The organism is Phenylobacterium kunshanense (assembly GCF_003254525.1).
GTDB lineage: Bacteria > Pseudomonadota > Alphaproteobacteria > Caulobacterales > Caulobacteraceae > Phenylobacterium > Phenylobacterium kunshanense.
The window spans coordinates 336955-394625 of the sequence record NZ_QFYS01000003.1 but is presented as its reverse complement, the minus strand read 5'-3'; the positions used below and the strand labels follow the sequence as shown (position 1 = coordinate 394625).

The following is a 57671-nucleotide window of genomic DNA, read 5'->3' as shown; positions in this document are numbered from 1 at the left end:
GACAAGATCAAAAATCTCAGTGAAGTAGCCGATGACACCGGCTAGCAGGACGGCCGCAAGACCGACCCAGACCCCGACCAGGATCTTCTCCGCATAGAGCGCCAGGCTGGCGCCGAAGAAGAACAGGCTGCACAGCTTCAGGCGGCCCGCCAGCAGGTCGTTTGCCGGATCGTAGCCGATGAAGAAGAAGGCGACGATCAGGACGGCCGTCAGCGCCGCGACGATCGAGGGTTTCCGCGTGAGCCCGACGTATCCGACCGCGCCTAGCAGGGCGTAGCAGAACACCTCCCATCGCAAGCTCCAGATCGAGCCATTGATGGCCGTGTTGACCATCCCGGGAAAGACGCCGTCGATCGTGTAGCTGACGAAAATAATGCTCAGGTTCTCGGCGAGGTACCTGCCGGCGGACGCCAGGGTGGCCGCTGACCGGTCGGATGCGAACAGCACCACGGCAGCGACGGTCACGAACAGCATCACCCAGAGCGCCGGCACGATGCGCAGCACCCGGGCCACGACATAGTCGGTCATGGTCTTGCTTGAGAGCAGGCTTCGCGTCACGAGGAAGCCACTGATCACGAAAAAGCCATTGACGCCCAAGGAGTTGTAGAGGCGTCCGAAATTGGCGTTGCCCGCGTCGAGGGCGATGCCGCCGAGCACGAAGGCGTGGCCGAAGATCACCCGCGCCGCGAGGAACAGGCGCACCGCGTAGAAATTGTTGTCCCGGTCGTTGACGTCGATGCGCTGAAGGCCGAGCCATTTGCTCCATCGGGACGCCGACCGACGATCCGCCGCTGCTGTCGGGCTTGGCACGGTCACTCAGTTCCTCCAGCGGGCGGGCGCATTCGCGCCTCTGCCGATTGGCCGCCATACTCCAACGGCCTCATCGCCGGAATAGGCCCGCCAACAGATGAAAGTCACGTTATCGGCGCACGCCTGCCGCGCACGCCGCGCATCTCCTCAGGCCAGCAGCCCCCACCCCTGACCAAGCGAAAGGCCGCCGTAGACGAGTTCCAGATCGAGCGGCGGCGTCTCCGTGCCTTGCTGCGGATCCGCCGTGCCCCCCTGTCCGCCGGCGCCCGGGTTGGGAGCGACTCCTCCAGAAGCTGGCGGCGTCTGGATCGTCCCCGATCCGGCTCCCTGGACCACCCCCCTGAAGTCGCTGGCTGTAAGGTCTGTGACGCCCATGACCTTGATGCTGAAGTCTGCGACGCCGTCGCCGTCGACATCGCCCTCGATGATCGAGCTGCCGTCGCTGACCTTGACGCGCAGTTCTCCGGCGACCTTGTGGAAGGCGTCCTGGCCGATGAACGCGAAGGCGTCATCCCCCGTGGTGGCGGTGTTGGCGTCGATCGAGTGCAGGTTGATGATGTCGCCTTCGGTCCGGTCGAAGTCGACGATGATGTCGAAGCTGCCGTTGGTCGGGTAGTCCTTCGCGAAGTTGAAGGTGTCCGCGCCCGCATCGCCCTGCAGGACGTCGTGCCCGCGGCTGCCGCTCAGCAGGTCGGCGCCCGCGCCGCCCACCAGGGTGTCGTGGCCATAGCCGCCGATCAGCGAGTCGTCGCCGCGGCCGCCCACCACCAGGTCGCCGATGGAATTCGAGGTCGAGAACTTGCCGGCCACATCGGTGTCCCGCGTCTCGTACGCCTGCGCCGTCACCGACTTGGTGGCGATGTCCACCGGCTTCCACGCCGACACGAGGGTCTCGATGAAGTCGTGGGCCGCGCCCACCGACAGGTCGGCCACGGAGTCCACGTCGTCGAGCGAATAGTAGCCCGGCTCGTAGATGCTGTCGGCCTGGACGAGGATGTTGTCGCGGATGTCGAGGTTGTAGTTGTCCTCGCGGGTGCCGATGAACTTGGTGATGTTCCCGCTGATCAGGACGTCGTGCGAGCCCTTGGTCAGCAGGATGCCCGGCGCGTCCTTGCTGGTTCCCGACGAGCGCAGCAGCGTGTTGTCCACCACCCGCCCGTTGGCGACGTTCTCCAGCCCGATGCCCTGGTGGTCACCGTTCATGATCAGGTTGTTGGAGATGTCGACGTTGGTGAAGCCCAGCTTGTTGGCGTTGTCGTCGAGATAGATCCCGAGGATCGCCTCGCCGTCGCCCTGCTCCAGCACGTTGTTGGTGATGGTGATATTCTTGCTCTGGCCGACGGTCTCGCTCGTCCAGAGGTGGATGAAGTCGGCGTGGTCCACCTCGCCCCAGCGCCAGGGGTTGGAATCGTGCAGGTGGTTGCCGTCGATCACCACGTCGTTCACGCCGCCGCCGGTGATCGGGCTGGTGCGCAGGTCGTAGATCTCGTTGTCCTTGATCACCAGGCCGCTGGACTTGGCCAGCACCAGGCCCTTGTGGAACTCGTGGATCTCCACGCCCTGGATCGTCACGCCCTGGGAGCTCTCGATCGTCACCGCCCGGCCCGCCGGCATGCCGAGCACATTGCCCGTGCTGTCGCCGGTCTCGGCGTCCTGCGGCACACCGTTCACCGCCGGCCCGCCCTTGAACTCGCCGCCGACGAAGCTGATGTCCTTGCTCAGGTTGATCTTCACCGCCGAGCTGGAGGACAGCGTGTCCTGGTCCGGCTTGAACTCCACGCTGACATTCGTGAACGTCAGGCCTTCGGACTTGTAGATGTAGATGCTGTCGAACACCGGCGGGTTGGCCGCATCGGCCGCCACGATCTTCACGGGGGTGTCGAACACCATCCCGCGAACCGTCAGCTCGCCATAGTTCCCGCCCGAAAGAGAAATCGTGTCACCGGCGGCCGCATACTGGAGCGCGACCGAGAGTTCCGCCGCGTTCGCTGCGTAGATCGTGGCCATCGGCCCTCCACCGGAAAGTTGAGCAGCCGCCCACCGGCATCCTAGCCGTCCATGGCGTTCGACGAAAGGTGCGGCCCCACGCTCAGGAGCCGCGGCGGCGGCAGACGGCCACCCCGGGCCTGGCACACAGAAGCCGGTGGCGACGAACGACCGAAAGTGCAATTCCTGCGCTGTCGGTCGTGGATTGCGGGGGGCGTCCCGAAATGGGTGAGGCGCGCGGCGTCATGCAGCTATCGCTGCCTAAACTTGGGCTCGTGGCACCGCCCGGAGCCTTTCGCCTGATGCTCGCTTTCGCCGTGGTTCTGTCCCACATGAGCGGGTTCGACGTAGGGCGGCTCGCGGTGCTGCTGTTCTTCTTCCTATCGGGCTATTGGACCGCGCGGATCTACCAGGAGAAATTCGGCGGCAACCGCGTCGGGCTCTACTACCTGAGCCGCTATTGGCGTATCGCTCCGCTCTTCTTCATCATTACGGTCGCCGCCGCGCTCGCCCGCAATCAGTGGGACGACATGGGGTGGACGAACCTGACGCTGTTGGGCATCGCGTCCTGGGGATACGATCCGACCGGCGTCTCATGGTCATTGGACGTAGAGCTTCAGTTCTACCTCCTGCTACCGCTTGCACTTGCCTTCCTTGTGCGCGCGCCAAAGGTCACGCTGCTCGCAAGCGTGGTGATTGGCGCGTTCGGCTGGTGGCTGCATGAGCGACACGACATCGTCACCGTCGCGAAGTTTCTCCCGGTCTTCATGCTCGGCGCCTTAACGCACGTCGCGGCGTGGAAACCCGGAAATCGGTCAGCCATGCTGTCGCTGGGGGCCTTCATCGCGATGACCGCCGTCACCGCCGCGACGCCGTTCTTTAGGAAGTCGACTCCGGACCCCTTTGATCACGACATCTGGGGAATGATCTGGCTGCTACCTCTGCTGCCCTACGTCGCCCATTCTCTGACGATCCGCTCGACGTCGTTCGACAGGCACTTGGGCAACCTGAGCTATCCCCTTTACCTCGTTCACTATCCGGTCATCGCCTTGATGGCTTCAGCCTACGGGCACGGGTTGCCGTCGAAGCTAGCCACGCTGGTCATCTCGGTGATCTTGGCGGTGCTCACCTACTTCCTGCTCGACCGTCCCCTTGATCGAATCCGGGTCCGAGTAACGGAGCGCAACAGCGTTTGACCGCCTGTTGCGCTCCGAGGGCCGTTTCATTCAGAGTGCGAAGTCGCCGGCAACCAGCGTACCCACGCCGATCAGCTTGATGCTGAAGTCCGCGACGCCATCGCCGTTGACGTCCCCTTGTACGATCGCGTTTCCATCCACGACGGCGTAACGCACTTCCCCGGCCGCGCCCCGGAACGAAGAGGTTCCGATGAAGGTGAAGGCCTCGTTCGCGGTGGTGGTCGTGTTGGCGTCCATCGACGAGAGGCGAAGGATGTCGCCGTCCGCGTGCGAGAAGTCCTGGACCACGTCCGTCCCGCCGACGCTCGCGTAGTCGGCGGCGAAGTTGAACGTGTCCGCGCCGGCCCCGCCCACGAGCAGGTCGTCGCCGCGGCTGCCGCTCAGATAGTCCTTGCCGTCGCCGCCGATGAGCGTGTCGTTGGCGTGCAGGCCCGTCAGGGTGTCGCCGCCGCGCCCGCCGACCAGGACCGAACCCTTGCTCCCGCTCGCGGACAGTTTCATGCCGGCGGTCGTGTCGAGCTGCTGCGGCAGAGCGGTGGCCGTCTCGGTGGTGACCGAGGAGGTGGTCCCGCTCTTCGCAGCCGTGGTCGCCGTTGAACCAGTCGCCACCCCCTTGAAATCGTTTGAGGAGAGGTCTGTGACGCCCATGACCTTGATGCTGAAGTCTGCGACGCCGTCGCCGTCGACATCGCCCTCGATGATCGAGTTGCCGTCGCTGACCTTGACGCGCAGTTCTCCGGCGACCTTGTGGAAGGCGTCCTGGCCGATGAACGCGAAGGCGTCATCCCCCGTGGTGGCGGTGTTGGCGTCGATCGAGTGCAGGTTGATGATGTCGCCTTCGGTCCGGTCGAAGTCGACGATGATGTCGAAGCCGCCGTTGGTCGGGTAGTCCTTCGCGAAGTTGAAGGTGTCCGCGCCCGCATCGCCCTGCAGGACGTCGTGCCCGCGGCTGCCGCTCAGCAGATCGGCGCCCGCGCCGCCCACCAGGGTGTCGTGGCCATAGCCGCCGATCAGCGAGTCGTCGCCGCGGCCGCCCACCACCAGGTCGCCGATGGAATTCGAGGTCGAGAACTTGCCGGCCACATCGGTGTCGCGCGTCTCGTACGCCTGCGCCGTCACCGACTTGGTGGCGATGTCCACCGGCTTCCACGCCGACACGAGGGTCTCGATGAAGTCATGGGCCGCGCCCACCGACAGGTCGGCCACGGATTCCACGTCGTCGAGCGAATAGTAGCCCGGCTCGTAGATGCTGTCGGCCTGGACGAGGATGTTGTCGCGGATGTCGAGGTTGTAGTTGTCCTCGCGGGTGCCGATGAACTTGGTGATGTTCCCGCTGATCAGGACGTCGTGCGAGCCCTTGGTCAGCAGGATGCCCGGCGCGTCCTTGCTGGTTCCTGACGAGCGCAGCAGCGTGTTGTCCACCACCCGCCCGTTGGCGACGTTCTCCAGCCCGATGCCCTGGTGGTCACCGTTCATGATCAGGTTGTTGGAGATGTCGACGTTGGTGAAGCCCAGCTTGTTGGCGTTGTCGTCGAGATAGATCCCGAGGATCGCCTCGCCGTCACCCTGCTCCAGCACGTTGTTGGTGATGGTGATGTTCTTGCTCTGGCCGACGGTCTCGCTCGTCCAGAGGTGGATGAAGTCGGCGTGGTCCACCTCGCCCCAGCGCCAGGGGTTGGAATCGTGCAGGTGGTTGCCGTCGATCACCACGTCGTTCACGCCGCCGCCGGTGATCGGGCTGGTGCGCAGGTCGTAGATCTCGTTGTCCTTGATGACCAGGCCGCTGGACTTGGCCAGCACCAGGCCCTTGTGGAACTCGTGGATCTCCACGCCCTGGATCGTCACGCCCTGGGAGCTCTCGATCGTCACCGCCCGGCCCGCCGGCATGCCGAGCACATTGCCCGTGCTGTCGCCGGTCTCGGCGTCCTGCGGCACACCGTTCACCGCCGGCCCGCCCTTGAACTCGCCGCCGACGAAGCTGATGTCCTTGCTCAGGTTGATCTTCACCGCCGAGCTGAAGGACAGCGTGTCCTGGTCCGGCTTGAACTCCACGCTGACGTTCGTGAACGTCAGGCCTTCGGACTTGTAGATGTAGATGCTGTCGAACACCGGCGGGTTGGCCGCATCGGCCGCCACGATCTTCACGGGGGTGTCGAACACCTTCCCGCGAACCGTCAGCTCGCCATAGTTACCGCCCGAAAGAGAAATCGTGTCACCGGCCTTGGCCGCTGCGAGCGCAGCTTCAAGGCCCTGCACGCTGGATACAGCGATCGTCGCCATCTTAAGCACCACCATCGACTATTTATTCGGGTTATCCCGTTGCTTCCCAAATTAGCGACGACGGCATTCCAAATGATTAAAGCTTGGCAGTTAATACGCATTAACTCGACTCATTTACTCAAAATTCAGCCTTAACAATCGAGGTTGCTTGGGCGCCAGCGACGTGGGAAATGCGCTGCCGTCGCGGCATGGCATCCGCCCCGCAGCAACTTCGACGAGGGGCAGGCGTTGACCGAAACTACTGCCGGCCGAGGCCGTCGCGGCGCGAAGCTGTTCCTGGTCGGCTCCTTGACGGCGCAAGCCTGCGCCCTTCTTCGGTACACCATACTCGCGCGGCTTCTTGGCCCGGAACAGCTCGGGCTTGTGGCGGTGCTGACCCTCGCCACCAACTTCTTCGAAATGATCAGCGACACGGGGGCGGACCGCTTCCTGGTGCAGGATCGCGATGGCGACAAACCCGAGGTTCAGAGCCTCGTCCAACTGGTGTTCGCCCTGCGGGGCCTGTTCATGGCGATCGGCCTGGCCCTGGCCGCATGGCCGATCGCCGCGTGGTTCGGTGAGCCGGCGCTGATCGTCGGGTTGGCGGTCCTGGGCTTCGCCCCCTTGATTGGCGGCCTGCTGCATTTGGATCTGCGCCGCCTGCAGCGCACCAACGACTTCAGGATCGAGGGACGGGGCATGGTCGCCTCCGAGCTCCTGGGCCTGGCGGCGACACTGGTCGCAGCGTTCGCGACACGGGACTACACGGCCGTGCTCTACGGCCTGATCACACGATCCCTCGTTCTGGTCGTGGTCTCGCACATCTATGCGGAGCGGGCTTACCGGTGGGCCTGGCCCGCCGAGCACGTCCGTCGGCTGCGCACTTTCGCGATCCCCTTGATCATCAACGGAGTCCTGCTGTTCGCGGCGAGCCAGAGCGATCGCATGATGATCTCGGGCCTCCTGGGCCTGGAGGCGCTTGGCCGGTATACGGCGATCCTGTTGCTGGTGCTCTACCCCAGCATGGCCATCTCGCGCTTCGTGCAGGGGATCCACCTGCCCCTGGTGGCCAAGGACCCGCTCAATGCGTCGAGAGCCGGGCCGGCCGACTTGCTCGGGGGACAATCACTACTGCTCGCGCTGGGCATGATCATCGGCTTCGCCGTCGTCGCGCCGCCTGTCGTTCCGCTGCTCTTCGGCCATGAGTTCCAGCAGGCCGCCTGGCTGATCGCTTTGATCGGCGTCCTGCAAGGCGGGCGCTTCCTGCGCGTCTGGACCGTGACCCTGGCGCTCGGGATCGGACAAAGCCGCATCGTGACCGCAAACACTCTCGCCCGCGCGCTGGGCATTCCCGCCGCGGCCTTGGGCTACGCGCTCATCGGTGGCGTGGCGGGCGTGGTGTCAGGCTTCATCTTCGGCGAACTGGCGGCTCTGGTGACGGGCGTTCTCCTGTTGAACCGCGCACGCAACAAACCCGCCGCTTACGATTTCGACCGCATTGTCATGTTCGCGTCTGGATCCGTGATCGTCCTGGCGCTGACCAACACGCTGGAACGCCAGTGGACATGGGGACTTGCTGTATTGATTCCCGCCGCCATCGCCTTCACAGCCTGGACCTTCAACCGGGAGCGGGAGACAGTCCGGAGTGGACTGGAGCTGGCGGCGCGGATGCTTAAGAGAGCGAAATGAAGACGCCTTTCGCACGCATCGCGAAGACCGATGGGGGCGCCCGCCCCGCAGGCCTCTTGTCGCGCATTGCCGACGGATGGCGCCAGCAGCTCGACCAGCGCACGAGCGTCATCCTGCCTCAGTACACGCGCCCCGGCCGCCCCGGATTCGTGGTCGGCTTTGCCGTCATCCTGGCCGTAGCCTGCTATCTCTACGGCTTCGGCTTCAGCCTTACCGCCCCGATCCGCGCAACGCACTTCATCGCGCCGCTCGGGGTTCTCCTGATGCTCATGGTCTGGGCCCTGCCCGAGCTCGGCGCAGCGCCGACGCGGCTGCTCGAGCGACTTTTCTTCGCGTTTCTGATCTCGACAGCCCTTTGGCCGAGCTACTTGGCCATCACGCTTCCCGGCTTGCCCTGGATCAATATGGCGCGGCTCATCGGATTCCCCCTGGTCCTTGTTCTGGCGATATCCATATCAATATCCAGGCAATTTCGAGATGACACGATGCAGTCTCTCGAAACAATTCCTTCGCTTTGGAAGATGGTCGCCGCCTTCGGTGCCATCCAAATCATAACCATTCCGCTGTCGGGAACACCTCAATTCTCGATACAAAAGGTTATAATATACTCCATCAGCTGGATCGCGATGTTCTTTGTCGCCGCCTACGCTTTTAGAAAGCCAAAAAGCGGATGGTTCTTTATTGCGATCATCGTTACCTGCGGCGTCATATTGACAGGCATCGCCATTCGCGAACGACAAGTTGGGCAGATTCTATGGGCCAACAGCATTCCAAGCTGGCTGTCGGTTGACGACCCGTCCGTTCAAAGAATGTTTGGAACAACAGGTCGCGCCGGCACCAATATCTATCGGAGTCAGGCGATCTTCGCGACGCCGCTAGCCCTCGGCGAATACCTCGCTCTCTGCACGCCCTTCATCCTGCACATGGTCGCTGGCCCAGGATTCAGGTTGTGGATCCGCGCGCTCGGGCTGGTTCTGCTCCCCGTAATATTCTTCGGCATTCTCACAACCGACACTCGCCTCGGCGTCGTCGGCTACATCATGTCGATCGGCATCTACATCTTCCTGTGGGGACTGCTGCGGTGGCGCGAGAACCCGCGCGGCCTGATCGGGCCCGCGGTGGTTCTCTCCTATCCCGCGACAGCCATGGCCTTCATCGTGGCCGTGCTCTCGTTCAACCGCCTCCGCGTGATGACCATCGGCGGCGGCAAACACCAGGCAAGCACCGAAGCCCGCTACGACCAATGGGCCGAGGGCATTCCCCTCGTCTTCCAACATCCCTGGGGCCACGGCGCCGCCAGAGGCGCCGGCGCACTCGGCTTCCGCAATCCGGCCGGCACCCTCACGATCGACAGCTACTGGCTGGCGATCGGGCTGGACTATGGCGTGCTAGGCTTCGTCACCTTCTACGGCGCGTTCCTGGTCGCGGTCGCGGCGGGCCTGCGGACGGTGGCGCGCGGCGTGAAGAGCCGAGAGCTGGCGCTCATTGTTCCGCTGACCATCGCGCTCTTCGTCTATTTCGTCATCAAGTCGATCTACGCCGGCACTGAGAACCAGCCGATCGCGTTCATGATGCTGGGCGCCATGTCGGCTCTGGTCTATCGGGCCCGGCTCGAGCAGGGGCCGGAGGTTCCAAAGGAAAAGAAGACGAAGCGGAAGAAGGGTGTGATCCTCGCATAGTCGACCGGCGCGAACCTTGCAGCGCCTCTGGCGTAACGAACGCCGCGTACACAGATTGGGGCAGGTCGCAGGCCGGACGTCGCCTGGCCGCCGCCCGGGCAAAGCAGAGACACCATGTTCCAGTTCGAAGACGCCAAACCCAAGCGCCCGCCGACGAAGGTCGAGGCGCCCCAGGCGGCCGGGTCGGACGCACCGGCGATCACCCATCGCGCCCTGCTGGCCTGGGCCGAGCACTGCGTCGAATGCGCTGCGCCGGCCTGCTATTCGAGCTGCGATCTCTTTGACCCGACGCCGGCCGGCAAGTGCCGCCGCTTCGAGGATGGCATCGTCCGCAATCCCGGCGCGAGCGCCCCGGACGCGCCGGCCGCCGAGGTCCGCTTCCGTCGCTGGGGCAAGCTGGAGGCCCAGGGGAACGCGGCGCTGATGCCCGCCGACAAGGTGGCCCGCGACGAACGCCTGCTCACCCTCGCCACCCCCCTCGTCGCGCCGATCGGCCGGGCCATCGCGAAGGTCACGGGGCAGAGCCGCTGGGCGACCGCCATGGAAGCGCTCCACAAGCGGATCAACAACCGGCTGCAGGCCAAGGCCCTCGCGCCCGCCGCCGACGCGTTCCTGGCCGAGATCATCAATCCCGGCGCCCAGCCGGTGCGGCTTCTCCTGACGGCCATGATCGACAAGGCGCGCCTTCCCCGCGCCGTACGCTCGGATCAACTCCCCCGCACCATGACCGTAGCCATCGAAGCCACGCCCGGCTTCTCGCGGCACGAGATTCCGCTCGACGACATGCGGGAGATCCTGCTCTCGGGGCTGCCCTTCAATCTCGCCCTCACCCCAGCGGACGGCGACGACGCACATCTGATCTTCCGGCGGCTGGACCTTGTCGCGTTCGAGAAGACGTCAGGCGCCGAGACCGGCCGCGCGGACAAGGTCGCGCCGGCCAAGGCCGCCAAGCTGGTGGTCTTCGACCTCGACAACACGCTCTGGGAAGGTGTTCTGCTCGAAGGCGAGGTGAAGCTGCGCGACGGTGTCCACGACCTGTTCAGGACGCTGGATGAGCGTGGAATCCTCATCTCCGTCGCCAGCAAGAACGCCCATGACGACGCCATGTCCAAGCTCGAAGCTTTGGGCCTGGCTGAGTATGTCCTGCACCCGCGCATCGGCTGGGGCCCGAAATCCGAAGGGCTGAAGAAGATCGTCAAGGCGATCGATATCGGCTCGGACACAGTGCTGTTCATCGACGACAATCCGTTCGAGCGCGAGGAGGTGGCCGGCGCGGCGCCCGAGGTGGAGGTTCTGCCGGAGACGGCGATCTCCACGCTGGCCGATCATCCGCGCCTGCAGGGCGCCGTCACCCCGGAGTCGCGGACCCGCCGTCAGATGTATCGGGAGGCCATTGTCCGCGAGCAGGCGGCCGAGAGCTTCGGCGACGACTACCTGTCGTTCCTGCGCGAATGCGGCATCCACACCGAAATCCGCCCGGACACCCCCGACGACTTCGAGCGCGTCGTGGAGCTCGTCCAGCGGACCAATCAGCTGAACTTCTCAGGCCGCAAATACAGCCGCGACGAAATCGCCGAGATCCTCGCCGACCCGAACCGCGAACGCCATGTGGTCATCTGCCGTGACAAGTTCGGCAGCTACGGAACGGTCGGCTTCTGCCTGTCCCGCCGAGAGACCGCGCCCGACGGCGGCGAGGTCGTCATGATCGAGGACTTCATGCTGTCCTGCCGGGTGCAGGGGAAGTTCATCGAACAGGCGTTGTTCTGGCGCCTGGCCGAGGATGGCGTCCGGCCGCCCGCGCAGTCGGTGATCGTCAACTTCAAGCGGACGGACCGCAATCGCGCAGCCGAGATGGTGCTGGAGAAGCTGGGCTTCGCCACCGATGTCGAGGGCCCGCTGCGGCTGGATATCAAGCCGGGCGACCTCGCCGTCGATTTCCTGACCGTGGAAGGCGCCTCAGCGCCCGCGAAGCCAGCGCTTGAGACGGTAGAATAGCGGCATGATGGCGTAGGCGCCGCGGCTCTTCAGGGCGAAGACGGGGAGCGGATCCGACGGGTCGGCCGAAGTCCTGCCGCGGACGAGCGCCACCGATCCGGCGGCGATCGCCTCAGGCGACACCGTGAACACATGCCGATAGCCTGCCACCTTCGCGCGCTCGACGACCGCCGCATTGTGATCGCCGTAAGGGAACGCCAGCGTGTCGACCGGCCGGCCCAGAAGGCTCTCCAGGGCCCGGCGCGACCCGACAAGCTGATTGTCGACCTCATCCACGGGAAGGGTCGAAAGGCGCGGGTGATCGGCGGTGTGCGACCCGATGGCGATCAGGTCTGTCGGCAGACGCGCGATCTCCTCGGCGCTCATCACCACTTCCTCGCGGTCCGCGCTGGTCTCCATGGCCCAGCCCGGCGTTCGCCCCAGCCAGCCGCTCGGAACATAGATGGTCGCCGGAACGCGGTGCCGGATCAGGGCCGGCAGGGCGTGCTCGCGCACGGACCGGAACGCATCGTCAAAGGTCACGGCCACATTGGGACGATCGCGGTCGAGCGGCCCCGTGTGGTCAGCCGGCACGATGTTCGCCGTCCGGCGCAGTAGCGCCATCTGGGCCTCGAAAGCGGCGGCCTGGTCGGCTCTCACCGCGTGGTAGTAGAGCACCGTCAGCGCCGGTCGCTTCGGGACCAGGTCCCAGACCGTGGCGATGGCGCGCTTGGTCGCGTCCGTGAAGCTCATTGCGCCGGCCGCGCATCATAGCCGGCGAGCCATTCCCGCCGACGGCTCCAGACCAGCCTCCACTTCTCTTGCGCCGTACCCGGCGCGTCCCGACGTCCACTGACGAAGCGCGAGCCCACCAGCCGCAACCCCGACCACATCAGGAGCAGCCCGCGGCCGAGCGCGACGGCCAGCGGATTCCAGTGCTTCTTCATCAGTGTGACGCGCCCGCGGACCGTCTTGACGATCTTGTCCACGCCCGTCGCTTCCGAAACCCCGCCCATGTGCACAATCTCGGCAGCGGGTGAGATGCCGGGATTGGCGCCGATCTCCGCCGCGCGGAGGCACAGGTCCGCTTCCTCCGCATACATGAAGAACGCCGGATCGAAGCCCCCCAGGCGACGCCACAGCGCGGTATCGATCAACAGGAAGCAGCCGGTGACGATATCGACGTCGCGGATGGAGTCACGCTTCCACTCGGGCATGGCCTCCGGGTTGAACAGCGAGCTGCGGTGTCCCCAGTGCGTCAATCCGAACGCCGAACAGGTCAGGCTCCAGAGCGTCATCCGCCGCCAGCAGCTGGTCGGGTTGAGCGTCATGTCCGGGAACAACGTCCGCCCGCCCCAGATGCCGCGCCCTGGCTCTGCCTCGGCAAAGGCCCAGAGGCCCGCGTGGCTGTTCTCGAGCGTGATCGTGTCGGGATTGAGCAGCAGAATCCGTCGTCCGCGCGCCCGTTCCGCGGCAATGTTGTTCCCCGCGGCGAAGCCCACGTTCGTTGGATGGGCGATGGCCTGGATCTGCGGGAACCTGGCGTCAATCGCGGCGAAGCTGCCGTCCAGCGACGCGTTGTCGAGCAGGAGAACCTCGAAGTTCACAGGCGGGGGATGCCGGAACAGGCTCTCCAGAGCCTGCAGCGTGAGGTCCTTCGTATTGTAGCTGATGATGACGATCGACAGCTCTACCGGCGCATCTTCATTCGGTGCGACAAACGCCATTCAACAGTCCCGACTGCATATCCCCGTGCCGGCGCACGGGTCTGTGGATCGTAAGGGTCCGCCGGCAATTCTCAAACCTGGTCGGATCCCCGGTGGTGGCGATGGCCTTCGCACATCGCATGCCATTTTCATCTTGTTGATGTGTGCTGGGTGAAGGAATGACCTCCGGCGAACGATTCGCGTACAGGCACATCGACCATGACGGCGTCTAGATCAGTCCAGCAGTCCGGAGAAGTCGTCGTTGGCCTGCTCTGGCATTCGGTGAATTCGGGCAATCTGGGCGTCGGCGCGCTGACCGTTGGCAACATCGCCCTTGCCCGACAGGCCGCGGCGACGGTCGGATTGAAGCCTCGCTTTCGCGTCCTGGGGTTTCTCGATCCGGGTGTCGAACCGTACGTCAGGGACGCCGACGTCGAGATCGTTCCCCTCAGCGCCAGGGCGATGCTTCCCGGCGGCGCCTTCTGGCAAAGTCTCGCGGACCTGGACTGCGTGCTCGACATCGGCGGCGGTGACAGCTTCACCGACATCTACGGCCCGAAGCGATTTGGCTTCCTGTGGCTAAGCAAGATGATGGCGACGGCGCGCGGAAAGCCGCTGATCCTCAGTCCGCAGACGATCGGCCCCTTCACGCGCCAGCCGCAGACGTTCCTGGCGTCCATCGCCATGACCCATGCCCGCACGGTGGTTGCTCGCGATCCCATCTCGTTCGATGTCGCCCGCAAGATGGCCCCCCGGGCGAACGTCCTGCAGGCTGTGGATGTGGCCTTCGCGCTGCCTTTCGAACGACGATCGCACAACGACGGCGGAAAGACAGAAGTCGGCGTGAACGTCTCGGGCCTCCTCTTCAACGGCGGCTACAGCGGCGCGAACGAGTTCGGCATGCAGATCGACTACGCGGACTATACCCGCAAGCTGCTTGCTGCGCTGTCCGCTCGATCCGATGTCGCGGTCCGGCTGCTCTGCCACGTGAACAGCGATGCGCTGCCCCAGGATGACGATGGCCGCGTGGCGGCGAAGCTCGCCGAGGCGTTTCCGAGCGTCATACTGGTCCCCAAGTTCGCCTCCCCTTCCGAAGCGAAGTCGTACATCTCGGGCCTCGACTTCCTCGTCTCGGGTCGCATGCATGCTTGCATCGCCGCCTTCTCCAGCGGCGTTCCGGTCGTGCCGGTCGCCTACAGCAGAAAGTTCGCCGGCCTGTTCGAGGGCGTGCTCAGCTACCCTCATCTCGTACCGGTCAAGGGCCTGGACACCGACGAGGCGGTCGAGTTCACACTCCGCAAACTGGATGATCGCGACGCGATGAAGGGTGACATCGCCCGGGGCTCCGCCGGCGTCGAGGCTCTGCTCGACCGGTATCGCGGTGAGCTCGCCGAAGTCTTCAGTCTGGCGGTTTCGAAATGACCTCGGCCGCGTACGACTTCGTCGGCAATCGCTTCATCGCCGCTAGCTGGCGCCCTGGCGCCGACGAGCGCGTGCTCAAGCGGCTGCGCTCGGCGATTGACGGCTGGAGCATCGCCGAGGGGGCCGGCTGGCTGCTCGCCAGCGAAAAGCCCGAAGCGTTCGCGAGCACGCCTTCGATCGCGGTGAGCCTCGGCCGGCGGTCCACGTTCGATCGCAGCGCGGCCGCCTTCCGGTCGCCGGCCGAAGTCGCCACGGCGCTGGACGCCCAGGGCGCGGCCGCGATCTACGACATGGCGCCTCCATTTCGCGCCGTCTGGGCAGACCGCCCCAAAGCGGCGCTTCGGGCCGAGACGGACGTCTTCGGACTGGGCCAGGTCTTTGTCGGGAACGGCGTGGGCGTCGCGCTTACGGCCTCGAGCGCCACGTTGCTTGCCGACGTCCTTGCTGCGCCCACATCAGCCGAGCGGCTGGCAGGTTACGCCCTGTTCGGGAGCTTTATCCGCGAGGAGACGCCCTTCGAAGGGATCGACAAGCTTCTGGCTGGCGCCTGCGCGCACCTCGCGGACGGCCGGCTCGAAATCTCCGAACGCCCGGCCGCACGTCACGCGGGCTCAGATCTGACCGCGGCGTTTCAGGCGGCCGTGGCCGCCATGCTCAAGGCTGCCCCTGACGCGGAGCTGGAACTCTCCGGCGGGCTCGACAGCCGATTGATACTCGCCGCGATGACGCCGGACGAGCGCCACGGGCGCAAGGCGATCACCATCGGGGTCGCCGGAGAACCGTCGGAGGACGTCACCGTCGCGCGCGCTCTGGCGGAATCGGAACAGCTCGACTGGTCGCTGCTGGATGCGGGCAGCATCGCCAGCCTGGATGCGGATGGTCTCGCGGAACTGTTGCGCGCCGCCACCATCGCCTATGACCACATGGCCAATCCGCTGGACAAGGCGGCGCTGATAGCTGCGAGCCAAGGAAGGCGAGTCGAGGCTAGGTTCGGCGGCCAGAACGGGGAAATCCTCCGTGGCTTCTACTATCCCGCCCAGCCGCTCGACGCGGCGCCGTCCGAGGCGCTGGCTCGAAATCTGATCTCTATGCGCCTGCAGGCGAATGACCGGGTCGAGGATGCGGCTCTGTCACCGCTTGCACAGAGGGACCTTAGGGCGGCTGCCGAGCAGCGTATGGTCGGCGTGCTCATGAGTCACGAAGGTCCGTGGGGCCGAGCGCTTGACGAATTCTACCTCAACCAGCGCATGCAGAACTGGGTCGGCAACGCCACGGGCCATCGCCTCATGGACCACGCGCCGCTCTACCCGTTCTTCGACCCTGCCTTCGTGTCCGCGGCGATGGCGCAGTCTTCCACGGCCAAGCTGAACTCACGCGCCGCATATCGCCTTCTTCAGGCATTGGATGGAGACCTCGCAAAGCGGCCCCTGGCTGGCGGAATCGTGCCGGCGCGAGCCATCTCCACAGGCCGCGTCACGGACCTGTGGCTGAACGCTCAACGAGTATCGAGCCGCGTCCTTCGCAGCCTTCGCGGTCGCGCGCGCAACACGCTCGGCTCACAGACGGTCACGCAGCACTGGCGCCGGCTCAATCTCAACGCTGGACTTCCGGTGGATCGTCTATCCGCGACTGGTCTTTTCAATCGGGCTTCCCTTCAGGAATTTGCTGATGGAACGCGGTTGCCATCGCGCGCAACACTGGGCTTTCTTTTGCTGATGAGCAGCCTGGAGGCTCGCCCTTGAAGCGGATCGCGCTGTTGTTGGCTGGCGTGGGCGCCGTGGCCACGATCAGTGCGGGAGTCTTTGCTTTCGGCCTGGGAGGTCGTGCCGAGGCCTCAACGTTTCACGTGGACTTCGAGGCGGGCCAGGACCAGCGGGACGGGCTCACGCCGGCGACGGCCTGGAAGCATGCGCCGGGCGACCCCGAGGCGACCGGAATGGCAGCCCGAACCCGATTGCAGGCTGGCGACACGGTGATCTTCGCCGCCAATGTCCGCTATCGTGGCTCGATCGTCGTCAAGAGCAGCGGCGCTCCCAACCGCCCCATCACCTTCCAGGCAGCTCAGACAGGCGCCTCCATCATCGACGGCAGCGAACCCGTGCCGGTTCGACCTTGCCGGAGTGCTGCCGATTGCGGGGGGGCCTTAAACTGGCCGGCGCTCGTACGGTTCGAAACGTCAGAGCAGGCTACAGAGTCGCTGGCTGTGTTCTCCGAGGGTGGCCCGCTCCGTCCCGCACAGGAGCCAGATCCATCCGACGACTTCTATCGTGACGAAGTCGACGACATGTTTGACGCCGACGGCCAGCTGATGGGCTCCGGCGCCATCAAGTTACCCGCCGACATCGCCAGCAGGATGACCTCGGCGGGCGGCTCCCTCGCACTGTGGGTGATGCCAAATCGCGTGACCTATCGACCGATCACCCAGCTCGAAGGCGACACCGCGCGTTTCGATCCGTCGAAACTCCGCTTCTATACAAAGCGGATGGCGAAGGCGGCGGTGATCGATCATGTGTCACTGATCGACCAGCCTGGCGAGTATGCTGTCCTGCAGGACAGGCGGACGGTCGTCGCCATGTTGCCACCTGGCTCTACAGCATTGTCAGTGGGTTCAGGACGCCCTGCCTTCGACCTTGGACGCACCTCGCACGTCGCCATACGCGGGCTTCGCTTTGAAAACATGTCCGATGGGGGGCGACTCGCGCCCGGCGGCGTGGCCATCTTTGCAGACACGGGCGCCTCGTCGGATATCGCAATCAGGGACAACACCTTCCGCAATTTCGTTATGCCGAGGGGGCAGGGCCCCATCATTCTCCGCGGGGTGAACGGTCTGCGGATAGTCGGGAACACTTTCGACACGATCATGCTCGGCTCGGGCATGCGCCTGACGGGGTCGGATATTCTCATCGAAGGCAATCGCATGCGCCGCCTGGGGCGGACGGGCATCATGCTGATCGGGACGTCTGGCGTGACCGTTCAGGGCAATCACATTGATGACATCCGTGGAGTCCACGGGAACGGCTTGTCCGTCTATTTGGACAACCGGAACGTCCGGATCGTCGGCAATACGGTCGTCAACGCCAAGCAGCCCGCCACCTTTCACGGCGACCGCGGCAAGGGCGCGCACCAGAACAATATCCTGTTCGCCAACAACCTGTTCATCGCCACGCCGGACGCGCTTGGCTCGCTGATCAGTTGGGGCGCGTACACGCGAGGCGTGACGATCCGCAACAACGTGATCCTTGGCGGGCGAACCGGCCTACGCCTCAGCTCCAGCGACACTGGGGTCACGATCGCCAACAATGTGGTCTCAGGTCTGATCGTCGCGGGCGGTCTGCCCGAAGGCTGGTCGCTTGAAGGCAACGAGTGGACCTCAATCACATTTCAGCAGAGGCGCCTGGCGTCTCCGCCAAAGGTGTCCATCTCTGCCGAACGGGCCTTGGCGGCATTTGCGGAGAAACAGACGCCAGTCGACGTTTGCGACGTCATACGACGGCGGCCGATCGGACCGCCCGAACTGGACGCGGCTCCGGGAGCGATTGGCGCTGACCTGCGGTGTCCATAGGCCCGTGAGGGCTCCGCCTAGGGCGTGGACTCATAAGCCTGTAGCCAGAGGCGTGCTGATCCGAGGAGGACGGTGGCGAGGAAGTTCCTGGCTAGTTTGTCGAAGCGGGTGGCGATGCGTCGGAAGTGCTTGAGGCTGCAGAAGAAGCGCTCGACGAGGTTGCGCTGGCGGTAGATCGCCATGTCGACGGAACGTCGGACGGTTCGTTGCGAGGTGCTCGGGATGGCCGGCTCGGCGCCTGAGCGGCGGATCAGATCGAGGACGGCGTTGGAGTCGTAGCCACGGTCGGCGACGACGGTCGTGGGGACGGGTAGTCCGGCGAGTAGGTCGGGCACGGCGGTCATGTCGGAGGCCTGACCGGCGGTGAGCATGATCCTGACCGGCAGGCCGTCTTGATCGACGACGGCGTGGATCTTGGTGCTCAGTCCCCCACGAGAACGGCCAATGGCGTGATCCGGGCCCCCTTTTTTCCGCCGGCGGCGTGCTGGTGGGTAAGCGGCGCCGCGAGCACACGGGGCGGGGCGCGTTTGGCGGGGGTTTAGGTCAGGCCGCGACGGCGGCAGGCCTCGGCGCGTAGGCCCAGGGCAAGAGCTCGTCGAGGCGGCTCTGGAGATGGCCGTTGATGAGCTTGGTGATGACGTCCTCGATGTAGGCCTGCGGCTCGACGTGGTTGAGCTTGCAGGTGGCGATGAGCGAGGCCAGCACCGCCCAGTGTTCCGCCCCGCCTTCGCTGCCGGCGAAGAGGCTGTTTTTCCGCGTCAGAGCCAGCGGCCGGATGGCGCGCTCGACGGTGTGGGTGTCGAGCTCGACGCGCCCGTCGTCGACGAAGCGGATCAGGCCCTCCCAGTGGGTCTGGACGTAGCGGATCGCCTTGGCCAGGTCGCTCTTCTGGCTGATCAGCTCGAGGCGCGCGCTCAGCCAGGTCTTCAGGTCGGCCAAGATCGGCGCGCTCTTCGCCTGGCGCGCGGCGCGGCGCTCGTCCGCCGATCGGCCGCGGATCTCGTCCTCGATGGCGTAGAGCTGTTGGATGCGGGCGATCGCCTCGGCCGCGATCGGCGTCTTCGCCGGGTTCTTCTCGTCGAGCAGCTTGTGGAAGTAGCGGCGCGTGTGGGTCCAGCAGAAGGCGAGCTCGACAGCGCCGCCCTTGGCCAGGGCCTTGTAGGCGCTGTAGCCGTCGGTCTGCAGCACGCCGCGGTAGCCGGCCAGATGCTGCGCCGGCGACGACGTCGCCCGATCACCCGCATAGACGAAGGCCACGCCCGGCGGCGCGGGACCGCCCCAGGGGCGGTCGTCGCGCGCGTAGGCCCATAGCTGCCCGAGCTTGGTTCGTCCGCGCCCGGGATCCAGCACCGGAGCCCGGGTCTCATCCGCGAAGAGCTTTCCGGAGGCCTTCAGCTTCTCAAGCAACCGGGCGTGCAGCGGCTTCAGCAGCTCCGCCGCGGTCCCGGTCCAGTGCGCCAGGGTCGAGCGGTCGAGCACGACGCCGCGCCGGGCGTACATCTGGGCCTGGCGATACAGCGGGGTGTGGTCCGCGTATTTGGCCACCACGACGTGGGCGATGGTGGCTTCGGTGGGCAGCCCGCCCTCGATCAGGCGCGTCGGCGCGGGGGCCTGCACCACCACTTCCTCGCAAGCCCGGCAGCCGTACTTGGGCCGGCGGACCACCAAGGCGCGGAAGGTCGCCGGGATCACGTCCAGCCGCTCGGCTACGTCCTCGCCGATCCGGTGCAGGGCGCCTGCGCAGCACGGGCAGGTCTTGTCGTCGATGTCGATCACCTGTTCGACGCGCTGCAGATGGGCCGGCAGCGATCCGCGGTTCGCGCGCCGCTTAGCGGCGTTCGCCGTCTTCTCGGTCGGGGTCGACAGGCGCAGCTCCGCGCTGGCCAGCTCCTGCTCGAGCTCCTCCAGCGCCAGCGCGAGCTGATCGGGATCCAGCTTCTCCGAGCGGGCGCCGAAGGTGGTTCGCTGGAGATCCCGGATGATCCGGCTCAGCCGCGCGATCTCCTCGTGGTCGGCGGCCCGGGCGTCCTCGTGAGCGGCGATCTTCTGATCGCGCTCGGCGATCTCGGCGGCATGGCGCGCGCGCTCGGCCTGGAGCAGTTCCCAGAGCGCCTCGGCTTCCATGTCGCGCGGCATTTCCACGGGCCAAGTAGACCACAGCGCCGGCCTTCTGAGGCGCCCCCGCGTGCGCCCTGAGTCATCTCGCCGCAGCGGTCAGGACACCTCCTGCGGCGTCCGCGTCCGCCGCGGCGCCATCACTCGCGTCCACTCCATTCCGGCGATCAGCGCGGACAGCTGCACCGCGCTCAGCCGCATGACGCCGTCGGTGATCTGCGGCCAGCGGAAGCCGCCTTGTTCCAGGCGCTTGGCGTAGAGCACCAGGCCGGACCCGTCCCAGTAGAGCAGCTTGATCCGGTCGGCCCGCTTCGCTCGGAAGACGTAGATCACGCCCGAGTAGGGATCCGCTTTCAGATCCTCCTTCACGGCCCGCGCCAGGCCGTCCATGCCACGGCGGAAGTCCACCGGCTTCGTCGCCACCAGCACCTTCACGCCCGCCGGCGGCCCCGATCCTGGGATCACTGGCCGGCCTTCAGCGCCTGGATCACGGCCGCGACCGTCTTGGCCTCCGCTCCGCGGCCGATCCGCACCACGACGCCGTCGATCTCGATTTCGATGTCGCCGCCGGTCCTCGGTTTGCGGCGCTTCTTCGGGGTGGGCGACGCCGGCGCTTCCGGCTCGACCACCACGGGCACGAACGCCGGCGCTGGCGCCGGCTCTGCGGCCTTGCGCGCTTCGCGCAGCCAGCCGAACACCTGCTGCGGCCGCAGATCGTGACGGCGCGCCACCTCCGACACCGTCGCCCCAGGCGCCAGCGCCTCCAGCATGATTTCGGCTTTCGCATCGACCGACCACTTCCGCCGCCCGCCGACGTCGGTGATCACCTCCAGCCGTCGGACCACCGTCGGCTGGGGCTCGTGCGTAAGGTCGTGCCTAGGGTCAAAACTAGACATGTGCGGATCTCGTCTCCGATCGAGATCGCCATTGTCATTGCTTCGATTCAGGCCTGGAAGGTGCCCGTGGAGCGCCGCTTACGCTGGTGGGCCCGGACGATTGAGCTGTCGATCAGTTGCATCGACTGCGGCGACTTGGCCGCCAGCGTCTCGAAGACCTTCAGCCAGACCCCGGCCTTGGCCCACCGGTTGAAGCGGTTGTAGACCGTCGTGTACGGCCCGTAGCGCTCCGGCAGGTCTCGCCACGGCGAGCCTGTCCGCAGCACGTAGAAGATGCCGTTGATCACCCTGCGGTCGTCGACCCGGGCCACGCCCCGCGGCTTGTTCGGCAACAACGGCTCGATCAGCCGCCACTCCGCCTCGCTCAGATCGTAACGCGCCATACCAAGGCTCCTTTCGGTAGCCTTGAATCAAGCGTCGCCCCACTCAGCAAGGGTTATGAGTACAGACCCTAGCCTATGCTCTTAGCTAGGTTAGTACCGATCAAGGCCGGCAGCTGAGGCTTGGGCACCGATCGAAGCAGCTCGGGCACAAATGCTGATAGGGTGCTGAACGACTTCTCGGACTCGCCAAGCATCGAGCAGCGAAGCAGGATGCCGTCGGGCACCACGCCCTGGATAGCGTTCTGCAGCCGCGCTTCGCGCTGCTCACCGCCTGTCCGCGGCAGCGTCTCACCCATGCGGGTCCAGTAGAGGATGTTCTCGGTCCGACCTTCCATGGTCGCCACGACCTCGCGGGCCGGCAGGGTCACGCCCGGGCGCAGCGGCAGGGCGATCGAGCGCGCCGACGTCAGCGTGAATCCAACGGCCGGGTAGCAGCTCTCCGGACGGTGGAGTTGCAGCAGGTCGCTCTGGGTGTCGCCATATGCCGCCAGCACCATCACGCCCGCGCCGGACTCCGCATTCACGTAAGTACGGCCAACGATTTCGCTGTAGAGCGTGCGGGCCAGGCGGCCGGCTTGCTCAGGGCTGACAAGCTCGTCGGCGTGGGCTTCCCAGAGTCCGAACGCCTCGGGGATCGCCTGAGCAACCGTTCCGGACTTGAGGAGCTTCATCTTCCGCCGGGGGCGCAGGGCTTCGGCGGCGCCCAGGGCGCCCACGGCAAGGCCGGCCAGAACGAGGTCACGGCGACGCATCAGCGAGCCTCCGCCGGAACTTTGAAGAAGCGCGACGCCACGCTGTCGATCGCAAACATGAGGGCGAGGGACACTGCGAACAGGAACAGGCCCGCGGTCACGTGCAGGAAGCCCTGCCCCACCGCGTCCCCGAAGTAGTAGGTGAGCAGGATCAACGTCACGATCCGGAGAACATTCGCCGCAATCGCGACGGGGATGATGAGGCACACCAGGAACGCCGAGTAGCGCCAGCCCGCATTCCGCAGCAGGTAGATGTAGAAGAGCGTGATGGCGATCAGGCCGATCAGGGAATTCAGTCCCGAGCACGCGTCTTCCACGAGCAGCTGGTACGGCCCGACGGTCATGGTGACCCCTTCCCGTACGATCGGGATACCGAGGGGTTCGACGAGGCCAGCCGACAGCGCGGAGACGAAGAGCTTGAGCGGCGCCGTGGCTTCGTCCAGCAGCCAGCCCGGGATCGGAAGCAGAAGGCCCAGATAGAACAGCGGGAACCAGTTCTTCAGCATCGCCGTCACGCCAAAGCGATCGTGCAGGACAGCGAGGCCGAAACCGTAGACTCCCGCCGTCTCGAGGCTGATCAGGTCATAGGCCCGGCCGACGATGTAGACCGGCAGCGAGAGCGCGACCGCCAGGAACGTGAGCCCCGGATGGCCAGGACGCCCCTCGGCCGTCATCGCCGGAATCCGCCGCCACAGAAGCCAGGCGCCCGTGGCCAGCACGATGGGGCCATGGGCGCCGATCTCCATCGACCAGACCTGCTGGCCCAGACGCACCATCGTAGGCGCGCCCAGGGCGATCCCGGCCAGGATCAACGGCAGGAACTCGACCAAGCGCTTGAGATTTGGACGGGGCGCGCCCCCACCCTCCGAGACAGCGGTCATTCTACCGTCAGACCTCGCTGAGAACGGTGCCCACCACCCGAGTCCCGTCCTCCTGGAACCTGTGATCCATCTGGACGACGTCGCTCATCCGGGTTGCGTTGCTGCGCGCCACAATCAGTGCGTAACCGATAATAGATCCTATACGCCGCGCGTCGGCGCAAAGGCTCGCCGGGGGCGTATCGATGACCGTGAACTCGTAGTCGCGAAGGCAACGATCGATCAGTTGCCGAAAGCGGGCGCTGGCCAGCAGCTCCTGGGCGTTCTCCGCCCTCCCCCCGGCATACATGATGGAGAGGTTGGGCAGGACTTCGCTGTGTATGCACGTGACCGGCTGGATGTCCTCGGACCCGGCGCAGTCGCGCAATCCAGGCGTCGAATGCAGCGGACGGATGAGCGTCTCAACGCCTGGGTTCCGCATGTCTGCATCGATCAGCAGCGTCGAGATGCCGACTTGCGAGAGCGAGACCGCCAGGTTCGTCGCCGTGAAGGTGCAGCCCACGCCCGGAGTCGCCGCGCACACGGCGATTCCGCGCCGCCCGTCGCGGATGTGACGAGCGATCAGATGGGTGCGGATCGTGCGGATCGACTCCGCCTCGGACGGCCGCTGATCGGACAGGGTCACGAGATCGGGCGACAGTTCGTATCGCTCGCCCCCGACCGGCGCCTCCACATCCAACGCCGAAGCGACCATGGATTCAGCCCCAGCTTTGCTCACGTTCGGCTCGTTCGGGTTCGAAGGGGATTGGCAAGCTGGAGCTTCGGCAGCTTGAATTTCCGGGACTTGGAAACCGACGCCGGGCGAATGATCGCCAGGACCGGCGCTTCCACCGCCCCGGCGAGATCCTCGAGGCTACGGATCCGGCGGCCAAAGATTTCCAGCAGAAGCGCGCCGAGAATACCGATCACCGCACCGCCGCCGACCGCGGCCCCGACAATCATCGGCTTGTTTGGGAACACCGGCGCTTGCGGCGTGATCGCGCTGGCCAGTGGCGTCGCGCCGGCTTCGGCCACGTCGGCCTCCTGTCGGAGCTGGGCAGCCCGCGCCACCGCATTGTTATACTGCTCGCGGCGCAGATCGATTTCGTCCTGCATCAGGCGAAGGCGCTCGATCTTTTCCCGCTGCGCCAGGACCTTTGCCTTCTGCGCCTCGAGCAGCCCGCTGGTGGCGCGTTGCGCGCTCAAAGCCGAAGCCGAGGCCGAGTTGACCGCGTCCCGCTCCTGCGCGACTTGGCGGGCGAGAAGCTCCCTTTGCTGGCGCATCTGCTGGAGCTGGGGATGGTTGGGTCCCATCACCTTGGAGGCCTCCAGAAGTTCGGCGTCCATTCGAGACAGTTGGAGGGCGCTGGGAGACGCCCCCGATGAGCTGGGCGCAATGAAGGCGCCGCCACCGCTGGTGGCCAACGCCGCAAGACGGGCGCTGTCGATGTCGACCTTGTCGTCGCCCAGCAGGATGCCGTTCTCGCGTTCGAAATCGGCCTTGGTCTTCTCGGCCTGGAAGAGGATGGAGCGAGACTTCGAAGCCTGGCCTTCGTACCACTCGGCGTTTCGACGGGCGGCTTCCCGCCGGGATTGCAGCGTGGTCTCGAGGTAAGCCTTGCGAAGGCTGTCAGCGACTTGCTTGGCCCTCGCCGGAGAATCCGACGAATAGGTGATCTCCAGGATGTTGCTTCCTTCGATCAGCCTAGCGCTCGCACCCTCTGAGATTTCTTGGGCCGCCCAGCGTTCGAAATCGAGATCGTCGCTGCGGCTCTCCCGATACTTGCGAAGCATTACAGGATCTGCAGCCCAGTTAAGATCGCTCACCACAAGCCGCGCGGTCTGCGGATCTCGCACCAGTTCTATCTGAGTTTTGGTGTACGCGCGAAGGAAAGCCGTCGCCATCACCTGCCCCGTTACGGGGTCGGGCTTGATGATGTCGAGCATCACACGGGATTGAGCCTCATAGCGGGGCGGCAGAAACTGCACGACCACGCCACTGACCACGAGACACGCCGCTGTCAGCACAGCGACCATCGTCCGGTACGCCCAGAGAATTCGAAGAAACTGGGTGATGCTCATCAGACGCCCTCGCTAAACTTAGAACAGGCGCTCGCCGACGAACAGGACATCGCCGGGCTCAACCAAGTCCGAAAGGGACAGCTTCACCTTCTTGCCGTTACGCGTGGCCTCGACCTTCTTGTCGGAACCCGACGGCGTGAGGCCCGCACCGCGCACAAGCGCCATACGCACAGTCATCCCGGACTGGATCGGGTAGACGCCGGGTGAATTGACCTGGCCATAGATGTAGAAGGTCTCGGCTGCGGGCGCGTAGATCTTGTCGCCAGCGGACACGTAGGGATCCTGTTCGGCGTCGCCCGTGGCGAGCTCCCGGATCACAAATTTGCGCTCCCTGCCGTCCTCGGAACGCACGATAAGGTGGTCGGCGGCCGTATCACGGACGCCACCAACCCGAGCCAGGATCTCGGAAAGGCGGAACGGCCGGTTCAGTGGGATCAGGCCTGGGCTGTTCACCGCGCCCAGAACAGTCACGTAGCGGCTCGCATAGCCGACGACTTCGACAACCACGACAGGGTCTGAGAAGAACCCGCCCGTCCGCAGCGCCGTGCGAACGGTCTCGGACAGCTCCGCCGTCGTCTTGTCGGCCGCGGGGATCTTGCCGATGAAGGGCAACTGGATGGTGCCGTCGGCTTGCACGCGCGCTCGTCCCCCGAAGTCGGACCGCCCGAGCAGGCCGACTTCCACCACGTCATCGCGGCCAAGGACGTACGAGCTGGAGGCTGGTTCGGCGGGTGCGATCGCGCTCGGCGCGGCCGCCTGGGCGCCCGGCTGTTGGCTTGGCGCCTGCGCTGCCGCTTGGGAACCGCCGATCAGGAGGGAAGCCACAGCAGCGAGAGAAACGAGGAATGTCTTCGGGCTCATTGATTTCTCATCCACTCAGAAGCCGACCTGGGCAGTAATTCCGACACGCATCGCAGAATAGTTGAATTCCGGAAGATCGGTATCCCGTTCCTCGTAGCGCACGTCCAGGACCAGGGACGCCAGCTCGCTCTGTTGGTATCGCACAGATCCGAACACGGAGTTATTTCTCGAATTCGTGATCACGGGCCTGGCCGAAAGCGTATCTGCGTTCGAGTCCACGTCGCGGATGCTATAGCCCGCCGACAAAGTGTAACGTGTTCCAAGCTGGTATTGGCCGCTGACCTGCGCACCGGTCGTAACGTCATAGAGCTTCCCGGCGCGCTGCGCGGGTTTGATGGTCCGCTCGCCGCTCAGGTTCACACTCATCCGACTTCCGATGCGATAGGCGGCCTGGCCGGAGTAGGTGGTTGTCTTGATCTCCTGCGGCACCCCCGGCGGGGCAAACTCACGCTTCAAACGGGTTCGCCCGCCCTGCGCTGACAAGGTCAGCCGCGATCCCAGGTCCCGTTCGACCGAAAGTGCGTAGGTCTCGGACCAGAACCCATCCCCGACAGGGCGGCCGGGGGTTATGCGGTTCGGCATTTCCGTATCCGCATAGCTGTAGACCAGACTGAATCGGCCGAGATTCTCGTTGGAATAGCCAACCTGCAGGGAAAGGCTCTCCAGCGTGGAGTCCGCCGGCTTCTGGAGAGCCGCGGAATTCTTCGCATCAAGCCGCGATACGCTCCCCGAAACCGCGATCCCCGTGGGTCGGCCGCAACTCGTGCTGAGCGACGTGCCGATGGCTCTGAGCTCGTTTCTGGTGTTCACGCCATCGAGATCGGCGAGATCACTCTGGGCCGCGCGGAACGTCTCGACCGCGGAAAGCTGGCACATGCCCAGGCTGGTGACGTAGCCACCCTGGACGTCATAGCGGCGCCGGTCGAGCTGCGAATTCTCCCGGTGGAAGTCATAGCCGGCCGAGCCATTCAGGTAGACGACCTGCCGGCCAAAGGGCTGGACCACGTTCAGGCCCGCCTTGGGCGCGAGAAGGTACTCCCGCGGCTTTACCGCCCGAGCAGCCGCCGTCGCCTTGTTGGACCGTGCAAAGTTGGAATCGTAAGTCCCGGTTACGCTGACGAAGCCGTGAATCTGGCGCTCCGATCCCACGCCGGGCGGTTGCTGCGCGATCGCTTCTCCGCCCGCGCAAGCGCAGACAAAGGCGCCCAGCGCCAGCGGCCTCAGTCGCATTTCGAACCGCTCCGGGTCTCTAGAGATTGTGCCCACTTGCCAGCTACCTAGCAGCTAAGATTGTCAAAACATAGTTCCTCGCCTCGTTCAGAGGCGGCTTCTGGCGCCCGTCAGCGTTCGCCGAAGCGTCCCCACAAGATTTCGCAAGGACTCGCCCACTGGCGACCGCCGAGCCGCCTCTGCAACCCTCAGGCCAGCCATTTTGGGGCGCGGTTGCAGGAGGATCGGCAGCGCCGCGGTTCGGGCCAGCACCAACCGCTTTCGGCGCGCCTGTGACGGCTGCATCTTCTCGACCTCGCCAACCGCCAGCGGGGCCACGCGGACCGCGTCGGCTTGTATGGCCGCATTCAGCATTCGCTCTCCGCTCTCGGTCCGGCTGATGATCAGGCTCCGTCCCTCTTGCTCGGCGAAGCTCGGATATCCGGCGTCATCGCCGTACCAGGCGTCGGCGCATGCGATGTCGGCCACCCCGCCAACGGCGTCGGGGCAGATCTTGCAGCGGAACTGGACCTCCTTTGACAGATGCCCCCCCCAGCTCTCCGCGTACGTCATGCTCGCGGAGCCCTCATCGGTGACGGCCACGCAGTTCCCCGGCCAGCCGCGCCCCCGGAAGCGGAACTCCCTGACTGCTTCTGCATCGACCCCGAGCGCGGCGAGAATGCGGCCTACGCCGTCATGGCTGGGAATGCCGCCGCAAAAGAAGGAGATAGCCAGAGGTACGTGTTGCTCGACGCGCGGGTCGGAACGCGCCAATCGGCGCAAGGCCGAGACGTCGCAGGGCTTGCCGACGAATGCGAACGCTCCGCCCTCCGCCAGGGCTGTCTCAATCGCCTGGAGCGGTGACGAAGCCGTGTAGCGCGACCCGGCGCGCGCCAGCACATCTTCGCGGGTGCGCGACGTCGCCGTGACATTGCGCGTCGGATCAGTGGGGTCGGCGGCGATGTGCAGCACGCGGTCAACGACGCCTGTTTCCAGGGCGTGGATGAGCAACGCCGAGATGACTCCGCCCGACGACCCCTCATGGCACACTTCATCATCTGTAGCTGCGCCGGTGAGGATTTGCCGCCAGCCGCCCCAGTACGGGTGTGTATTTGCCCCTGCAGGCCAGGGCTCCACTACATTGCCAGGACACGTGCTGGCGATGATCGATTCAGTCTCGTCGGCGATGGGGGCGCTTTGAAGCGGCCGCGCATAGCCCGGTGCGACCGTCTCCATGACGATGGAACCGTTCGAGATGCCGGCGCAGAGCCCACAGCCCGTGCACAGTTCTCCCTCGAGCACGCGTTTTATGGTCGGCGACAGGGTTGACGGTCTAGGCATGACACTCCGGAGCGCGCCGCAATCGAAGCGACGACCACTTCACATACTGAATCGGAAGTTCACCAGTTCTTTACAGCCGCGACCCAGGGGCAGGCGTTGTCAAAAAGCATTCAGAACCGGGCCGACAACCGTCACGGCATCCTTCGAAAGCTCTCGGATCAGCACGGTGATGTCATCCGCAAAGGTATGGTGCCGCCGTGCCACGACTAGGGCGCGGCCGAGCACGGAAGCGACCCGCACAGCGTCTGCCGACTGGTTCGCCGCCGAGGTGTCTACGATCGTGTATGCGTAGTCGCGAAGAACGGTGTCCACGAACCGCTCCAACGCTTCTCGTCCGAGCAGGTCCTGGTGCGACAGCGTCGTATCCAGGCCGGCGTAAAGCAGCGACAGATTGTCGATCACCCCGTGGTGAATCACGTCGTCGGGGCGGAGTCCTGGATCGGCAAGAAGTTCGCGCAGGCCTCGGCTGGCAGTCGCCGGGCGGAAAAAGCGTTCGAGCGCAGGGCGTTGCAGGTTGGCGTCAACCAGGAGGACCGAAATTCCCCGACGCGCCAGCGCGACGGCGAGGTTCACTGAGACGAAGCTGACTCCCACCCCGTGAGACACGCCGCAGACCGCCAAGGCCCGATGGCCGCCCCGGATCTGTTGGGAAATCAAATCTGCGGCGATCGCCTGGAAAGCCCTCGACTGGGGGCCGTGAGGATCCATCAGGGTGACGACCTCGGAGGATGCTTCGTAGCCTCCCTCCGGAAGAACGGCCAAGGCCGCTCCCTCTCGAGCATGCTGGGGCAGCTTCGCCTTAGGCGGGGCGCCGGCGCGGCGCGGGAATATGCGCCTCATGCCGCGATCGTTGTGATCGGCAGGCTGTCCTCCGGGACCGGCAGGCTCTCCCCGATCTGCGTCCTACCGCCACCAATCGCCTTGTATGGCACCAGCCCGAGCACCGGCTGGCCCGCGGCCAGCTCCAAGTCATGAGCTGACCTCACTCGTCGGTGAAGAAGTTCCGCTAGCAGCGCCAGCAGCGAACCGAGCAAGAAGCCCAGCCCGCCCGAACCGAAGAGGACCAATGAGGGATTGGGGAAGACGGGCTTGGGCTCCGTCACGGGCGCCCCCAGGGCTGTGGCTCCCGAGACTGTGGACGTCGACAGCGTTCGAAGGTGCGCCAGGGTTTCGGACGCCTTGGTCAGCGCGGCGCTGTATCGTGCGATCTGGTCCAAGTGGAGGCGCATCTGGAGCACCTTTTCGCGTTCCCCCAGCACCTTGACCTTCTGCTCTTCGAACTCTCGCTGCCGCATCGCCGCCTGCGCCGCCAGTGCCGATGCTGCGGCGCCGGTCGATGACTGCTCCGCCGCCACCTGGGCGGCCAACAGGCGCTGTTGTTGCTGAAGCTGCAGAAGCCGCGGATTGTTCGGCCCGAGGCTCCGCTGCGACTCCGCAATCCGCGCCTCAAGCACATTCAACGCCTCGCGCGCATCCGATGCGTAGGGCGCTGTCCGCTGCGTAACGACGATGTCCTTGGATCGCGCCAGGTTGACCAGGGTCCGGTTCTCCGGATTGTCGCCATCCCGCTCCAGGACAATCCCAGTTTCGCGCGCATATTCGGCCTGCTTCGCCTCCAGCTCAGCGATCTTCGTCCTCAGCGGCCCCAGGGTTTCGGCCACGGCTTCGGCCCGCATGACGGCGCTCTGCCTACGCTCCTCAATGTCCGCCGCGATGAACCCCTGACGAATCGCCTCCACGGCCGCCGTCGCCAGTTCTGGAGAGTCTCCTCGGTACTGGATTTCCATGATGTTGCTGCCGGGCACCATCGTCGCCGTGGTCGTGGAGAGCAGCTGATCCGCAGCCCACTGCTGAAAGGGCCGGCGATCACCACCGGCGCGGGCGGCATAGGCAGCCAACATGTCGGGACTATCCAGCCAGCCCAGGGCCTCGGCTGCAGGAAGCGCGACCTGATAGTCGCGCACCTTCTGGAGCTGTACGCGAATATACTGCTCGGCCTGTCTGTTGTTGCTGACAGAAATGCCGGTCATCGGGTCCGGCTTCACATAGTCGAGGGTGACCCTCGCGCTCGCCTTATAGCGCGGCGGCGCGACCATCATGACCGTCAAGCCGCCAAGAAGCGAGGTCACGGTGCAGATGAGGACAATGAGCTTCCGCGCCCACAACAGGCTTAGAATCCACGATGCCTTCATCGAAGCCGACAGCTCCTCGTTGCTACCTCGCCTATAGCCTAGACGCGGATTGCTGAACAGCGCGTGACCGCTGCTCCGACAGCGCCGGACAATGAAAAGGCCGCTGCCCCGAAAGGCAGCGGCCCATCAGTCTAGCTTCAGTTCAGACGTCGCTTAGGCGGCGACGAGCGACTGACGGCGGCTGCGGAGCATGGCGCCCGCACCGCCGAAGCCGAGGATCATCAGAGCCCAGGTGCCGGGCTCAGGGATCGCGGCCGAGAAGGTGCCACGGATGTTGCCGCCGTTCGATTCGATCGAAGCGTCGCAGATCGACAGCGGGGTGTTGCAGCCCGTGATGTTGAAGTTCGGGATGGCTTGGCTCAGGTTGAAGCTGAACGTGTCCATCGTGTACTGCGCGGCTTGCGACAGGATGTCGGACGAGAAGTTCACCTGCGCACCCGCCAGGCCCTTCTGGGCGAGGAAGAAGCCGCGGTTGCCCGCGCCACCGAAGTCAGCGCCCGTGAACACGGCCGACAGCAGGTTCGTGCCGGCGGCGTAGTCGGTGCCGTTGTAGCTGAAGTCCGAGTCAGCGGTGAAGCTGAACTGGCCAGCCACTTCCCACTGCTCATACTGCAGCTGAGCGTTGAGCGTGCCGGTCGTGTCGTCACGGCCTTCAAGGTTGAAGTTCGCGAGGATCGACAGCGGACCGTCGGTCAGCGTGTTGTCGAAGATGTTCAGCATCACCTGACCGGAAGCGAGCAGGTCGCCACCGATGGTGTCCGCGTCGCGGGTCCACGTGAACGTGGCGCCCGAGTTGGAGTCCGCGAAGTCGAGATAGACACCCGCGTTGGCCGGAGCCGCGATGGCGCCGATCGAGAGAGCGGCAGCCGAAGCCGCCAGGATCTTGGTAAGAGCGTTCATTTCATAGCACCCCTGTTAACTTGCCATTCACTTAACGGGGCGACCCCACCCCTGTCACCACGCTTCCCCTAATAGGCGAGTGAAAAAATCCTCTCGCCCGAATTCGCCTCATTTCCACCGAGCCGACCGAAGCCGACCCTCCTGGAGACGACACTAGTCAATGACTGCAAACTTGGCGCCACTCTCATATCACGCCGATCAGCGAAGCGCGAGACCATGAGAACCACTTGTTAACCGAGGTCGATTTCGTCGGGCGCCTTAGATTCGACTTCCACGTTCGGTTAAGCAAACAGAAGGCAGAAGCCGTGCATTGATGGCGCGTCTGATGTCGGCCCGCATACGTATGCGTTTCGTGCGGGCGCGGGCGACGGGAACATGGAGAACGAGTTGGCTGGCTGGAACCCGTTCAAGCGGAAGACCGCGACGAAGGCGGCGCAGGTGGACGCCACGCCGCCTGCCGTCGTGAAGCCGCTCATTCGTGAATCCCATCGCCGGACAGCCGAGACCGGTGGCCTGCCGCGCTTCAAGAGCACGGCCAGCGACCAGGTCAGCAGTCGCGGCGGCGACCGCTTCGCCGCGGTGCGGGCCCGGCTGCGCGACGCCTTCACGCCCTCGCAACCCGTGGCCGACCGCCGCTTCTTCGCCGGCCGCGAGGACGTGCTGCGCGCGGTGATCCGGTCGATCGAGGACCAGCGGCTCCACGTCGTGCTCTACGGCGAGCGCGGTATCGGCAAGACCTCGCTGCTGCATGTCCTCACCCAGGCCGCCAGCGAGGCGAGGTACATCGTCGTCTACACTTCGTGCGGCGCGAACTCGAAGTTCGACGAGACTTTCCGCGCGGCCGCCGCCGAGATCCCGCTCCTGTTCCATTCCGGCTACTCGCCTACCGCAACGGAAGCCGAGAAGGGGGCGACCCTGGCCGATCTGTTGCCGGCCGAACCGTTGACGCCCCGCAAGTTCGGCGATCTCGCGTCCAAGCTCACCGGCACGCGTGTGCTGATCATCCTGGATGAGTTCGACCGCGTCGATTCCGGCGCCTTCCGCCGCGACGTCGCGGAGCTGATCAAGAATCTCTCTGACCGCCTGGGTCGCGTGCAGCTCGTCCTCGCGGGCGTCGCCGCCGATCTCACCGAGCTGGTCGAACATATCCCATCGATCCGACGCAATATCTTCGCCCTCCGGGTGCCGAAGATGACGGAGACCGAGGTCCTGCAGATCGTCGCCAACGGCGAACGCGAGACCGACCTGAAATTCGACGCGGACGCGAGCGCCTCCGTGGTCACGGTGGCCCGCGGGTCGCCGTACCTGGCCAGCCTCCTGTGCCATCATGCAGGCCACGCCGCGCTGGATGACGGTCGCAATGTCGTCCAGCCAGCCGATGTGGCGCGCGCCGTCGACATGGCGGTGACCGAGTTCGAGGGACGCTTGCCGAAGCCGGTCCAGGCGCACGTCCGGCGCCTCTTCGACCAGGGCCGCGCCGAGGTGCTCGCCCTGGCCGCCCGCGCGGCCCTGAGCTCCGATGGCATCGTGTCCGCCGCCGAGATCGCGGCGTCGGGCGAGATCACGGCGCGGAAGGCCGAAGAGATCATCAACGCCCTCGTCGCCGAAGGCCTGCTTCGGCCCAACCTGGACGGCGGCGACGAACGATTCGCCTTCGTCGAGGACGGTCTGCCGACGCTGATCTGGATGACGTGGGCGCAACACAATCTGCAGAGCGATACCCAGCCTGCGCGGACGCCCGCCGTCGCTGCGTCCTAGCAGCAGCCTTTAGCCAGCCCAAAACCGAACAGGCCGCCCCCTAAAAGGGAGCGGCCTGAAACAGCGTCGAGGATTGGCGGCCATGATCGACCGCCGGAAAAGTCGCGCGGGTCGGCGTACCGACCCGCGGGTCGTCACTTCGTAGCCGGCGTCTCGGCCGCGGGCGCGGCGGCCGGAGCGGCAGCCGGCGCAGCGGCAGGCGCCGCCGCCTTGGCCTTGGGCGCTGGCGGCTTGTAGGCGGCGTTGTAGACGATCTTGGATTCCGCGGACTTCCGCAGATTCTCCATGCTCTTGCCGACAGTCTCCTGGGCGCGCTGGCTGCGAAGCGCATTCATGGCGACGGCCAAGGCCGCGTCCTGCCGCATGGGCGCGTCGCGCGAGGCGGCGACATGGTTGAAGACCAGGGCGTTCCCTTGCGGGATCACGAAGACTTCGTTCGGCGGCAGGTTCTTGATGCCCTGGACCAGTTGCGGGGCCGCCGACAAGGTGTCGAGCACCACGGCGTTCTCCTGGTACGGCACACCTTCGGCGTCCAGCAGGTTCTTGACCTCCTGCAGGGTCTTGAGCGGCTGGAGGCGCTCCGGGGCGATCTTGCTGGGCGCCGCGATGACCTGTTCGACGAAGAGCACCTTGCGGCCCGTGAACTGGTCCGGACGGGCAGCGATGAAAGCCTCGGCTTCCTGACGGGTCGGCTGCTTCACGTTGGCGGAGAGCTTGCGCTGGTAGAGCTGCGCAAGGAGCGTCTCCTCGCCACGTTCCATCTGCAGGGTGAAATCGGTGCCCTTGTCGAGCTTCTCCTTACGGGCCTCGTCGGCCAGGAGCTTTCGCATGATGATGCGTTGCAGCGCCTGTTGCTGGGCCGCCTTCATGACTTCCGGATCGCGCGACCCGAAGTTTCCCATTTCGGAACGAAGCTGGAGCGTGGTGATTTCCTCGCCATCCACGGTGGCGACCACCTGCCCGCTGGGCTTTCCGCCCCCCGCCAGCTTCTTGACCTGATCGCAGCCGGACAGCATCAGGCCCGCGCCCACGGCGGCGACCACGAGAATTGAAGTGCTCTTCAAGCGCCCCTCCATGACATCGGGCCCGCGTGCCGCGGCCCTTGTCGGTTGATATCGCAACATTCCTGCAATTCCCGCGCCGAGCCAATGCCCCCACGCATCGGTCGGAATCGAAGCAACAGCAGGGGTCTTCAACACATGGGTACCAGCCCCCGCTCCAACTGACGAGCGGGAGTGGCGGCCTACAGGCACTGGTCGAGCCACCCCTACGCCCCCGCCAACCCCCGCAGATACCGTCCGTACTCACTCTTGCCCTGGAATTCGGCCGATTTCATCAGCTCGCCCCGGTCGATCCAGCCGTTCTCGAAGGCGATCTCCTCCAGGCAGCCGATCCTGAGGCCCTGCCGCTGTTCGAAGACGCGGATCAGCTCCCCCGCCCCGATCAGGCTGTCGTGGGTGCCAGCGTCTTCCCACGCGAACCCCCGGCCCAGCAGCTCTACGTGCAGCTTGGCTTCCTGCAGATACACGTCGTTCAGCGCGGTGATCTCCAGTTCCCCCCGGGCTGAGCGGGTCAGGGTCTTGGCGATCTCGCTAGCCCGGCCGTCATAGAAATAGAGGCCCGTCACGGCGTAGTTCGACTTCGGCTGGGCCGGCTTTTCCTCGATCGAAAGCGCGCGGCCGTCGGAGGCCAGCTCGACCACCCCGTAACGTTCCGGGTCATGAACGGGGTAGCCGAAGACCGTCGCGCCTTCCGTGCGCGCGTCGGCGTTCTTCAGCATCTGCACGAAGTTCTGTCCGAAGAAGATGTTGTCGCCGAGGATCAGGGTCGACGGCTCGCCGCCGACGAAGTCTTCGCCCAGCAGATAGGCCTCGGCCAGGCCGCCCGGATGCGGCTGGATCACGTACTCGAACTTCACGCCGAAACGCGACCCGTCGCCCAGAAGGCGCTTGAAGCCCGCCTGGTCCTCGGCGGTGGTGATGATCAGGATTTCCCGGATGCCGGCCAAGAACAGGACCGACAGCGGATAGTAGATCATCGGCTTGTCGTAGACCGGCAGCAGCTGCTTGCTGACCGCGATGGTCAGGGGATGGAGCCGGGTGCCGGCGCCGCCGGCCAGGACGATGCCTCTTCTCATCTCAGGCCTCTCAACCCTTCACGAGGCCCAGGCGATCGGAGTGGAAGCCGCGTTCCCGGATCCGTTCCACCCAGCCATAGTTGTCGACATACCAGCGCACGGTGTCCTCCAGCCCCGCCTCCAGCGGCATGCGCGCCTTCCAGCCCAGCTCGGCCTCGATCTTCGAGGAGTCGATCGAGTAGCGGAAATCGTGCCCGGGCCGATCGGTCACGAAGGTGATCTTCTCGGCATGACTGGTGTTGGCGGGAGCCATCTTGTCGAGATGGGCGCAGATCATCTTGACCACCTCGAGGTTCCGCTTCGAGGCGTCGCCGCCGATGCAGTAGGTCTCGCCCAGCCGGCCCTTATGCAGCACCAGCAGCAGCGCCTCGGCGTGGTCGTCCACGTGCAGCCAGTCGCGCACCTGACGACCGTCGCCGTAGACGGGGATGTTCTTCCCTTCCAGCGCCCGGGTGATCACCGTCGGGATCAGCTTCTCCGGGAATTGGTAGGGGCCGTAGTTGTTCGAGCAGTTGGTGATCACCACGGGGAAGCCGTAGGTGTGCCCCCAGGCGCGGACCAGATGGTCGGACGACGCCTTCGACGCCGAGTATGGCGATCGCGGGTCATACGGCGTCTCTTCCGTGAAGTCGCCGTCCTCGCCGAGAGCCCCGAACACTTCGTCGGTAGATATGTGGTGGAAGCGGAAGGCCGCCTTTCGCGCCTCATCGAGACCGTTCCAATAGGCGCGGGCGACCTCCAGCAGGATGGCCGTGCCCAGGACATTGGAGCGCACGAAATCCAGAGGTCCCTCGATCGCCCGGTCGTTGTGGCTCTCCGCAGCGAGATGCATCACCGCGTCCGGCCGGTGTTTCTCGAACACCGCCTCGAGCTTCGGCCGGTCGCAGACGTCCACGTGCTCGAAAGCATAGGCGGAGCCCTGCGCCACGCCGTCCACGTTCTCGAGATTTGCCGAATAGGTCAGGGCATCGAGGTTCACCACCTGATGTCCGTCGGCGATGGCCCTGCGCACGACTGCGGAACCGATGAACCCGGCCCCGCCGGTAATGAGGATCTTCAAGAACGCCCCCGGCGATGAATGCAGCCGCCTCCCATTACAGTGAAAGGCGGCCCGTTCAAGGCGAGAGAACCCCAGCAGCCCCTAACGGCGAATGACCGTTTCAGACAAACCCCAGATACCGGGTCCCGAAGTTCCTCAACCGGGGGAATATGATGTCGATCTCAGCGTCGGACGCGCCGAACCATCGCCCCAGCGTCGCGCCGTACTGATCGACCGACGTGGTCGGGATCAGTGCGCCGCCGACGTTGTCCGGATTGTTGAAGCCGCCGACATCCAGACCGAGGGTGGGGTACTGACCATAGATGTCGCCGCCGTTCACCGCCCCGCCCATGATGAAGTGGTGGCCACCCCAGGCGTGGTCCGTGCCGTCGCCGTTGGTCGAGAACGTGCGAGAGAAGTCCGACGCCGTGAAAGTCGTCACCTGGCTCCGTCGGTCGATGCCGCCGATGCTCGATAGAGCGCCATCGAAGTAGCTCAGAGCATGAGCCACCTTAGCGAGCAGGTTGGGCTGGGTGGTGTTCTGGAAGTCGTGGGTATCCCAGCCCCCCAGGCTGACGAAGAACACCTGTCGCCGCACGCCGAGCGTGGCGCTGGCGGCGATCATACGCGCGACGGTCTGGAGCTGCAGCGCGAGGGTGTTGGTCTCGGTCCGTCCGGTGATCGGATTGGTGTAGGCCGGCGCGGCGGCGACCCCGGTGACGATCGGCTGAGCGAAGGCCCCGTTCACCGCGCCAGCGGCGGAAATTGAACGCGCCACGACCGTCGAGTAGTCGGCGGCAAAACTGCTGGAGAGGTTGGTGTCGGTGATCAGGTCGCGCACCCGCCCGGGTGCGGCGGTCGACCCGAAGAGGCTGGCGCCTTGCGCACCCGATATCACAACCGCCGGCTGGGCGCCGGTGGAGAGCTGATACTGAACGACCGACTGGCCCGACAGGAACACGGCGTTGCCCCCGGTGGAGACCGCAGTGAACAGCGTGCTCTGACCATTCATGCCCGCGACGAGGTCGGCGAACCGGCCGCCCCAGCCCGTTCGCGCGCCTTCGGTCGACAACGCCTGCCAGGTCGACTGCTGGTCGTTGTGCGAGAAGAGGCTGGTCGGCAGCGAGACGGAGCGTGCCTGGTACTGGGCCTTCGTCGTCGGCTGAATCAGCGTGCCGACATTCGCCAGAATCGCCAGGCGGCCCTGGCTGAACAGCGTCTGGAGGGGCCCCAGGAACGGATGCAGCGCGAAGGTCCGGGTGCTCGCAGTCGTGCCCGGCGGAACCGGCTGCGCCGTCCTGGGCGTGATCGGCAGTACGCCGCCCCAGGCCTCGGGCATATCGGCCTCGGCCACGCGCCCGGTCACGGCGTTGGTCTGGCCAACCGGCGTCGGCGCCGTCCCGGGCGGCATCAGCGCGATGGGATCGGCGCCGGTGTTCCGTGCGGCGAAGTACCGGCCCCAAGAGTCCTGGTCGGTCGCCAGGACGGTGTTGTGGGAGTCGTTGCCCCCGAAGAGGAACACGCAGACCAGCGCCTTGTAGTCGGGCGCCGACTGCCCGGCCGCCGATCCGGCCGCGGCAAGCTGGAGGGCGAACGGCGCCGCGACGCCCAGGCCCGAGAAGGCGCCGCCCAGCCGTAGCAGATGACGACGGTCCATAACGCCGCTCATCGCTGCACCAGATAGTCGGGAGACGCCATGGTCATGTAGACCGCCAGCTTGGCGCGGTTCGTCAGCGCCGTCGTGATCGCGGCCTGGTTCGAACCGGTCGCGGCCGGGACGCTCACCCCTCCCACGGCTTGGACGATGCGGCTCCGGGTCGCCCCCGCCATCTGGCCGTGGGTCAGCAGGAGATCCACCCGGCTCACCAGGGCGTCGACATCGCCCCCCAGCGCCACGAGCGGGGCGTAGTCAGCGCGCACGTCGCTGACCCCGCCCGACCTCGTCCCGATACCACTGTCGACCGTTGTCTGCAGCGTATTGAGGTAGCCGGCGACGGTGACCTCATCCACGATCTGGAACTCGGGCGCCACCAGACCTGCCGATCCGATCCTCGTGTTCGGGGGGGAGTAACCAGGCCGGAAAAAATTGAACACTGAAGGCGAGGTCAGGGCTGTCTGCCCCAGCGACGTGTTCGCCGAGGTCGACCCGATGAGCCAGTTCCCGCTGACGGAGGTCGCCCCAAACGCCCGCGCCCAGTTGGCAATGCGCACGACCGGCTCGCGCAGCTTGCCGGCGTTTGTACCGGCTGCCTGGACGGCGTCGCGGGCCTCGGGATCCAGCAGGATCGCACGCACGACCGACGCCATGTCGCCCCGCACGCCCTTGCCATTGTCATTGAAGACCGAAGCGACCCGCTGGACGTAGGCGGGGCTCGGATTGCTGGTCACCAGCCGCTGGATGAGCTGGCGGCCGATGAAGGGGCCGACATTCGCGTGGTTGAATAGAGTGTCGAGCGCGACCTTGAGGTCGCCGGCTGGATCGGCCGCGGTCGATGCCGGAATGGTCACACCGAGGAACGCCTTGGCGCTGGTCGAGTGGAATGCGGCGTAAGGGATCATCGGCCGCACCGCCCAGTCTGCGTTCCGCTGACCGCCCCGGAAGGTCGTGTTGGTCGGATTGGGCGAATAGTAGCTGTAGCCGGTGAATACCTTGGCGAGGCCGCTGATGTCGTCGGGCGTGTAGCTCGGGATCGGCCGACCCGAGCCATCCGTCTTCACCGTACCATCGAGGTTCAGTTGATAGAGCCCGATGGTCATGAGTTGCATGACTTCGCGGGCATAGTTCTCGTCGGGATTCCTGCCGGTCGCCGGGTCTTCCTTCTGATTACCCAGCCACGTCAGGTAGACGCCCACCATCGGATGCAGGGTCACCTGCTCCAGCAGAGTGCGGAAATTCCCGAAGGCGTTCGCGCCCAACATGTCATAGTAGCTGGCGGCGCCGCGGACATCGACGTTGGTGTCGGTCAGGGAGATCACGAAGATCTCGGAATAGGCCAGCTTCATTCTCTGGCGAAGCTGATCCGGGCCCGTGACCGACTGTTTCCACCAAGTATAGTAAAAATCGTTCGGCGTGAGCCTCGCGTTAGGGTCGGCCTGCCTGGCTGCCGCAAGGCGCGCCTCGACCTCAGCCTGATGGGTCGTCGGTCTCGCCAACACCATCTGCTGATCGATCCATTGACCATAGCCCGCGGCCCGCACCTCGCTGATCGCAGCGTCGGTGGCGCCGTAGCTGGACTGCGCGAGAAACCTGGAGGCCTCGGCGGCCGTGGGCGGAGCGGCGTTGCCCCCGGTCCCGCGTGCCCCGCTACAGGCGACGAGCAAGAGCGTGGCTGCTGTCGCGCCAGCCACGCCCAGGCCTCGAAACAGCCTTGCCAGCTCCACCCTTGAGCCCCCGATCCTGTGTCGCCGAAGGTATCAACCTCGAAGGTTTACGAGTCGGCCAGTACAAAGGCTTAAACGTCCCGACGGATCGGCTCCGTCGCACCGTGTTTGATAGGTATCCACGACGGCGGGCGACCTGCCTGGAAGAGGTTGGGCATGGCCATATTCACGGCGGGCGCAGTTGGCGTCGACTTTGACAGTCTCGACCTGACGGCCCTGGCGTCGGCCCAGCCCGCGGGGGCCACTCCCACATCTGTCGCGCTCAGCATCGGCGGCGTCTCGACCCAGCTCTACGGCGACGGCTTTCAGTTCGCGGCTTCCGGCCCACCCACGACCGGGACGATCGGCCGGATCATCGTGTCTGCCGATGCGGGTATGGTCTACGACATCGCCGGACTTGCTCAGTCGGCCCCGCAGTTCCGCGGCTGGGTGCTGGCCGGGGACAACGCCTCAGCCAAGTCCGGCCTGTTCGCGGGTGACGACATCTTCACCGGCTCCGGGTTCGACGACCGTCTCCGCGCCTATGGCGGCGCCGACACCCTCGCCGGCGGCGGTGGCGCCGACTTTCTGGACGGCGGGGACGGCGACGACGACGTGTTCGGGGGCTTCGGGAACGACACCGTCGTCGACCCCGGAGGCGCGAACTACCTCAGAGGTGAGGATGGAAATGACGTGATCGTCGGCGGCGCAGGCTTCGACGACATAAACGGTAACATGGGAAACGATACGGCCGAGGGCGGGCCCGGCAACGACTGGGTCGTCGGCGGCAAGGACAACGACATTCTCTTCGGCGATGACGGCGACGATCTCGTCTATGGCAACCTTGGCGACGACACCTGCAGCGGGGGCGCAGGGGCCGACACCTTGCGGGGCGGCCAAGCCAACGACACGCTGTCAGGCGGCGCGGGAAATGACTTCGTCTCAGGCGACCGGGGCGACGACACCATGATCGGAGGCTCGGGCGCCGATATCTTCCATTCCTCTGCCGACGCCGGCGTCGACCGCGTGCTGGACTTCAGCATCGTGGATGGAGACCGTGTGCAACTCGATCCCGGCACGACCTACGCAGTCAGTCAGGTCGGCGCAGACACCGTCATCCAGCTTACAGCGGGACAGGTGGTGCTGGTCGGCGTGTCGATGTCCAGCCTCCTGGCGAGCAGCATCGTCGTGGGCTAGTCGGCAACGTATGAGGAACCTTCGCCTGATCGCGCCCCTGTCGTTCGCCATCGTCCTGGCGCCGGCCACCGCCCTCGCCGGCGAGGCCTTCGTCGGCGTGTACGCCCACGATGTGGACGACGGCATCTCCTACGGTCGCTTCGAAGATGGCGCACAGATCGTCGCCGGCGTGCGGACGACGGCGCTCGACGAACTGGGGTTCATTGGAAGACCACGCGTGCACCTGCTTGCCGGCGCGAACACCTCGGATGGCGTGAACTACTTGGCCACCGGGCTCGCGTGGCGCTTCAATCTCAATCGGCAGCTCTATATCCAGCCCGGCCTCGGCGTCGCCATCCACGACGGACACGTCAATCTCCCCTCCCCTGATGAGCCGGGGCTGACACCGGAGGAGCGATTGAGACGGATCGAGGCGCGTCGGAACAGGCTCGACCTGAATTCCCGCGTTCTGTTCGAACCAGAGCTGTCTGTCGGCTGGAGGGCCACTTCCCGCCTTTCGCTGGAACTATCGTGGATCCACCTCAGCCACGGTCGCCTCGCCGGACGCTACAACCCAGGCGTCGCCGATGTCGGTCTACGCGTGCTGTACCGCTACGGACTGGACCGCTGACGCGGCCGCGAAGGCGCCGGCTCGACCGTATCTTGCTCGGCGGGGAGGCCGTGCCGGCGCTCGATGTCTCTCTGGAGGGCCCGGGCGGCGAAGGCGTGGCCGGTGAACAGGGTGTCCACGGCCCAGCCCAGCACGGGGACGCCTGAGCTCACGCTGTCCAGTCCCAGGTAGGCGGCCATCCGGATCAGCGTGCCGCGGGAGGCGCCCGCGCGCACGGCCTCGTTCAGAAGCAGCGCTGCTGCGCCAACCGAATAGAGCGTGCCGGCGACGGGCACCCACGCCAGCACGCCGTCCACCCCCACGCCCCAGGGCCCGAAGCCTATGACCCGGTCGGAAAGCCGCTTGATCCGTTCGGCCCGTCTCCAGGCGATGTGAGCGCGGGGCTGGTCGTCGGTCATGGCGGAGCTAACGTCCCACGGGGGCTGCGGGGTTCCACCACCGCGGTCAGATCATGTCTCCCGCCGCCGCGTCGAGCAGCAGGAAGATGCGACCTGCAGGCCCGGCCAGCATGTTGGCGAGGACGAGACCCTTCGGGTCGCGAGCCACGGAGTCATCCACCAGCGTCTTGTACCGCCGCACATAGACCTCGGTCTTCCGCTTCATGGCATCGTCGGTGAACAGGCGCCGCGCGATCCGGCGTGTGGCCGCCGGCGCGAGCCTGCGGACCACCTCCCGGCCGCCCTCCATGTCTCCGGTCTGCATCGCCGCGGCGATTTCCTCGACACGGGTCAGCGGCAGCAGCTTCTCGGGGTCGACGCCCATGTGCGCGAGCTCGGCGCCCAGCACATCCTCCAGCCGCTCGCCCTCGCCGTCGGCGCCGTCGAGGGAAGCCAGCAGATCCTTCCAGGTCCAGGTCTCGCCATCGTCCGCCTCCTCGCCCGAAGGCGGAGGCGCCGCCGGCGCCGTCCCTCCGGCGGCCTCGAAGACCGCGGTGAACTCTCGGTCGGTCGCGAGTGGGGTCAGGCGGATCCGGTTGCGCAGCCCGATACGGTCGGCCAGGGCCTCTCCCGTCTCGGGAAGACCGGGTTCGCCCGCCGGCCGCGCAACCTCTTCCTGAGGCGGCGAAAGCGCCTCCGCCAAAGCCCTTGCGCCGCGGGATGGCTTCAACGGCGCCGCCGGCGCCTCGGGAGGAACCGCCGCGGGAGCCGGCGCCACAGCCGCCACGCCCATCAGCCGGACGGCTTCCGACAGCATCTCGAAATTGCGGCGCACGCGCTCCTGGAAGGCGGCGTCGATGGCCTCGGCCTCGGCGGCCGTTCGGCGCGCCTGGGCCATGAGCTCGTCCATCCCCTCGGTGACGACAGCGCGGACCTGCTCGGCCTGCCCCGCGGCGGCGGCAGGCAGGCGCGCCGCCCGCTGCTCCAGATCCGCCATCATCGCCGCCAGTTCGTCCAGCGTCGCACGGGCGGCCGCCGCCCCGTCGGCGAGCTTGCGGGCCGTTGAGGCCCCGGCATCCTCCACCATCTTGGAAGACTGCTCGATCAGGGCCCGCGCCTCCTCGAGCCGCGCTTCGAACACCTGGTTCGCCTTCTGGCCGGCGCTGAACGCCGCCTCGGACAGATGATCGACCTGCTCGCGCGCCGTGATCGCATGGCGGGCGGCGGCCTCGCGCGTTTCCTCGGCAGCCCGCGCCAGCGCCTCGATCGCCGTGCGGGTCTGGTTCTCGAGCTGAGCGCGCTGCTCGGCGGCGGCGGCCGACACGGCCTCCAGCGCCATCAGCGTTGACTGTCCGAATTCCTCGCGTTCGGCCTTCGCCGTCTCGGCGATGTCCCGGAACTGCAGCGCCGCATCGTTCATCAGGCGGCGAAGCGTCTCTCCGCCGGTCGTCGCGCGCTCGCCGATCTCGGTCGCGGAGGCCCTTACCGCCTCGATGAACTCTCCCAGCCTGGCGGCATGCGCGTCGGCCTGGACGGCGAAGGTCTCCTGGTCGCTCCGCAGGGTCTGGCTCAGGGCCACCAGGGCGGTGCGCTGTTCGGCCAGGCCCGCCTCCACCGCGCGAACCTGATCGGCCACGCCGGAGCCCGCGGTCTCCAGGCGGGCGATGTGGCGGGTCAGATCCTCTCCGGCGATCCGCGCCGCCGTGCTCGCCTCGCCCGCCGCCGCGGCCAGGTCGGCGGCGCGCGCCGACAACATGCCCTCGGCCTCCCGGATCTGAATATCGGCCACGCCGGCGGCCTCGCCGACCATCCGGGCCTGCTGGGCGATGGCGTCGACCACGCGCGCCGCCTGGGCGTCGAGCGTCTGGGCCAGGCCGCCCATCTCGCTGCGCTCGCGGGACAGGGTGCTGGCCAGCTCCTGGGCGGTGCGCACCGACTGGGCCGTCGCGCCAGTCAGCTTGTCCGTCTCGAAGGCCAGCGCTTCGCGCAGCGCATTGAGCGCATCGCGGGCCTCGTCCGCGGCCGAACCTGCGCGGGAAATCTCGTCCCGCACGGCTTGCGTGACGTCGCCGGCGCGCGCGGCCGCGATGAGGGCGGGCGACAGCATCTCCTCCGCCGCCGCTGCGGCCCGGCGCGATTCATGGGCCAGCTTCTGCGCCTGCCGGATCATGTAGGCCGCCCCGAACACGAAGGCCGCCGGGCCCAGCGCCAGCAGGGCGAACACCGCGAGCGCGAACGGCTCCTGCGTCAGCGGCGCCACATTGCTCCGGTAGCCCAGGGCGAAGGCGATGGGCGCCAGGGCCCACAGCACCGCCACCACCGTGGCGATCAGCCAGACCGGCCAGCCCGAGGGCGGGGCGTCGCCGACGCCGACGCTCGCCGCGTAGGTCGGCTGGTACGGCTCGGGCGGGCCGTGTGTCGTGTCCAGGGGCACCGGCGCGCCGCGTGCGGCCTCGATCGGCCTGAAGCCCAGGACTTCCGGAGACGAGGACAAGGACCCGGCGTCCGCGTCGTCCTCGGGACGCCCGAAATCCATCGGTTGCGGCCGCTTGGAGAACTTCATGGAACGCCTGCACCTCACCGCTTACCGGCGCCGGCGGCGCCGCCCTGGGTCCGTCAGAGGACCAAGGGTGTCAGCCGCAGGATTACCCGCCGCGAGCGCGGACGCCAACCGCGGCCGGCATGATTCGATCGGGATTGGCGGCTTCCGACGGGAGACGCGCCGTCAGGCCTTCAGCGCACGAAGCTTCGGCGTCTCGGGGCACTCGCCGGCCGAGGCCTTGGCCTTCTCGGCGCGCTGCTCCACCTCACGGCGCGGCGAGCGGGCCACCACGCGCGGTTCAGCGACCGCCGCGGGCCGGGCGTCGGCCTTGGGCGCATCCAGCGTGACGCCAAAGTGCGAGAACGCGGCGACAGACGAGTGCACGACCACCGCCGCCACCATTTCCGTCAAAGTCGCCATGGAACACCCCCAAGGATTCCGCCTAGCGGCGGTATGTCACACCGCGCCCCAGGACGGGAGTGCGGTCGCGACTTAAATTTTCGCAATGTTGTTGACGCGCCGCCGGCGGCTCACGCGGCGCGATCCCGAAACGCCGCGCCTTCGTGCTCAAGAAGCCAGCGCTTTCTCGGCAGGCCGCCGCCGTAGCCGGTGAGGGATCCGTTGGCGCCGATGACGCGGTGGCAGGGCACGATCAGGGCGACCGGATTGGAGCCGTTGGCCAGGCCCACGGCCCGCATGGCGGTCGGGCGGCCGATGCGCTCGGCCAGCTGGCCATAGCTCAAGGTTTCGCCCACGGGGATCGTGCAGAGCGTCTCCCAGACCTTTCGCTGGAAGGCGGTGCCCGCGCCCTCCCAGGCGACCGTCTCCAGCGCGCCGACCTGCCCCGCGAAATAGGCGTCGAGGGCGCGGCGCAGGGGACCGGCCGCCTCGCGCCGGGTCGCCCTCGGGTAGCGCTTGGAGATCCAGGCCGACATCTGGTCTTCGTAGTCGGTCCAGTTGAAGGCGCGCAGGGCGCCGGCCTCGTCGGTCACGACCAGCGCCGTGCCGATCGGCGTCGCGACGCGGTCCAGGGTCAGGGTCAGGGTCAGGTTCTCAGGCGGCGCGGCGGTCATCGGGATCGGTCCTGTTGGCGTTGGATTGGCCGGCGTGGGCCGGCCCTGGATCGGCGGCCCAGAGATGCTGGGCGGCATAGGCCCGCCAGGGCTTCCAGGCCTGGCTTCGGGCCAGGAGCTGGTCGGCGGTCGGCCGCACGCCCGTCTCGTCCGCCATCGCCCGCATCAGGGCGACGTCGGCCTGGGGAAAGGCGTCGGGTTCGCGGAGTTCGCGCAGCGCGATGTACTGCGCCGTCCACTCCCCGACGCCCGGAAGCGCCTTGAGCGCCGTGATCGCGCTTTCGAGGTCGGCGCGCGGCGTGAAGATCGCCGGGTCGGCGGCCACGGTCCGGGCCAACGCCTCCAGCGCCGCGCCCCTGGCGCGCGGCATGCCAAGGGCTGCGATATCCTGTCCCACAAGGCGGGGCGGCGACGGGAAAACGCGGGTCAGCCCAAGTTCTGCGGCCGCGGGATCGTCGACGGGCTCGCCATAGGCGGCGACCAGCTTGGCCGCTAGCCCGCGCGCGGCGCTGACGGTGATCTGCTGGCCGAGAATGGCGCGCACCGCCAGCTCGAAGCCGTCCCAGGCGCCCGGCGCGCGAAGCCCGGGACGGGACGCCACCAGCGGCGCCAGGGCCGGGTCCTGGCTGAGATGGGCGCCGATCAGGGTCGGATCGGCTGAAAGGTCGAACACGCGGCGGATGCGCGCGATGACCGCCGGAAGCGCCTTCAGGCTCGGGAAACGAACCTCGGCCTGCAGCGCGCCATCCGGTCGGGGCGTCACGATCACCACGCCCGTCTCGCCATCGATGGCCAGGGTCCGTGCATAGCGGTGCGGCTCGACGCGCTCCATGCCCGGGATCGCCCGATCGCCGAGGAAGCGAATGATCGCGTCCCAGTCGTAGGGCGGCTTGTACGGCAGCCGCACCCTGATGCCGTCGGCGGCGGGCGTTTCGGCCTGCCGCGAGCGGCGAAGCTCGCCCGGCGGACGGCCGAAGAGCTGCTGGAACGTCTCGTTGAACCGACGCACGCTGCCAAAGCCCGACGCCAGCGCGACCTCGGCCATGGGAAGGCGAGTCTCCTGGATCAGCTGCTTGGCGAGCAGCACGCGGCGGGTCTGGGCCACGGCCACAGGCGAGGCGCCCAGGTGCTGGCGGAACAGGCGGCGAAGCTGGCGCTCGCCGACGCCCAGGCGCAACGCCAGCGCATCCACGTCGCCCGCGTCCAGAGCGCCGGCCTCGATCAGGGCGAGCGCCCGCGACACCGTGTTGGACGTCCCTCGCCACGCCCCAAGGTCGGGCGAGGCCTCGGGCCGACAGCGAAGGCAGGGGCGATAGCCCGCCTCCTGCGCCGCCGCCGCGCTCGGGAAGAACTCCACATTCGCCGCGTTGGGCGTCCGTGCGGGGCAGATCGGCCGGCAGTAGATGCCGGTCGACTTCACGGCGCAGAAGATCCGTCCGTCGAACCGCGGATCGCGGGTGGCGAAGGCGCGCCGGCAGGCTTCGAAATCCATATCCATGCCGCGAGCATGAGCGCAGGTCGCACCCAAGTCTCGCGGTTTTCGGACACAAATGTCGTCACGATCGCGGTTTTCGGACCATCAAATGGTCCGTTGCAGACAGCGGATTTACTCCTGGCGCACGGTTTGCTCCTAAGAGCCGTCTGGATTGCAGGCGTACCGGGGGAAGACGAGCATGACGACGGCGAGCACGACGGCCCTGCCCTTCGTCAGCGTGATCATGCCCCACTACCAGGACCTCAGGGGCCTGGAGATCGGCCTGAGGGCGCTCGAGGCGCAGACGTATCCGAAGGATCGCTTCGAGATCGTCATTGCCGACAACAATTCGCCCATCGGCATCGACGCTGTCCGCGCCGTGGTCGGCGACCGTGCGAAGCTGGTGCTCGTTACCGACAAGGGCGCCGGCCCCGCCCGCAACGGCGCCGTCGCGGCGTCGAAGGGCGAGATCCTGGCGTTCATCGACTCCGACTGCGTGGCCGAGCCGCAATGGCTCGTGGAGGGAGTGAAGGCGCTCGACCGCTTCGACCTCGTCGGCGGACGGGTGCGCGTGCTGGTGAGCGATCCGCCGAACATGACGCCCGCGGAGGCTTTCGAGCGCGTGTTCGCCTTCGACTTCAAGACCTACATCGAGAAGAAGGGTTTCACCGGCGCCGGCAACATGTTCTGCCGGCGCGACCTGTTCGAGAAGGTCGGCGGCTTCGGCGTCGGAATGTCCGAGGACGTGGACTGGTCGCGCCGGGCCGTGGCTGGCGGCGCCCGCCTGGGCTATGCGCCCACCGCCGCGATCGGGCATCCGGCCCGCGTCACCTGGGACGAACTGGTCGGCAAGTGGCGACGGGTCAACGCCGAGACCTACGGCCTCATGAACGGGAAGAAGGGCCAGCGCACCCGCTGGCTGCTCCGCAACCTGCTCATGCCGCTGTCGGCCGTGGCCCATACGCCTAAGGTGTTCCGGAGCCCGGAACTGGACACCCTTGAACAGCGGTTGAAGGCCCTGGTGACGCTCTACCGCATCCGCTTCTGGCGCCTGCGCGACGCCCTGGCCCTGCTCCACGCGTCCCGGCCAGGCTGACGTCTCAGGCGCCGCCCACCCGCTGCACGTCCCGCCGGATCGAGGCCGCCGCGATCAGGTGCGCCAGGATCGTCACGACGATCACCGGGATCAGGGCCGCGAAGCCCACCTTGAGCGAGGCCTCGCCATACTCGGCCTTGGCCCAGTCGGAGATGCGGCCCACGTAGACGGGCCCGACGCCCAGGCCGACCATGTTCAGGACGAACAGCAGCACGGCGCCCGAGATCGTGCGACGGGCGGGCGTGACGGCGTTCTGCACGACGGTCAGCGCCGGGGCGAGGTACATGTTGTTGAGCAGCGCCGGGATCGCGATGCAGGCCAGCGAAAGCTGCCAGGTCGGCGCCACGATGATCCCGACCCAGAACGGGATGGTGATCGCGAAGGCGATCGCCGGCACCCACGCGAACCAGCGCCGGTCGCGCCGGGTCAGCCGGTCGACCAGCCAGCCGGCGCCGAACGTGCCGATCATGCCCGTGATGCCGAGCACCAGGCTGTAGTAGGTGGCCACCTCGCCGAGGGTCATGCCCTTCACGCGGATCAGGAACGGGGCGTTCCAGTTCAGCGCCGCATAGCCGACGAAGGCCGAAAGGGCGCTGGAGATCGACACCAGCACGAGCGTGCGCTGCTGGAAAAAGCCGCCGATGGCCGTGAACAGCGGCGGCGCCGGCTCATGATCGCTGGCCCCGTCCGCCAGGGCGTCGAGCGCGCCGCGCTTGGGCTCGCGCACCACCAGCAACAGGATCACCGCCATCAGGAGACCGGGGACTCCCATCGCGAAGAACGCGGTCCGCCAGTCGTAGGCCTCCGCGATGCGCCCCGCGGCGAACGCCCCGATCATCGACCCCATCGGTACGCCGAGCGAATAGATCGCGAGGCCCGTGCCCCGCTGCTCGGGCGGGAAATAGTCGGAGATCAGGGAGTACGAGGGCGGTGAGCCTCCCGCCTCGCCGATGCCGACGCCCATACGGAACAGGGCGAGCTGCAGGAAGTTCTGGGCCGTGCCGCAGAGGGTCGTGAACAGGCTCCACAGCGCGCAGGCCCCGGAGATGATCCAGACGCGGTTGGCGCGGTCGGCGAGCCACGCCACCGGAAGACCGAACGTCGTATAGAACGCGGCGAAGGCGATCCCGCCCAGCATGCCGAGCTGCGTGTCCGTGAGGTTCAGGTCAGTGCGGATCGGCTCGGCCAGGATCGCCACGATCTGGCGATCCAGGAAGTTGAGGGTGTAGACGATCGCCAGGATCCAGACGACGAAGTAGCGGTAGCCCACCGACGCCGTCGGCGCCGCTCCGGCTTGAACACCCATAGGATTTCTGCCCCCAGCCTTCCCGTCCGGCCGGTTTTCCGGCTCGAAGAACGGGTACGCGTTTCCGTTGTCTGGGTTTTGGCATGGGGCGGGCCGGCGCGCCAAGCACCATTGCGTTGCCGTCCCGCCAAGCGCGAACGCGTTCGCAACTCCGCTGGCCGGCGCCCCAGAATTCCTGCGGCCGCCTCGGGTTGCCCACGCGTGGGGCGAAAGCTAACTCACCGGTCGGGGCCACCCTGCCGCGACAGGCGCGCGGGAATTCAACTGCTTTGAGGTAAGGTCCGCCATGGACGCCAGCGTCCTTTCCCGTCCGCCCGCCGTAGAAGGTCTCGTGACTCCCAAGACCCTCACCCACCTCCAGCGGCTGGAGGCCGAGAGCATCCACATCATGCGCGAGGTGGTCGCCGAGTGCGACAACCCGGTGATGCTGTACTCGATCGGCAAGGACTCGGCGGTGATGCTGCACCTTGCGGCCAAGGCCTTCTATCCGTCCAAGCCGCCCTTCCCCCTGCTGCACGTCGACACGACCTGGAAGTTCAGGGCCATGTACGAAATGCGCGAGCGCATGGCCAAGGAACTGGGCTTCGAGCTGCTGGTCCACCAGAACCCCGAAGCCGTGGCCCAGGACATCAACCCGTTCGACCACGGCAGCGCCAAGCACACCGACATCTGGAAGACCGAGGGCCTCAAGCAGGCGCTCGACAAGTACGGGTTCGATGCGGCCTTTGGCGGCGCGCGCCGCGACGAGGAGAAGTCCCGCGCCAAGGAGCGGATCTTCTCGTTCCGCTCGGCCGGCCACCGCTGGGACCCCAAGAACCAGCGGCCGGAACTCTGGCGGCTCTACAACACCCGCAAGAACCCGGGCGAGAGCATCCGGGTGTTCCCGATCTCGAATTGGACCGAGCTCGACATCTGGCAGTACATCTACCTGGAGAACATCCCGATCGTGCCGCTCTACTTCTCGGCCGAGCGGCCGGTGGTCGAGCGTGACGGCACGCTGATCATGGTCGACGACGAGCGCTTCCCGCTGCGCGAGGGCGAGACCCCGCAGATGAAGTCGGTCCGTTTCCGGACCCTGGGCTGCTACCCGCTGACCGGCGCGGTCGAGAGCACGGCCGCCACCCTGCCCGAGATCATCCAGGAGATGCTGCTCACCACCACCTCCGAGCGCCAGGGCCGGATGATCGACCACGACCAGGCCGCCTCGATGGAGAAGAAGAAGCAGGAGGGCTACTTCTGATGGCCCACCAGAGCGCTCTCATCGCCGAGGACATCGCCGCCTACCTGCACCAGCACGAGCACAAGTCGCTGCTGCGCTTCCTGACCTGCGGTTCGGTGGACGACGGCAAGTCGACCCTGATCGGCCGCCTGCTCTACGACTCCAAGATGATCTTCGAGGACCAGCTCGCGGCCCTCGAGGCGGACTCGCGGCGCGTCGGCACCCAGGGTGGCGACATCGACTTCGCCCTCCTGGTCGACGGCCTCGCCGCCGAGCGGGAACAGGGCATCACCATCGATGTCGCCTATCGCTTCTTCTCGACCGACAGGCGCAAGTTCATCGTCGCGGACACGCCCGGCCATGAGCAGTACACGCGCAACATGGTCACCGGCGCCTCGACGGCGGACGCGGCCATAATCCTGATCGACGCGCGCAAGGGCGTGCTGACCCAGACCCGCCGCCACAGCTATCTCGTCAGCCTGCTCGGCATCCGCCACGTGGTGCTGGCGATCAACAAGATGGACCTGGTCGGCTGGTCGAAGGAGGTCTTCGACACCATCCTGGCCGAGTACCACGACTTTGCGGCCCAGATCGGCATCAAGCAGTTCACGGCCATCCCGATGTCGGCGCTCAAGGGCGACAACATCACCGAGAACAGCGCCAACGCCCCCTGGTACGACGGCCCGCCGCTGATGCGCTGGCTGGAAGAGGCGCCGGTAGAGGACGAGCTGCAGGGCAAGCCGTTCCGCATGCCCGTTCAGTGGGTGAACCGGCCGAACCTGGACTTCCGAGGCTTCTCGGGCCTCGTGGCCTCGGGCGTGATCCGGCCGGGTGACCGCATCAAAGCCCTCCCCTCCGGGCGCGAGAGCACCGTCGAGCGCATCGTGACCTTCCGGGGCGACCTGCCCGAGGCCGTCGCCGGCCAGTCGGTGACGATCACCCTCAAGGACGAGATCGATATCAGCCGAGGCGATGTGATCTCGGCTGCCGGCCAGCCGCCGGAAGTCGCCGATCAGTTCGAATCCACCATCGTGTGGTTCGACGAGGAGCCGCTGCTTCCCGGTCGGCCCTATCTGCTGAAGCTGGGCGCCCGCACGGTCACGGCTCAGGTGACCGAGCCCAAGCACAAGGTCAACGTCAACACGCTGGAGAAGCTGGCCGCCACGCGGCTGGAGCTCAACGAGATCGGCGTCTGCAACCTGGCCCTTTCGGCGCCGATCGCGTTCGACCCCTACGCCGAGAACAAGGACCTGGGCGGCTTCATCCTGATCGACCGGATGACCAACCGCACGGTCGGCGCCGGGATGCTGCACTTCGCCCTGCGCCGCAGCCAGAACATCCACTGGCAGGCCACCGACGTCTCCAAGGCGGCTCGCGCCCTCGCCAAGGGCCAGAAGGCGCGCGTGGTCTGGTTCACCGGCCTCTCCGGTTCGGGCAAGTCGACCATCGCCAACCTGCTGGAGAAGCGCCTCGCCGCCGAGGGCCGCCACACCTACCTGCTGGACGGCGACAACGTCCGCCACGGCCTGAACAAGGACCTCGGCTTCACCGACGAGGACCGCGTCGAGAACATCCGCCGCGTCGCGGAAGTCTCGAAACTGATGGTGGACGCGGGGCTCATCGTCCTGGTCTCGTTCATCTCGCCGTTCCGCGCCGAGCGTCGGATGGCGCGCGAGCTGATGGGCGACGGCGAGTTCGTCGAGGTCTTCGTGGACACGCCCCTGGCCGAGGCCGAGAAGCGCGACGTCAAGGGCCTCTACGCCAAGGCGCGCGCCGGCCAGCTCAAGAACTTCACGGGCATCGACAGCCCCTATGAAGCGCCGGAGAACCCTGAACTCCGCATCGACACCACCGCCAGAAGCGCCGAAGAGGCCGCCGAACAGATCTTCGAGTGGCTGGAAACCGGGTTCGATCCGGGGATCTGAGGGCTCACCGTGAATTGACGGGCGGCCCCTGCTTCCTATGCTGCGCGGCCTTGGGGTGAGGGGTGGCGTTCCGTGGGCGGACTTGAGGACCGGGTCGGCGACAAGCCGCAGAAGACTGGCGCGCCGACGGCAGGGCGGCTAGCCCTCTCGGACCGGACCGCGACATGGGTCGTCATCGGGCTGATCCTGGCTGGCGCGGCGCTGCGCCTGCTTTGGACCCTGAACGGTCACCTGGCGCCTATCAACAGCGAAGCGTTCTTCATCGCCCGGGCGCTGGCGGAAGGACGCGGCTTCGCGGAAGCCTTCGGACTCGGCACGGGCCCCACGGCGCACCTGATGCCGACAACGCCGCTGCCGGCGGCGCTGGTCTACACGCTGATGGGAGTTGGATCCCCGGCTGCCGAACTGACGCTGACCCTATGGGCCGTCGGCTGCGTCGGTGGCTCCATTTTCGCCGGTGAGCGGGTCATGCGCGAACTCGGCGTCGGGGCCTGGGCTCGGATCGGCGGGGTCGCTGCGGCTTCTCTGACGCCGATCCAACTGGGGCTCGAGTCGTCGGCATTCCGGGTCTGGGAAGGCGCGCTCGCAGCACTTCTGCTGCTGACGACCTTGCTCATCTGCCTGCGCCTCGACAAGCGCGACGAGATCGGATGGAAGCCGTTGCTGGGGCTCGGCGCCCTGAATGGCCTGGTCTTTCTCGTCAGTCCCGCCGCGGCGATCGCCACAAGCGGCGTCATCGGCCTGCTGTTCCTGCGCCGGGTCCATCCGTTCCGCTGGCCGGCGCCGGTCCTGGTGGCCATAGCCATCGTTGCAGCGGTTCTCGTCCCGTGGGGGCTTCGAAACGAGGCCGTACTGGGGAAGTTCGTCCCGTTGCGGACCGGCAGCGGCATATCGATGGCGCTCGCCTATCATGAGGGACGCGTCCGGACAGACGACATTCAGGCCGACGACCTCAAGCGGTTCCGGGAAGTGAGCCCCCTGATGGGCGAGGCCGCGCGTCGCCACTATCTCGACGTGGGCGAGGTCGAGTTCAATCGCGAGCTGAACCTGGAGGCGCGCGCGTGGCGCGAAGCCCACCCCGAAGACGTCTGGAAGATCCGCGCCCGCAACCTGGTGGAGTTCTACGCGCCGCCGGCATGGCTGTGGACCCGGTTCACCTCGGACCGCGGATCAGGCGTTGAAATGCGCCGGCTGCTCGTGGCCGCATCAGCCCTCGCGGGCTTTCTGACCCTGGTCGCCGTTCTGGCCGCCCGACAGTGGCGCTGGCTCTACGTGACGGCGGCGCTCGTCCTGCCGTCGCTGCCCTATATCGCGGTCTACCCGCTGCTTCGCTACCGCTACCTGGTGTCGACCTTGCTCATCCTGGTCGCAGCGTACGGCGCGGTCACCCTGATCACCTGGGCCCGCGACCGGATCCGGCCCGGGGTCGCGCGAAGTACGTGAAGACCCGACGGACTACGAGCGGCGCTCGCTCTCCATGCGGTCTTCGATGCGGCGGATTTTCTCGAGGGAGATCTCGATGAGCTGGCGGTTCTGAGCCAGCAGGTCCGCCAGCAAGCCCAGCGCCAGGCAGAGAACGCCACACGTGAGCAGCGCCGAGCCAATGATCAGCGACTGGATCTTCCCCTCGCCGCTGGCGAAGAGATAGTAGTAGAGAAACCGAAGCATCGGGATCGTCCCGATGAGTGTCAGAACCACCCCAAGCATCGTGAAGACACGGAGGGGCTGGTACATCGAATACATGCGAACCAGCGTCAGCCCGGACTTCTGGATGAAGGCTGGGATGCTCTTGAACAGTCGAGATTCCCGGGTCTTCGGATTGGTCCGGATGGGCACGCTGGTGAAAGACATGCCCTTGAAGCCCACCTGGATCAGCATCTCGATCGTATAGCTGAACGGCGAGACGATATTCAGGCGGAACGCTGCTTCGCGGGAGATCGCGCGGAAGCCGCTGACCGCGTCCGGAACATCCACCTGCGAGAAATTGCGCACGACCCAGCTACCGAACCGCTGCAGCGCCTTCTTGGACGACGAGAAGTGATTGATGAGATGGGTTTGCCGGTCACCAACGACGACGTCGACCTTACCCTCAACGATCGGTTGAATTAGCTTGGGGATATCGCCCCCAAAATACTGGTTATCGCCATCCGTATTGACGATGATGTCAGCACCAAGTGCAAGACAAGCATCCAGACCCTTGCGGAATGTTCTGGCCAGGCCGACATTCTTCTTGTTTATGATGATATGGTCGACACCGAGTTCACGGGCGACCTCGACGGTTCGATCGGTCGAACCGTCATCAATGATCAGTATCTCGACACGAGATACGCCCGGAATGTTGCGGGGAATGTCGGCGACAGTCTGAGGGAGCGTGTGCTCTTCGTTGAAGCATGGAATTTGGACGATGAGCTTCACGGTTTCCCCCAGTGCAGGCATGCACGACCGTTACACGTTCAATCCTATATTTTTTGGTTAACTTCCAAGGCTGTGTGAGGTGGCGGGTACATGAGTCAGTTGAAGCGCCTCTATGTCGCCGGCGTGCGAGCGGTTCGGCCGGTCGCCGCGAGCGTCGGCCTTCTCTCGGCGCTGGAGAAGCAAGGTCCCGGCAGCCGAGGCGCCCGGTGGGCGCGCAGCCTTTTCGCCATCTATGACATCGACCAGATGACGCGCCTCGACCTGGCCTGGTGGACGCTCGATGCCCTGGACAAGGTCGACGGCTTCCTCAAGCAGCGTCCGAACGCGCGGGCGTTTGAGTACGGCAGCGGCGCCAGCTCGGTGTGGTTGGCCAAGCGGGTGGCCGAACTGACGAGCGTCGAGCACGACGGGTCGTGGGCGGATGTGGTCGCGGCCAAGCTGCGGGACTTTCCGAACGCCACGCTCAAGTTCCGGCCAGCGGACGACACCCCGCATGCCGACAGGCGATACGCCTCGGAGAAGCCGGGTTGGGTGGGCAGGACGTTCCATAGCTATGTCCATGCCATTGATGAGACCGAGGGATCGTTCGACCTGATTGTCGTGGATGGTCGGGCGCGGGGCGCGTGCCTGGATGTGGCCAGGAACCGCCTGGCCCCAGGCGGAATGATCGTGTTCGACAACAGCCGACGGCCTCGCTATAGGGCGGCCATCGCAGCTTCCGGGCTGAGGGCCGAAACGACAGGAGGGCTCACCGCCTGCCTGCCCTATCCCGACGAGACCACGCTCCTCCGACATGGCGGCACCTAAAGACTACCGTTTTCTGGTCCGCTGGGGTGGTCGCGCGATCGTTGTCGTCGCGCTGATCTTCCTGGCCTGGAAGGCGCGTGAGCACTGGGCGGTGCTGTCGACCTGGAGCCCCACACCGAGAACCGCCGGCCTCCTGTTTGCCTGTTCCGTCGCCTATGGCGTCGGCATGATGTTCATCGGCGAGTCCTGGCATCAGATCCTGTCGGGCGTCGCCGAAGGCCGGCTTTCCCGCTTCGTGACCTGGCCCAGCTTCGGGGTGACGCAGGTCGCCAAGTACCTGCCCGGCAACGTCTTCCACTATGTGGGGCGGCACGTCTGGCTGAAGCAGCAGGGCGTGACGCATCGGGCGGCGCTGACGGCGACGGCCTGGGAGGTCGTGCTGATGGCCTCGACCGCCCTCGGCGTCGCCGCCCTGCTCCTCATGTTCTGGCCTATCGAGATCGCCTCACTGCCGGCCGCGACCGTGTCCTTGGCGGCCAGCGCAGTAGCGGCCGTGTTGCTGCTCGTGCTCATCCTGGTGCAGGTCGCGGGCCGACGTATCAGCCGCCTCCAGCCCTTCGTGCCTGCGCAAACCGCGCTGGTGCTGTCCCCCTTTGCGCTGCTCGGGTTCTTCGGACTTCAGGGAACGGTCTTCTACCTGCTGTTCCATGCTGTCGACGCCACACCAGTCGTGGCGGTGGCCGCGATAGCGAATCTGGCATGGTTGGTGGGCTATGCGACGCCGGGCGCCCCCGGCGGGATCGGTTCGCGCGAGGCGTTGCTCGTGGCGATGATCACGCCGCTGGCCGGCCCATCCAATGCCCTCATCCTCGCGGCTCTCTTCAGGCTCGTCACCACGCTCGGCGATTTCGTCTGCTTCGCGCTGAGCTCGCTGGTGGCCCGTGCAGCGCCCGCGGAGAGAGCCACCGCCGCGTGAGACCGGCGCCGTGACCGACCTCAACACCCGTTTCCAGGCGGCCCTGGCCGCGCATCAGGCCGGTGTTCTCGACAAGGCCGAGGCGATGTATCGGGCGCTGCCCGAGCATCCCAAGATCCTGCAGAACCTGGCGGTGCTGCTCGCAGCGCTCGGACGTCATGCCGAGGCCGAGGCGTTGCTGCGCCGCTCGCTGGAGCTGGCGCCGGGCGTCGCCAGCGCCGAGAACAGCCTGGGCCGCCAGTTGATGGCCCAGGGGCGATATGCCGAGGGTTGGCCGCTGATGGAGGCGCGGCGCCGCGACCCCGCCACGCCGATGCCCCGGCTCGACCTGCCTTCGCCGGAGTGGATGGGCGAGCCCCTGGCGGGACGTCACATCGTGGTGGTTGGCGAGCAGGGCTTTGGCGACCAGATCATGTTCGCGCGGTTCCTGCCGTTGCTGAGGGAGCAGAGCGGGCGGGTCAGCTTCGTCGTGGGGCCACCCCTCAAGCGGCTGTTCCAAAGCCTCGGCGTCGAGGTGCTGGCGGGCGACGGCAGCGACCCGATCCCCGC

At 66.4% G+C, this 57671-nt stretch carries 49 protein-coding genes and 1 pseudogene (2 of these 50 only partly in view); 17 read left to right on the top strand and 33 right to left on the bottom strand.

The window, feature by feature from the left end; genetic code table 11:
• Positions 1 to 816, bottom strand: the 5' portion of a protein-coding gene (locus tag DJ019_RS09935) for an acyltransferase family protein (RefSeq protein WP_111275856.1). Its footprint begins 360 nt before the window's first position; 816 of the gene's 1176 nt are visible here — the first part of the coding sequence; its start codon is at positions 814 to 816; its stop codon lies beyond the left edge, outside the window.
• Positions 817 to 957: 141 nt separating this feature from the next.
• Entirely contained in the window at positions 958 to 2817 is a 1860-nt protein-coding gene (locus DJ019_RS09930) for a right-handed parallel beta-helix repeat-containing protein (protein WP_111275855.1), read from the bottom strand.
• Positions 2818 to 3020: 203 nt separating this feature from the next.
• On the opposite strand from DJ019_RS09930, the gene DJ019_RS09925 reads away from it, so the two are divergent.
• A complete protein-coding gene (locus DJ019_RS09925; protein WP_111275854.1) occupies positions 3021 to 3992 on the top strand; it encodes an acyltransferase family protein in 972 nt (323 codons plus the stop codon).
• 30 nt (positions 3993 to 4022) lie between these two features.
• On the opposite strand, the gene DJ019_RS09920 is transcribed toward DJ019_RS09925, so the two are convergent.
• A complete protein-coding gene (locus tag DJ019_RS09920; protein ID WP_165843969.1) occupies positions 4023 to 6272 on the bottom strand; it encodes a right-handed parallel beta-helix repeat-containing protein in 2250 nt (749 codons plus the stop codon).
• 144 nt (positions 6273 to 6416) lie between these two features.
• On the opposite strand from DJ019_RS09920, the gene DJ019_RS09915 reads away from it, so the two are divergent.
• The 3 genes from DJ019_RS09915 (at position 6417) to DJ019_RS09905 (ending at position 11614) form a co-directional block, all read left to right on the top strand.
• A complete protein-coding gene (locus DJ019_RS09915; protein WP_111275852.1) occupies positions 6417 to 7940 on the top strand; it encodes an oligosaccharide flippase family protein in 1524 nt (507 codons plus the stop codon).
• On the top strand, positions 7937 to 9619 hold the full coding sequence (locus tag DJ019_RS09910) for an O-antigen ligase family protein (RefSeq protein ID WP_111275851.1): 1683 nt from the start codon (positions 7937 to 7939) through the stop codon (positions 9617 to 9619). The genes DJ019_RS09915 and DJ019_RS09910 overlap by 4 nt, the downstream gene beginning before the upstream one ends.
• Positions 9620 to 9733: 114 nt before the next feature.
• Positions 9734 to 11614, top strand: coding sequence for an HAD-IIIC family phosphatase (locus tag DJ019_RS09905; protein ID WP_111275850.1), 1881 nt, complete (start codon positions 9734 to 9736; stop codon positions 11612 to 11614).
• On the opposite strand, the gene DJ019_RS09900 is transcribed toward DJ019_RS09905, so the two are convergent.
• The 3 genes from DJ019_RS09900 to DJ019_RS20945 all read right to left on the bottom strand — a co-directional run bounded on the left by DJ019_RS09900 (position 11576) and on the right by DJ019_RS20945 (position 13788).
• Entirely contained in the window at positions 11576 to 12346 is a 771-nt protein-coding gene (locus DJ019_RS09900; protein ID WP_111275849.1) for a polysaccharide deacetylase family protein, read from the bottom strand. The two genes, DJ019_RS09905 and DJ019_RS09900, sit on opposite strands and share 39 nt — an antisense overlap.
• Positions 12343 to 13320 (bottom strand): glycosyltransferase family 2 protein, encoded by a 978-nt coding sequence (locus DJ019_RS09895; RefSeq protein WP_111275848.1) that lies wholly within the window; start codon positions 13318 to 13320, stop codon positions 12343 to 12345. Before DJ019_RS09895 ends, DJ019_RS09900 begins: the two co-directional genes overlap by 4 nt.
• A 213-nt stretch (positions 13321 to 13533) precedes the next feature.
• Positions 13534 to 13788: a hypothetical protein gene (locus DJ019_RS20945; protein ID WP_165843968.1), complete on the bottom strand. Its 255-nt coding sequence runs from the start codon at positions 13786 to 13788 to the stop codon at positions 13534 to 13536.
• A 21-nt stretch (positions 13789 to 13809) separates the two neighbouring features.
• On the opposite strand from DJ019_RS20945, the gene DJ019_RS09890 reads away from it, so the two are divergent.
• The 3 genes from DJ019_RS09890 to DJ019_RS09880 are packed head-to-tail and all read left to right on the top strand — an operon-like array spanning position 13810 to position 18283.
• The gene (locus DJ019_RS09890; protein ID WP_165843967.1) at positions 13810 to 14721 is read left to right on the top strand and encodes a polysaccharide pyruvyl transferase family protein; all 912 of its coding nucleotides are present in this window, start codon (positions 13810 to 13812) and stop codon (positions 14719 to 14721) included.
• Complete coding sequence (locus DJ019_RS09885; protein WP_111275846.1) at positions 14718 to 16463, top strand: asparagine synthase-related protein; 1746 nt, start codon at positions 14718 to 14720, stop codon at positions 16461 to 16463. The genes DJ019_RS09890 and DJ019_RS09885 overlap by 4 nt, the downstream gene beginning before the upstream one ends.
• A complete protein-coding gene (locus DJ019_RS09880) occupies positions 16460 to 18283 on the top strand; it encodes a right-handed parallel beta-helix repeat-containing protein (protein WP_111275845.1) in 1824 nt (607 codons plus the stop codon). The genes DJ019_RS09885 and DJ019_RS09880 overlap by 4 nt, the downstream gene beginning before the upstream one ends.
• Positions 18284 to 18300: 17 nt before the next feature.
• On the opposite strand, the gene DJ019_RS09875 is transcribed toward DJ019_RS09880, so the two are convergent.
• From DJ019_RS09875 to DJ019_RS09805, 15 genes and pseudogenes are all read right to left on the bottom strand, one after another.
• Complete coding sequence (locus DJ019_RS09875) at positions 18301 to 18708, bottom strand: IS5 family transposase (RefSeq protein WP_240606433.1); 408 nt, start codon at positions 18706 to 18708, stop codon at positions 18301 to 18303.
• Between the two features lie 118 nt (positions 18709 to 18826).
• The gene (gene tnpC, locus DJ019_RS09870) at positions 18827 to 20407 is read right to left on the bottom strand and encodes an IS66 family transposase (protein WP_420849861.1); all 1581 of its coding nucleotides are present in this window, start codon (positions 20405 to 20407) and stop codon (positions 18827 to 18829) included.
• A 90-nt stretch (positions 20408 to 20497) separates the two neighbouring features.
• A complete protein-coding gene (gene tnpB, locus DJ019_RS09865; protein ID WP_205854135.1) occupies positions 20498 to 20863 on the bottom strand; it encodes an IS66 family insertion sequence element accessory protein TnpB in 366 nt (121 codons plus the stop codon).
• Positions 20860 to 21294 (bottom strand): IS66-like element accessory protein TnpA, encoded by a 435-nt coding sequence (gene tnpA, locus DJ019_RS09860; protein ID WP_111275842.1) that lies wholly within the window; start codon positions 21292 to 21294, stop codon positions 20860 to 20862. The genes tnpB and tnpA overlap by 4 nt, the downstream gene beginning before the upstream one ends.
• Positions 21295 to 21377: 83 nt before the next feature.
• Positions 21378 to 21677, bottom strand: a pseudogene (locus DJ019_RS09855) (IS5 family transposase); the annotation flags it as partial.
• A gap of 68 nt (positions 21678 to 21745) precedes the next feature.
• The gene (gene epsI / locus DJ019_RS09850) at positions 21746 to 22429 is read right to left on the bottom strand and encodes an exosortase-associated protein EpsI, V-type (RefSeq protein ID WP_111275841.1); all 684 of its coding nucleotides are present in this window, start codon (positions 22427 to 22429) and stop codon (positions 21746 to 21748) included.
• Positions 22429 to 23310, bottom strand: a complete 882-nt coding sequence (gene xrtV / locus DJ019_RS09845) for an exosortase V (protein ID WP_111275840.1) — start codon at positions 23308 to 23310, stop codon at positions 22429 to 22431. The genes epsI and xrtV overlap by 1 nt, the downstream gene beginning before the upstream one ends.
• Positions 23311 to 23317: 7 nt before the next feature.
• Positions 23318 to 24001: a CpsD/CapB family tyrosine-protein kinase gene (locus tag DJ019_RS09840; protein ID WP_111275839.1), complete on the bottom strand. Its 684-nt coding sequence runs from the start codon at positions 23999 to 24001 to the stop codon at positions 23318 to 23320.
• 20 nt (positions 24002 to 24021) lie between these two features.
• Complete coding sequence (locus DJ019_RS09835) at positions 24022 to 25368, bottom strand: exopolysaccharide biosynthesis protein EpsF (protein ID WP_111275838.1); 1347 nt, start codon at positions 25366 to 25368, stop codon at positions 24022 to 24024.
• An 18-nt stretch (positions 25369 to 25386) separates the two neighbouring features.
• Complete coding sequence (locus DJ019_RS09830; protein ID WP_111275837.1) at positions 25387 to 26229, bottom strand: SLBB domain-containing protein; 843 nt, start codon at positions 26227 to 26229, stop codon at positions 25387 to 25389.
• Positions 26230 to 26244: 15 nt separating this feature from the next.
• Positions 26245 to 27459, bottom strand: coding sequence for a porin family protein (locus DJ019_RS09825; protein ID WP_111275836.1), 1215 nt, complete (start codon positions 27457 to 27459; stop codon positions 26245 to 26247).
• An 87-nt stretch (positions 27460 to 27546) separates the two neighbouring features.
• Positions 27547 to 28779 (bottom strand): Coenzyme F420 hydrogenase/dehydrogenase, beta subunit C-terminal domain, encoded by a 1233-nt coding sequence (locus DJ019_RS09820; RefSeq protein ID WP_111275835.1) that lies wholly within the window; start codon positions 28777 to 28779, stop codon positions 27547 to 27549.
• A gap of 99 nt (positions 28780 to 28878) precedes the next feature.
• Entirely contained in the window at positions 28879 to 29541 is a 663-nt protein-coding gene (locus DJ019_RS09815) for a CpsD/CapB family tyrosine-protein kinase (protein ID WP_165843965.1), read from the bottom strand.
• 74 nt (positions 29542 to 29615) lie between these two features.
• Positions 29616 to 30971 (bottom strand): Wzz/FepE/Etk N-terminal domain-containing protein, encoded by a 1356-nt coding sequence (locus DJ019_RS09810; RefSeq protein WP_111275833.1) that lies wholly within the window; start codon positions 30969 to 30971, stop codon positions 29616 to 29618.
• A gap of 153 nt (positions 30972 to 31124) precedes the next feature.
• Positions 31125 to 31871, bottom strand: coding sequence for a PEPxxWA-CTERM sorting domain-containing protein (locus DJ019_RS09805; RefSeq protein ID WP_111275832.1), 747 nt, complete (start codon positions 31869 to 31871; stop codon positions 31125 to 31127).
• A gap of 387 nt (positions 31872 to 32258) precedes the next feature.
• On the opposite strand from DJ019_RS09805, the gene DJ019_RS09800 reads away from it, so the two are divergent.
• The gene (locus tag DJ019_RS09800; RefSeq protein ID WP_165843964.1) at positions 32259 to 33629 is read left to right on the top strand and encodes an ATP-binding protein; all 1371 of its coding nucleotides are present in this window, start codon (positions 32259 to 32261) and stop codon (positions 33627 to 33629) included.
• 134 nt (positions 33630 to 33763) lie between these two features.
• Here the strand turns inward: DJ019_RS09800 and DJ019_RS20940 are convergent, their stop codons facing one another.
• The 5 genes from DJ019_RS20940 to DJ019_RS09775 form a co-directional block, all read right to left on the bottom strand.
• Positions 33764 to 34693: a SurA N-terminal domain-containing protein gene (locus DJ019_RS20940; protein WP_165843963.1), complete on the bottom strand. Its 930-nt coding sequence runs from the start codon at positions 34691 to 34693 to the stop codon at positions 33764 to 33766.
• Between the two features lie 203 nt (positions 34694 to 34896).
• Complete coding sequence (rfbA, locus tag DJ019_RS09790; RefSeq protein WP_111275830.1) at positions 34897 to 35766, bottom strand: glucose-1-phosphate thymidylyltransferase RfbA; 870 nt, start codon at positions 35764 to 35766, stop codon at positions 34897 to 34899.
• Between the two features lie 10 nt (positions 35767 to 35776).
• Positions 35777 to 36826: a dTDP-glucose 4,6-dehydratase gene (rfbB, locus tag DJ019_RS09785; protein ID WP_111275829.1), complete on the bottom strand. Its 1050-nt coding sequence runs from the start codon at positions 36824 to 36826 to the stop codon at positions 35777 to 35779.
• A gap of 100 nt (positions 36827 to 36926) precedes the next feature.
• Positions 36927 to 38462: a DUF1501 domain-containing protein gene (locus tag DJ019_RS09780; protein ID WP_240606424.1), complete on the bottom strand. Its 1536-nt coding sequence runs from the start codon at positions 38460 to 38462 to the stop codon at positions 36927 to 36929.
• An 8-nt stretch (positions 38463 to 38470) separates the two neighbouring features.
• The gene (locus tag DJ019_RS09775) at positions 38471 to 40153 is read right to left on the bottom strand and encodes a DUF1800 domain-containing protein (RefSeq protein ID WP_276309998.1); all 1683 of its coding nucleotides are present in this window, start codon (positions 40151 to 40153) and stop codon (positions 38471 to 38473) included.
• Between the two features lie 189 nt (positions 40154 to 40342).
• Between DJ019_RS09775 and DJ019_RS09770 the strand changes: the two genes are divergently transcribed.
• Both DJ019_RS09770 and DJ019_RS09765 read left to right on the top strand, forming a co-directional pair.
• The gene (locus tag DJ019_RS09770; RefSeq protein WP_111275826.1) at positions 40343 to 41362 is read left to right on the top strand and encodes a calcium-binding protein; all 1020 of its coding nucleotides are present in this window, start codon (positions 40343 to 40345) and stop codon (positions 41360 to 41362) included.
• 10 nt (positions 41363 to 41372) lie between these two features.
• The gene (locus tag DJ019_RS09765) at positions 41373 to 41972 is read left to right on the top strand and encodes an acyloxyacyl hydrolase (protein ID WP_111275825.1); all 600 of its coding nucleotides are present in this window, start codon (positions 41373 to 41375) and stop codon (positions 41970 to 41972) included.
• On the opposite strand, the gene DJ019_RS09760 is transcribed toward DJ019_RS09765, so the two are convergent.
• From DJ019_RS09760 to DJ019_RS09740, 5 genes are all read right to left on the bottom strand, one after another.
• Entirely contained in the window at positions 41954 to 42370 is a 417-nt protein-coding gene (locus DJ019_RS09760; protein WP_111275824.1) for a DUF4112 domain-containing protein, read from the bottom strand. The two genes, DJ019_RS09765 and DJ019_RS09760, sit on opposite strands and share 19 nt — an antisense overlap.
• A gap of 46 nt (positions 42371 to 42416) precedes the next feature.
• Positions 42417 to 44912, bottom strand: a complete 2496-nt coding sequence (locus tag DJ019_RS09755) for a coiled-coil domain-containing protein (protein WP_111275823.1) — start codon at positions 44910 to 44912, stop codon at positions 42417 to 42419.
• Positions 44913 to 45074: 162 nt separating this feature from the next.
• Entirely contained in the window at positions 45075 to 45311 is a 237-nt protein-coding gene (locus DJ019_RS09750; protein WP_133255275.1) for a hypothetical protein, read from the bottom strand.
• A 110-nt stretch (positions 45312 to 45421) separates the two neighbouring features.
• Complete coding sequence (locus tag DJ019_RS09745; protein WP_111275821.1) at positions 45422 to 45964, bottom strand: methylated-DNA--[protein]-cysteine S-methyltransferase; 543 nt, start codon at positions 45962 to 45964, stop codon at positions 45422 to 45424.
• Complete coding sequence (locus tag DJ019_RS09740; protein ID WP_111275820.1) at positions 45945 to 47462, bottom strand: AlkA N-terminal domain-containing protein; 1518 nt, start codon at positions 47460 to 47462, stop codon at positions 45945 to 45947. Before DJ019_RS09740 ends, DJ019_RS09745 begins: the two co-directional genes overlap by 20 nt.
• 175 nt (positions 47463 to 47637) lie before the next feature.
• On the opposite strand from DJ019_RS09740, the gene DJ019_RS09735 reads away from it, so the two are divergent.
• On the top strand, positions 47638 to 48534 hold the full coding sequence (locus tag DJ019_RS09735) for a glycosyltransferase family 2 protein (protein WP_205854134.1): 897 nt from the start codon (positions 47638 to 47640) through the stop codon (positions 48532 to 48534).
• 4 nt (positions 48535 to 48538) lie between these two features.
• On the opposite strand, the gene DJ019_RS09730 is transcribed toward DJ019_RS09735, so the two are convergent.
• Positions 48539 to 49840, bottom strand: coding sequence for a spinster family MFS transporter (locus DJ019_RS09730; RefSeq protein ID WP_111275819.1), 1302 nt, complete (start codon positions 49838 to 49840; stop codon positions 48539 to 48541).
• Positions 49841 to 50126: 286 nt separating this feature from the next.
• Here DJ019_RS09730 and cysD point away from each other — a divergent pair, with 286 nt between their 5' ends.
• The 3 genes from cysD to DJ019_RS09715 all read left to right on the top strand — a co-directional run bounded on the left by cysD (position 50127) and on the right by DJ019_RS09715 (position 54427).
• Complete coding sequence (cysD, locus tag DJ019_RS09725) at positions 50127 to 51080, top strand: sulfate adenylyltransferase subunit CysD (protein WP_111275818.1); 954 nt, start codon at positions 50127 to 50129, stop codon at positions 51078 to 51080.
• Positions 51080 to 52984 (top strand): sulfate adenylyltransferase subunit CysN, encoded by a 1905-nt coding sequence (gene cysN, locus DJ019_RS09720; protein ID WP_111275817.1) that lies wholly within the window; start codon positions 51080 to 51082, stop codon positions 52982 to 52984. Before cysD ends, cysN begins: the two co-directional genes overlap by 1 nt.
• A gap of 72 nt (positions 52985 to 53056) precedes the next feature.
• The gene (locus DJ019_RS09715; RefSeq protein ID WP_111275816.1) at positions 53057 to 54427 is read left to right on the top strand and encodes a hypothetical protein; all 1371 of its coding nucleotides are present in this window, start codon (positions 53057 to 53059) and stop codon (positions 54425 to 54427) included.
• A 12-nt stretch (positions 54428 to 54439) separates the two neighbouring features.
• Here DJ019_RS09715 and DJ019_RS09710 read toward each other — a convergent pair whose 3' ends face one another.
• Positions 54440 to 55399, bottom strand: coding sequence for a glycosyltransferase family 2 protein (locus DJ019_RS09710; protein WP_111275815.1), 960 nt, complete (start codon positions 55397 to 55399; stop codon positions 54440 to 54442).
• Between the two features lie 90 nt (positions 55400 to 55489).
• Here DJ019_RS09710 and DJ019_RS09705 point away from each other — a divergent pair, with 90 nt between their 5' ends.
• The 3 genes in view from DJ019_RS09705 to DJ019_RS09695 are tightly spaced (at most 10 nt apart) and all read left to right on the top strand, a layout consistent with a single transcriptional unit that may run on beyond the window.
• Entirely contained in the window at positions 55490 to 56206 is a 717-nt protein-coding gene (locus DJ019_RS09705; RefSeq protein ID WP_111275814.1) for a class I SAM-dependent methyltransferase, read from the top strand.
• Entirely contained in the window at positions 56193 to 57122 is a 930-nt protein-coding gene (locus DJ019_RS09700) for a lysylphosphatidylglycerol synthase domain-containing protein (RefSeq protein ID WP_111275813.1), read from the top strand. Before DJ019_RS09705 ends, DJ019_RS09700 begins: the two co-directional genes overlap by 14 nt.
• A 10-nt stretch (positions 57123 to 57132) precedes the next feature.
• A protein-coding gene (locus DJ019_RS09695) for a glycosyltransferase family 9 protein (RefSeq protein ID WP_111275812.1) crosses the window boundary here: on the top strand, positions 57133 to 57671 show its 5' portion. It continues 493 nt past the right edge of the window; 539 of the gene's 1032 nt are visible here — the first part of the coding sequence; it begins with the start codon at positions 57133 to 57135; the stop codon falls past the right edge of the window.

Excerpts from the sequence above, each read along its gene's own strand:
- DJ019_RS09930 (WP_111275855.1), bottom strand. The coding sequence starts at position 2,817 with ATGGCCACGATCTACGCAGCGAACGCGGCGGAACTCTCGGTCGCGCTC.
- DJ019_RS09925 (WP_111275854.1), top strand. The coding sequence starts at position 3,021 with ATGGGTGAGGCGCGCGGCGTCATGCAGCTATCGCTGCCTAAACTTGGG.
- DJ019_RS09920 (WP_165843969.1), bottom strand. The coding sequence starts at position 6,272 with ATGGCGACGATCGCTGTATCCAGCGTGCAGGGCCTTGAAGCTGCGCTC.
- DJ019_RS09910 (WP_111275851.1), top strand. The coding sequence starts at position 7,937 with ATGAAGACGCCTTTCGCACGCATCGCGAAGACCGATGGGGGCGCCCGC.
- DJ019_RS09905 (WP_111275850.1), top strand. The coding sequence starts at position 9,734 with ATGTTCCAGTTCGAAGACGCCAAACCCAAGCGCCCGCCGACGAAGGTC.
- DJ019_RS09900 (WP_111275849.1), bottom strand. The coding sequence starts at position 12,346 with ATGAGCTTCACGGACGCGACCAAGCGCGCCATCGCCACGGTCTGGGAC.
- DJ019_RS09895 (WP_111275848.1), bottom strand. The coding sequence starts at position 13,320 with ATGGCGTTTGTCGCACCGAATGAAGATGCGCCGGTAGAGCTGTCGATC.
- DJ019_RS09885 (WP_111275846.1), top strand. The coding sequence starts at position 14,718 with ATGACCTCGGCCGCGTACGACTTCGTCGGCAATCGCTTCATCGCCGCT.
- tnpC (WP_420849861.1), bottom strand. The coding sequence starts at position 20,407 with ATGGAAGCCGAGGCGCTCTGGGAACTGCTCCAGGCCGAGCGCGCGCGC.
- tnpA (WP_111275842.1), bottom strand. The coding sequence starts at position 21,294 with ATGTCTAGTTTTGACCCTAGGCACGACCTTACGCACGAGCCCCAGCCG.
- epsI (WP_111275841.1), bottom strand. The coding sequence starts at position 22,429 with ATGCGTCGCCGTGACCTCGTTCTGGCCGGCCTTGCCGTGGGCGCCCTG.
- xrtV (WP_111275840.1), bottom strand. The coding sequence starts at position 23,310 with ATGACCGCTGTCTCGGAGGGTGGGGGCGCGCCCCGTCCAAATCTCAAG.
- DJ019_RS09840 (WP_111275839.1), bottom strand. The coding sequence starts at position 24,001 with ATGGTCGCTTCGGCGTTGGATGTGGAGGCGCCGGTCGGGGGCGAGCGA.
- DJ019_RS09835 (WP_111275838.1), bottom strand. The coding sequence starts at position 25,368 with ATGAGCATCACCCAGTTTCTTCGAATTCTCTGGGCGTACCGGACGATG.
- DJ019_RS09830 (WP_111275837.1), bottom strand. The coding sequence starts at position 26,229 with ATGAGCCCGAAGACATTCCTCGTTTCTCTCGCTGCTGTGGCTTCCCTC.
- DJ019_RS09825 (WP_111275836.1), bottom strand. The coding sequence starts at position 27,459 with ATGCGACTGAGGCCGCTGGCGCTGGGCGCCTTTGTCTGCGCTTGCGCG.
- DJ019_RS09820 (WP_111275835.1), bottom strand. The coding sequence starts at position 28,779 with ATGCCTAGACCGTCAACCCTGTCGCCGACCATAAAACGCGTGCTCGAG.
- DJ019_RS09810 (WP_111275833.1), bottom strand. The coding sequence starts at position 30,971 with ATGAAGGCATCGTGGATTCTAAGCCTGTTGTGGGCGCGGAAGCTCATT.
- DJ019_RS09805 (WP_111275832.1), bottom strand. The coding sequence starts at position 31,871 with ATGAACGCTCTTACCAAGATCCTGGCGGCTTCGGCTGCCGCTCTCTCG.
- rfbA (WP_111275830.1), bottom strand. The coding sequence starts at position 35,766 with ATGAGAAGAGGCATCGTCCTGGCCGGCGGCGCCGGCACCCGGCTCCAT.
- DJ019_RS09780 (WP_240606424.1), bottom strand. The coding sequence starts at position 38,462 with ATGGACCGTCGTCATCTGCTACGGCTGGGCGGCGCCTTCTCGGGCCTG.
- DJ019_RS09770 (WP_111275826.1), top strand. The coding sequence starts at position 40,343 with ATGGCCATATTCACGGCGGGCGCAGTTGGCGTCGACTTTGACAGTCTC.
- DJ019_RS09765 (WP_111275825.1), top strand. The coding sequence starts at position 41,373 with ATGAGGAACCTTCGCCTGATCGCGCCCCTGTCGTTCGCCATCGTCCTG.
- DJ019_RS09760 (WP_111275824.1), bottom strand. The coding sequence starts at position 42,370 with ATGACCGACGACCAGCCCCGCGCTCACATCGCCTGGAGACGGGCCGAA.
- DJ019_RS09755 (WP_111275823.1), bottom strand. The coding sequence starts at position 44,912 with ATGAAGTTCTCCAAGCGGCCGCAACCGATGGATTTCGGGCGTCCCGAG.
- DJ019_RS09750 (WP_133255275.1), bottom strand. The coding sequence starts at position 45,311 with ATGGCGACTTTGACGGAAATGGTGGCGGCGGTGGTCGTGCACTCGTCT.
- DJ019_RS09745 (WP_111275821.1), bottom strand. The coding sequence starts at position 45,964 with ATGACCGCCGCGCCGCCTGAGAACCTGACCCTGACCCTGACCCTGGAC.
- DJ019_RS09740 (WP_111275820.1), bottom strand. The coding sequence starts at position 47,462 with ATGGATATGGATTTCGAAGCCTGCCGGCGCGCCTTCGCCACCCGCGAT.
- DJ019_RS09735 (WP_205854134.1), top strand. The coding sequence starts at position 47,638 with ATGACGACGGCGAGCACGACGGCCCTGCCCTTCGTCAGCGTGATCATG.
- DJ019_RS09730 (WP_111275819.1), bottom strand. The coding sequence starts at position 49,840 with ATGGGTGTTCAAGCCGGAGCGGCGCCGACGGCGTCGGTGGGCTACCGC.
- cysD (WP_111275818.1), top strand. The coding sequence starts at position 50,127 with ATGGACGCCAGCGTCCTTTCCCGTCCGCCCGCCGTAGAAGGTCTCGTG.
- cysN (WP_111275817.1), top strand. The coding sequence starts at position 51,080 with ATGGCCCACCAGAGCGCTCTCATCGCCGAGGACATCGCCGCCTACCTG.
- DJ019_RS09705 (WP_111275814.1), top strand. The coding sequence starts at position 55,490 with ATGAGTCAGTTGAAGCGCCTCTATGTCGCCGGCGTGCGAGCGGTTCGG.
- DJ019_RS09700 (WP_111275813.1), top strand. The coding sequence starts at position 56,193 with ATGGCGGCACCTAAAGACTACCGTTTTCTGGTCCGCTGGGGTGGTCGC.